Source organism: Shewanella sp. S1-58-MNA-CIBAN-0166 (genome assembly GCF_040310085.1).
In the GTDB taxonomy this organism is placed as follows: domain Bacteria; phylum Pseudomonadota; class Gammaproteobacteria; order Enterobacterales; family Shewanellaceae; genus Shewanella.
The window spans coordinates 1-57671 of sequence record NZ_JBEOPN010000023.1 but is presented as its reverse complement, the minus strand read 5'-3'; the positions used below and the strand labels follow the sequence as shown (position 1 = coordinate 57671).

The 57671-nt window shown below is 40.7% G+C and carries 48 protein-coding genes (1 of these 48 running past the window's edge); 22 read left to right on the top strand and 26 right to left on the bottom strand.

What is annotated here, in order from left to right; all coding sequences use genetic code 11:
* On the top strand, nt 1-227 hold the end of the coding sequence (locus tag AAEY99_RS14405) for a bifunctional acetate--CoA ligase family protein/GNAT family N-acetyltransferase (RefSeq protein ID WP_351010958.1). The gene continues 2476 nt to the left of window position 1, outside the view; 227 of the gene's 2703 nt are visible here — the last part of the coding sequence; the start codon falls outside the window, past its left edge; its stop codon occupies nt 225-227.
* A 197-nt stretch (nt 228-424) separates the two neighbouring features.
* Here AAEY99_RS14405 and AAEY99_RS14400 read toward each other — a convergent pair whose 3' ends face one another.
* A complete protein-coding gene (locus tag AAEY99_RS14400; RefSeq protein WP_192114859.1) occupies nt 425-1447 on the bottom strand; it encodes a GGDEF domain-containing protein in 1023 nt (340 codons plus the stop codon).
* A gap of 398 nt (nt 1448-1845) precedes the next feature.
* On the opposite strand from AAEY99_RS14400, the gene eco reads away from it, so the two are divergent.
* Nucleotides 1846-2412: a serine protease inhibitor ecotin gene (gene eco / locus AAEY99_RS14395; protein WP_192114858.1), complete on the top strand. Its 567-nt coding sequence runs from the start codon at nt 1846-1848 to the stop codon at nt 2410-2412.
* Nucleotides 2413-2737: 325 nt separating this feature from the next.
* On the opposite strand, the gene AAEY99_RS14390 is transcribed toward eco, so the two are convergent.
* From AAEY99_RS14390 to pssA, 5 genes are all read right to left on the bottom strand, one after another.
* Entirely contained in the window at nt 2738-3013 is a 276-nt protein-coding gene (locus tag AAEY99_RS14390; protein WP_011637386.1) for a hypothetical protein, read from the bottom strand.
* Nucleotides 3010-5019 carry a RecQ family ATP-dependent DNA helicase gene (locus AAEY99_RS14385; protein WP_335692332.1) on the bottom strand — a complete coding sequence of 670 codons (2010 nt, stop codon included), beginning with the start codon at nt 5017-5019 and terminating at the stop codon, nt 3010-3012. Before AAEY99_RS14385 ends, AAEY99_RS14390 begins: the two co-directional genes overlap by 4 nt.
* A gap of 135 nt (nt 5020-5154) precedes the next feature.
* Nucleotides 5155-5508: a hypothetical protein gene (locus tag AAEY99_RS14380; protein ID WP_101088488.1), complete on the bottom strand. Its 354-nt coding sequence runs from the start codon at nt 5506-5508 to the stop codon at nt 5155-5157.
* 150 nt (nt 5509-5658) lie between these two features.
* Nucleotides 5659-6462 (bottom strand): tRNA-uridine aminocarboxypropyltransferase, encoded by an 804-nt coding sequence (locus AAEY99_RS14375; protein WP_351010955.1) that lies wholly within the window; start codon nt 6460-6462, stop codon nt 5659-5661.
* A gap of 71 nt (nt 6463-6533) precedes the next feature.
* Nucleotides 6534-7874 carry a CDP-diacylglycerol--serine O-phosphatidyltransferase gene (gene pssA, locus AAEY99_RS14370; protein WP_351010953.1) on the bottom strand — a complete coding sequence of 447 codons (1341 nt, stop codon included), beginning with the start codon at nt 7872-7874 and terminating at the stop codon, nt 6534-6536.
* 718 nt (nt 7875-8592) lie between these two features.
* On the opposite strand from pssA, the gene dacB reads away from it, so the two are divergent.
* The 4 genes from dacB to katG all read left to right on the top strand — a co-directional run bounded on the left by dacB (nt 8593) and on the right by katG (nt 16231).
* On the top strand, nt 8593-10164 hold the full coding sequence (dacB, locus tag AAEY99_RS14365) for a D-alanyl-D-alanine carboxypeptidase/D-alanyl-D-alanine endopeptidase (RefSeq protein ID WP_351010952.1): 1572 nt from the start codon (nt 8593-8595) through the stop codon (nt 10162-10164).
* Nucleotides 10165-10449: 285 nt separating this feature from the next.
* Nucleotides 10450-11862 carry a TonB-dependent receptor gene (locus AAEY99_RS14360; RefSeq protein ID WP_335692329.1) on the top strand — a complete coding sequence of 471 codons (1413 nt, stop codon included), beginning with the start codon at nt 10450-10452 and terminating at the stop codon, nt 11860-11862.
* A 391-nt stretch (nt 11863-12253) separates the two neighbouring features.
* Entirely contained in the window at nt 12254-13801 is a 1548-nt protein-coding gene (locus AAEY99_RS14355) for a putative bifunctional diguanylate cyclase/phosphodiesterase (protein WP_351010951.1), read from the top strand.
* A 243-nt stretch (nt 13802-14044) separates the two neighbouring features.
* Nucleotides 14045-16231 carry a catalase/peroxidase HPI gene (katG, locus tag AAEY99_RS14350; RefSeq protein ID WP_351010949.1) on the top strand — a complete coding sequence of 729 codons (2187 nt, stop codon included), beginning with the start codon at nt 14045-14047 and terminating at the stop codon, nt 16229-16231.
* 117 nt (nt 16232-16348) lie between these two features.
* On the opposite strand, the gene AAEY99_RS14345 is transcribed toward katG, so the two are convergent.
* From AAEY99_RS14345 to seqA, 3 genes are all read right to left on the bottom strand, one after another.
* Entirely contained in the window at nt 16349-16792 is a 444-nt protein-coding gene (locus AAEY99_RS14345; RefSeq protein ID WP_351010948.1) for a hypothetical protein, read from the bottom strand.
* A 139-nt stretch (nt 16793-16931) separates the two neighbouring features.
* Nucleotides 16932-18575 (bottom strand): phosphoglucomutase (alpha-D-glucose-1,6-bisphosphate-dependent), encoded by a 1644-nt coding sequence (pgm, locus tag AAEY99_RS14340; RefSeq protein ID WP_101088373.1) that lies wholly within the window; start codon nt 18573-18575, stop codon nt 16932-16934.
* Nucleotides 18576-18628: 53 nt separating this feature from the next.
* A complete protein-coding gene (gene seqA, locus AAEY99_RS14335; RefSeq protein WP_101088374.1) occupies nt 18629-19255 on the bottom strand; it encodes a replication initiation negative regulator SeqA in 627 nt (208 codons plus the stop codon).
* Between the two features lie 299 nt (nt 19256-19554).
* Between seqA and AAEY99_RS14330 the strand changes: the two genes are divergently transcribed.
* The 9 genes from AAEY99_RS14330 (at nt 19555) to AAEY99_RS14290 (ending at nt 26980) form a co-directional block, all read left to right on the top strand.
* The gene (locus AAEY99_RS14330) at nt 19555-20328 is read left to right on the top strand and encodes an alpha/beta fold hydrolase (protein ID WP_101088375.1); all 774 of its coding nucleotides are present in this window, start codon (nt 19555-19557) and stop codon (nt 20326-20328) included.
* Nucleotides 20329-20426: 98 nt separating this feature from the next.
* Nucleotides 20427-20648, top strand: coding sequence for a DUF2788 domain-containing protein (locus AAEY99_RS14325; RefSeq protein ID WP_059744892.1), 222 nt, complete (start codon nt 20427-20429; stop codon nt 20646-20648).
* A gap of 8 nt (nt 20649-20656) precedes the next feature.
* A complete protein-coding gene (ybfE, locus tag AAEY99_RS14320) occupies nt 20657-20929 on the top strand; it encodes a LexA regulated protein (RefSeq protein WP_011637372.1) in 273 nt (90 codons plus the stop codon).
* A gap of 51 nt (nt 20930-20980) precedes the next feature.
* Nucleotides 20981-21508 carry a flavodoxin FldA gene (gene fldA, locus AAEY99_RS14315; protein ID WP_101088376.1) on the top strand — a complete coding sequence of 176 codons (528 nt, stop codon included), beginning with the start codon at nt 20981-20983 and terminating at the stop codon, nt 21506-21508.
* Nucleotides 21509-21601: 93 nt separating this feature from the next.
* Nucleotides 21602-22789, top strand: coding sequence for an elongation factor P maturation arginine rhamnosyltransferase EarP (gene earP, locus AAEY99_RS14310; RefSeq protein WP_351010945.1), 1188 nt, complete (start codon nt 21602-21604; stop codon nt 22787-22789).
* Nucleotides 22790-22838: 49 nt separating this feature from the next.
* A complete protein-coding gene (gene efp, locus AAEY99_RS14305; RefSeq protein WP_011637369.1) occupies nt 22839-23399 on the top strand; it encodes an elongation factor P in 561 nt (186 codons plus the stop codon).
* Between the two features lie 280 nt (nt 23400-23679).
* Entirely contained in the window at nt 23680-24894 is a 1215-nt protein-coding gene (locus AAEY99_RS14300; protein ID WP_101088378.1) for a pyridoxal phosphate-dependent aminotransferase, read from the top strand.
* 112 nt (nt 24895-25006) lie between these two features.
* Nucleotides 25007-25594, top strand: a complete 588-nt coding sequence (gene yfbR / locus AAEY99_RS14295) for a 5'-deoxynucleotidase (RefSeq protein WP_162023040.1) — start codon at nt 25007-25009, stop codon at nt 25592-25594.
* Nucleotides 25595-25603: 9 nt separating this feature from the next.
* Nucleotides 25604-26980, top strand: coding sequence for an anti-phage deoxyguanosine triphosphatase (locus AAEY99_RS14290; protein ID WP_182744333.1), 1377 nt, complete (start codon nt 25604-25606; stop codon nt 26978-26980).
* Between the two features lie 145 nt (nt 26981-27125).
* Here the strand turns inward: AAEY99_RS14290 and AAEY99_RS14285 are convergent, their stop codons facing one another.
* From AAEY99_RS14285 to AAEY99_RS14265, 5 genes are all read right to left on the bottom strand, one after another.
* On the bottom strand, nt 27126-28046 hold the full coding sequence (locus AAEY99_RS14285) for a carbohydrate kinase family protein (protein ID WP_351010942.1): 921 nt from the start codon (nt 28044-28046) through the stop codon (nt 27126-27128).
* Between the two features lie 5 nt (nt 28047-28051).
* Nucleotides 28052-29572, bottom strand: a complete 1521-nt coding sequence (locus tag AAEY99_RS14280; RefSeq protein ID WP_351010940.1) for a mannitol dehydrogenase family protein — start codon at nt 29570-29572, stop codon at nt 28052-28054.
* A gap of 150 nt (nt 29573-29722) precedes the next feature.
* Nucleotides 29723-31438, bottom strand: a complete 1716-nt coding sequence (locus tag AAEY99_RS14275; RefSeq protein ID WP_351000556.1) for a purine-cytosine permease family protein — start codon at nt 31436-31438, stop codon at nt 29723-29725.
* 200 nt (nt 31439-31638) lie between these two features.
* Entirely contained in the window at nt 31639-32601 is a 963-nt protein-coding gene (locus AAEY99_RS14270; RefSeq protein ID WP_101088384.1) for a sugar-binding transcriptional regulator, read from the bottom strand.
* 20 nt (nt 32602-32621) lie between these two features.
* Complete coding sequence (locus AAEY99_RS14265; protein ID WP_182744330.1) at nt 32622-33305, bottom strand: HAD family hydrolase; 684 nt, start codon at nt 33303-33305, stop codon at nt 32622-32624.
* Nucleotides 33306-34050: 745 nt separating this feature from the next.
* Here AAEY99_RS14265 and adhE point away from each other — a divergent pair.
* Entirely contained in the window at nt 34051-36648 is a 2598-nt protein-coding gene (adhE, locus tag AAEY99_RS14260; protein ID WP_101088386.1) for a bifunctional acetaldehyde-CoA/alcohol dehydrogenase, read from the top strand.
* A 161-nt stretch (nt 36649-36809) separates the two neighbouring features.
* On the opposite strand, the gene AAEY99_RS14255 is transcribed toward adhE, so the two are convergent.
* Nucleotides 36810-37505, bottom strand: a complete 696-nt coding sequence (locus tag AAEY99_RS14255; RefSeq protein WP_182744329.1) for an aspartate/glutamate racemase family protein — start codon at nt 37503-37505, stop codon at nt 36810-36812.
* 62 nt (nt 37506-37567) lie between these two features.
* Between AAEY99_RS14255 and AAEY99_RS14250 the strand changes: the two genes are divergently transcribed.
* Nucleotides 37568-37702 (top strand): hypothetical protein, encoded by a 135-nt coding sequence (locus AAEY99_RS14250; RefSeq protein WP_351010938.1) that lies wholly within the window; start codon nt 37568-37570, stop codon nt 37700-37702.
* Between the two features lie 73 nt (nt 37703-37775).
* Here AAEY99_RS14250 and AAEY99_RS14245 read toward each other — a convergent pair whose 3' ends face one another.
* From AAEY99_RS14245 to zwf, 5 genes are all read right to left on the bottom strand, one after another.
* Entirely contained in the window at nt 37776-38288 is a 513-nt protein-coding gene (locus AAEY99_RS14245) for a DUF1993 domain-containing protein (protein WP_101088388.1), read from the bottom strand.
* Nucleotides 38289-38570: 282 nt separating this feature from the next.
* Nucleotides 38571-39215: a bifunctional 4-hydroxy-2-oxoglutarate aldolase/2-dehydro-3-deoxy-phosphogluconate aldolase gene (locus tag AAEY99_RS14240; protein ID WP_182744328.1), complete on the bottom strand. Its 645-nt coding sequence runs from the start codon at nt 39213-39215 to the stop codon at nt 38571-38573.
* Nucleotides 39216-39236: 21 nt separating this feature from the next.
* Nucleotides 39237-41063 carry a phosphogluconate dehydratase gene (gene edd, locus AAEY99_RS14235; protein ID WP_162023032.1) on the bottom strand — a complete coding sequence of 609 codons (1827 nt, stop codon included), beginning with the start codon at nt 41061-41063 and terminating at the stop codon, nt 39237-39239.
* Between the two features lie 11 nt (nt 41064-41074).
* Complete coding sequence (gene pgl / locus AAEY99_RS14230; RefSeq protein WP_101088391.1) at nt 41075-41773, bottom strand: 6-phosphogluconolactonase; 699 nt, start codon at nt 41771-41773, stop codon at nt 41075-41077.
* 9 nt (nt 41774-41782) lie between these two features.
* Entirely contained in the window at nt 41783-43252 is a 1470-nt protein-coding gene (zwf, locus tag AAEY99_RS14225) for a glucose-6-phosphate dehydrogenase (RefSeq protein ID WP_101088392.1), read from the bottom strand.
* Nucleotides 43253-43589: 337 nt separating this feature from the next.
* Between zwf and AAEY99_RS14220 the strand changes: the two genes are divergently transcribed.
* Complete coding sequence (locus tag AAEY99_RS14220) at nt 43590-44444, top strand: MurR/RpiR family transcriptional regulator (protein WP_011637353.1); 855 nt, start codon at nt 43590-43592, stop codon at nt 44442-44444.
* 425 nt (nt 44445-44869) lie between these two features.
* Nucleotides 44870-46309 carry a pyruvate kinase gene (pyk, locus tag AAEY99_RS14215; RefSeq protein ID WP_101088393.1) on the top strand — a complete coding sequence of 480 codons (1440 nt, stop codon included), beginning with the start codon at nt 44870-44872 and terminating at the stop codon, nt 46307-46309.
* A 451-nt stretch (nt 46310-46760) separates the two neighbouring features.
* On the opposite strand, the gene AAEY99_RS14210 is transcribed toward pyk, so the two are convergent.
* Both AAEY99_RS14210 and psrA read right to left on the bottom strand, forming a co-directional pair.
* On the bottom strand, nt 46761-49037 hold the full coding sequence (locus AAEY99_RS14210; RefSeq protein ID WP_351010936.1) for an acyl-CoA dehydrogenase: 2277 nt from the start codon (nt 49035-49037) through the stop codon (nt 46761-46763).
* 11 nt (nt 49038-49048) lie between these two features.
* On the bottom strand, nt 49049-49690 hold the full coding sequence (gene psrA / locus AAEY99_RS14205; protein WP_101088395.1) for a TetR family transcriptional repressor PsrA: 642 nt from the start codon (nt 49688-49690) through the stop codon (nt 49049-49051).
* Nucleotides 49691-49885: 195 nt separating this feature from the next.
* On the opposite strand from psrA, the gene AAEY99_RS14200 reads away from it, so the two are divergent.
* Entirely contained in the window at nt 49886-51727 is a 1842-nt protein-coding gene (locus tag AAEY99_RS14200; protein ID WP_351010934.1) for a M2 family metallopeptidase, read from the top strand.
* 237 nt (nt 51728-51964) lie between these two features.
* Here AAEY99_RS14200 and smrA read toward each other — a convergent pair whose 3' ends face one another.
* A complete protein-coding gene (gene smrA / locus AAEY99_RS14195) occupies nt 51965-52567 on the bottom strand; it encodes a DNA endonuclease SmrA (RefSeq protein ID WP_162023028.1) in 603 nt (200 codons plus the stop codon).
* A 124-nt stretch (nt 52568-52691) separates the two neighbouring features.
* Between smrA and AAEY99_RS14190 the strand changes: the two genes are divergently transcribed.
* Nucleotides 52692-53294: a YybH family protein gene (locus AAEY99_RS14190; protein WP_350979539.1), complete on the top strand. Its 603-nt coding sequence runs from the start codon at nt 52692-52694 to the stop codon at nt 53292-53294.
* Nucleotides 53284-53775 (top strand): YchJ family protein, encoded by a 492-nt coding sequence (locus AAEY99_RS14185; RefSeq protein ID WP_101088398.1) that lies wholly within the window; start codon nt 53284-53286, stop codon nt 53773-53775. The genes AAEY99_RS14190 and AAEY99_RS14185 overlap by 11 nt, the downstream gene beginning before the upstream one ends.
* 197 nt (nt 53776-53972) lie before the next feature.
* On the opposite strand, the gene AAEY99_RS14180 is transcribed toward AAEY99_RS14185, so the two are convergent.
* The 3 genes from AAEY99_RS14180 to AAEY99_RS14170 form a co-directional block, all read right to left on the bottom strand.
* Nucleotides 53973-56213, bottom strand: a complete 2241-nt coding sequence (locus AAEY99_RS14180; protein ID WP_101088399.1) for a sensor domain-containing phosphodiesterase — start codon at nt 56211-56213, stop codon at nt 53973-53975.
* 339 nt (nt 56214-56552) lie between these two features.
* On the bottom strand, nt 56553-56840 hold the full coding sequence (locus AAEY99_RS14175; protein WP_350979543.1) for a DUF406 family protein: 288 nt from the start codon (nt 56838-56840) through the stop codon (nt 56553-56555).
* 131 nt (nt 56841-56971) lie between these two features.
* Entirely contained in the window at nt 56972-57469 is a 498-nt protein-coding gene (locus AAEY99_RS14170) for a VC2046/SO_2500 family protein (protein ID WP_101088401.1), read from the bottom strand.
* Nucleotides 57470-57671 lie beyond the last annotated feature (202 nt).

Below are 57671 nucleotides of genomic sequence, written 5' to 3'. Positions count from 1 at the left end.
CTATGGCGGTTCGCAGTAATTATCAAGGGATTGGCTTAGGCAAGTTACTACTGGAAAAACTGATTGCTTACTATAAAACCAACAATACACTGTATTTAACGGGCTTTACCATGTTTGAAAACCGCAGTATGGCTAACCTCGCCAAGTCACTTGGGTTTACCGTATCATTTGATATGGAAGAACATTTAATAAAGATGCACATGGATTTACAACCAAAAGCGCAATAACATTTTGGTTGTGTTAAATGTAATCAACAGCAGATAAACATAAGCCCACATGGGTCAACCGCTAAAAAGTTGATTCGTTGTGGGCTTAACGTTTTTTAAATCAAATATTGGTTACCGAAACATTTGTTACTGCAAACATTTGTTACAGTAAACAAGCAAATTAAAAGAGCATCGCACCGTAAAACCACCGATTAATGTTAACCAAATTTGACGCAATTTTTGCCGGCAGCTTTTGCAATATAAAGTTGTTCGTCAGCACGCGATAATAAGGTATCTACATCATCACCCGTTTGAATAGTGGCCACTCCAATAGAAACGGTAATATGCCCCAGGTTTTGTTTCTTTTCTTTACCGATAGAAAGCTGTTTTAATGCAATTCTTTCACGTATTTTTTCCGCCACGTTTACGGCATCGATAAGCTTGGCATTGGGTAACATTACCACAAACTCTTCACCACCATAGCGAGCAACCAAATCATCGCCTTTAACAGTATTTTTCATGGCTAAAGCCACATAAGCCAACACTTTATCGCCAATTAAGTGGCCAAAAGTATCATTAAACATCTTAAAATTATCAATATCAATCATCAACAAACTGCATACCGTTTGAGTGTCGACAAACTTGGTCATCTGCTCTGCGGCAAACAGCTCATAAGAGCGGCGGTTTTTTAACGATGTAAGTTCATCCGTCATAGCCACTTTACTCAAATTTTCCATTTCGTCTTTAAGGTTAGCAACTTCTTCAGATAATGACTCGAGGCTCGCAGACATTTGGCGATTATTAGCAATGACTTGATCAACTTCGGCGGCAATGGAACCAACGATAAGATTGAGCTCATCAGCATTAGGATTTGTTTGCAGCTTTTCGCCAAATTGATTGAGGTTAGATGAAAAAGATTCCGTGCCAACATTTAACTGCTCAATCTTATTAAGTAAGCTGTTAATCAGAATTTGAGTTTCGATTTGGACGTTTTCAATAATTTCTGGTGATTGTTCTTCAATAAATCGATTGTATAAACCTAAATTAACTTCGGGAGTAAATTGAACACCATTAGCAATTAAACCGTCAATTGCGCGTTTTAGATTAAGGTTGCTCTCAGCAAAATAATCAAACCAAATAGCATAGTTTTCTGGCGTGACAGGAATAGCTAAGTCTGCCATTTTAGGTAACGCTAAATGCAGTATATGCGAGGTTTGTTCAAGATTTTGGGTATTATGCATCGAAGGCGATACCTTATTAATAAATACAATGTGTCAAAGGTTATCAGTATGTTATGTCATACTTATGAACTAAACTCAATTATTGATGTAGTCCAATAAACAAGCGTAAATAAAAAATAATCATTTTAACCCTTTTCATGCCAAGCAGCGTTTACACTAACTAACTCATACAACTCTGACGAAAGAGCGAGTAAATAAGGTTAAGCTGGATTGTTTGATGCCAAACCTGATATGAATTATATGCACAAGGCAATTGGTAAGTAAAAGACGATTTGGCCTCTTTTTCTGGGATTAATTGTGAGAAGTACACACTATACCTTAGCGTTTGTGTGTGCATACGGACAATACAATGCCGTTTTATGCGAGATGGTATTACATGCATTTTAAAAGGACAGAATATGAAACGAATCAGTGTTACAGATACCATAAAATTCGTGATGACGGTTACGGTCATCTGTGCCGGTGTCATCTCGTTTGGATCGCGAGCTACCAGTCCCGTTGACAATCATTATCTGAACACCCTGAAAATTAACACTACGGTTATGGATGTCAGTCAATATCAGCCGCAACGAGCCAGTAAAATGTATCCAGCCCCCACTGAGGGCATGGTACAACATGTACTGACCTTGCCTGAACTGAAAAATGAGCAAGATTACATGTTTGAAGTGCAAATTGGTCAAAATCAAATCGTCGATTGTAATAAGACCAAGCTCATCGGTGACATTGACAAAGTATCATTAGCCGGCTGGGGATATGTCTATTACCTGGTCGAAAAAGTGATGCAAGGTCCGACAACCAAAATGATGTGCACTAACGCTAAATCAGCTGAGTTTATCGTGCTTAATGAAGCACTGACATTACGCTATGACAGCCGTCAACCTAAAGTGTTTTATTTACCAGAAGGCACCGACTTACGATATAGAGTGTGGAAAACTGCGAGCGAGTTTGTGTTTAGTGGCCAATAATGATTAGACGCAAAGAGTTTATCTTTATTCTCGGGCTACCTTGTTAATCTGTTGACGATTTATGGGTATTTGATTAGGGTTAGTTGAACCCTGCCCAACGGCCAATGTGGTTGGCGGTGGCAAGCGCAATGACATTAGTCGAGCAGATTGATGCGGGAGATGATACTACACTTGTACAATGGCTAAGCGACGATATTGCCATGCTTGGAAACGTGATATGAAAATGGCACATCAATTGTTGAATCACATTGAGAAAAGCTCAAATGATCCACTCTTAATACTCAGCACACCGAGACAATCGTGTGCTGAGCTTAATCGATTAGAATTAGTAACGGCGAACCCTAACCACTTGCATTATTTCAATTTCAAATCCACCAACGACTTCTTTTGCCGGGTAGTAAATTAAATTGACTTTATGATCTAACAAACTCTTGAAACGCTGAGGTCGCTTGTATTTAAATGGCACATCGCAATCTTTAATCATTAACGTTTGAACCACCCATTCTCCAACTTGCCGTTGAATATGGGACACCACCGTCACGCCTTCACTTTGTATTAACTCACCGTGTCGCTCTAACAGTATTTTAGGAACCGGTTTCATGAATTTACCTTCTTAACAGTATCCAGAATATCTTGATATCGATAAGCACTAAAACGTCCAAAGCCATCTAGTTGTTTAACTTTCAAACGACTAAACATTGGCATTATCATACCAGCAAGAAATTTAGCCTGCGTGGCAATGGTTGGAGTGGGTAACGATTTTGCTCGAGCCACTAAAATTAACGGTTCAAGCAATGTTGTCACTGTGGCCGAGTCTGGTAACGGAGCCACAGCCTGTTTGGATAAGACGGCAATTTGCCCACGACAAACGCTGCAGTGACCACATACTTGTGGCACCGAGTGGTCATCAAAATAGTGAGCTAAATTTGCACTTAAACAACGATCAAGTTCAAAAAAATCGACTAGCTTACCAATCCGCACAATCTCTTTATGTTCATTCTCACTAAAATATTGACTGAGTTGCTGGGTCAATTGTTGTAATTGCTGCGGTGTCGCTAATGCCTGCTGTTGTACATCATACACTTGAGTGATTTTTTTTGTCTCAAGAATTATCAAATTCTGTTCAGCTAAATAGTCTAATGCCGCAACAACTCGTTGTCGTTCACAACCATGTTGTTGATATAAACTGTCAAAATCTAGTTGTCCCCACACCTTTTTAAACTGCGTATGGGCAAATACCTGACTCAAGAATTGCTGGCGCTGATCGTTAAACCGACTGAGGATGGCTTGCTGGTCTTCGACAAACCGATATTTAAATTCAGCAAAATAAGCATAGCTTGGGCGGATCACGCCTAAAAGTTCTAACTGCACAAATAATGTTTTCAACGGCAATGAACGAATATTACATGCTGTGGACAATGGCGTTTCTTGTACTTCCCAGCGACCACTTTCGGTTTCATCTGCAATAATGCCTAATAATTGACCTATATTATCTGCTTCAGGTGTATCACCGTAAACAAAATTTTCAACAGTATTTAATCCATCTAAATTTGCTAACGTCACACAATGGGCTAGCAAACCATCACGCCCTGCTCGACCGATTTCTTGGCTGTAATTTTCAATCGACTTAGGTAAATCAAAATGGATAACAAATCGAATATCTGATTTATCAATGCCCATACCAAAAGCAATAGTCGCCACTATCACTTGAATGTGGTTCTGCATAAATTGTTGTTGAATATGTTGTCGAACAGTTTGATCCATACCTGCATGGTACGCAGCAGCATTGATCCCTTGACTGATTAAGTGCGCAGCAACGTCCTCAGCGGTTTTCTGTAGGGTTACATATACTATGCCAGCACCTTGATAGTTTTTAACGGTATACGCGAGCTGAGTGAGCTTTTGTTGCTGATTAACCGCGACAACAGACAAATCTAAATTCGGCCGATAAAAACCGGTTTGCACCACCTGCTCTGGTATCAAACCAAAACGTTTAGCCATATCCAATTTTACTTGCTCAGTTGCCGTCGCTGTTAATAACAAACTTTGAGGGATTGAAAATTCTTGGCAATATTGAGGGATTTTTAAGTAATCAGGCCTGAAATTGTGTCCCCATTCTGAAATACAATGCGCTTCATCAACCACCAGCAACGAAATAGGGACTGACTTAAGAAATTGCCTAAAACGTTCATTTTTAAAACGCTCAACTGACACCATCAAAATTCGTGTACGTTGATCTCGTACATCGCGCATCACTTGTTGCGTTTGTTCATAAGTTAAACTTGAATCAATACTGGCGGCGGCGATGCCTTTACTGGCTAAAAATGCCAGCTGATCTTTCATTAAAGCCAGCAAAGGCGAAATAACTAAGGTTAGGTTGGGTAACTGTTGGGCACAAAACTGATAACACAAGGACTTACCTGAACCGGTAGGAAATATAGCTAACGCAGAATGACCGGCCAAAATGGTTTCAATAACGGCTTGTTGGCCTTCTCTGAACTCAGTAAAACCAAATTGTTGCTGCAACAATTGGTGTAGCGTCTGTTGATCGAAAAATGTTGGAGCGGCGTCAGAAGTTGCTGCGTCACTATATGCTGAGGGAGTCATATAAAATCCTGTTATTAACCCCAAACAACATAGGATTATACGATAATTGATAAAACGGTAAGCCTTAGCACTATGGGGAGAGTTAAAGTACAGGCTAAAGTGCTATGAAAGGAATCTAAAACACATGAGCTACATTTACCGTTTACGGGCAATATATTGATTAATTAATTGGGTCAATTTATCTTCAAAACGCTCTTCTATGTCATCAAGGTCTTGATCAAACGAGCTAATAAACTTAACCGCTTTATCACGAGACAACACCTTACCTGCAAGGCTGTATTGAATTTCTATTAAGCTTTTGTCTAAGCGAGGCGCAAGAAACCAATGACACACATCAGCATTTAAGTTTACTAATGCTCGCTCGGCCACCTGGCAAAAAGTGTTGATATGCTCAGCACCATCTGGTCCCAAACAACCGGGTTCAAGACGACACAAAACAACTAATTTTTTAGTATTTATCTCTCTAGCACTGTTTATCAACTCTTCCATAATGTGTACGAAACGATCCTTAATAAAATCCTGCAGATTAGAATGTTGCTTAGGTAAAATTGATAACCTAATAGCGATAACTAACACCATTAACGTTCAGTTAGCATCACGTAATTTAACACAATATGCAACCGTTTGGCGCCGATTAAGCTATTTTTTACCGCCCTCATGACTAGCCTGTAATGCATGTTTAAAAGCATCAATAAACTCAGAAATTGGCGTTAAGGTTTCTTTTGCCCGACGGTTACGCCCAAGCAAGGAAGATTCTACGAATAAATCAAACCAAGTCGATAATGCTACACCATTTTGAGGCTCTTGAGCTGCGGTTAATGCCATTGCCGCGACTTCTGCTGTGCCCAGTTGAAAATCATGGCTGCCTTTACGCAGAGCGTAGGTTGCTAAGGTTTCAGGTGCAAATGAAAGCACTGGCATTTGTTGTAAATACGGGCTTTTACGATACATTTTAATGGCTTCACGCCAACTGCCATCAAGCATAACTAACAAAGGTATTTTGGTTATGCCCTGCTCAGTCGTCAACGAAGTGACCGTTATTTGCTCAACGACGACTTGATCGTTCTCAATATATTGTTGTGGGAAAACTAAAAATGGTTGATAAGTTGGATTAGACAATAAGGCCAACATTGCAGTATCGGTCTCGGTTCGAGTCCACAAAAACGCATGGGTATCAGGAATTAAGTCGGCAATCAGCCTACCACTATTGGTTGGTTTTAATACTTCATCGTTATACATAATCAACATAAAGCTGGTGTTGGTATTCAAGTATTGACGATGTTTACAGGTGCAAAATAATTCACCCAAGAGGCACAAATTACATCTAATAAGTTTCTTTCCTCGCGCGCCAAAGGGCTTTGTCGACAAGGATTTCCGATACTCATGCAAACGGTGAACCGCATGAATTGGCGCTTTAGTGGGTTTAGTCGGTAATTCTGACATTCTGCAACTCTAAGATGAAAAAAGTTCATCACCAATGCTGGTGATGAACTGATAAACGTATTATGAGGAAATTATAGAATACGGCGTAATAAAAAGTCTGCTTTTAAACGGCGAATTCGATTCATTATTTTCTTCACCGGTTTAGGGTATTTCTGCAAAGTATCAATTTGGCTATAATGAAATAATCGCTCAGTGTGTAGCAAGATATATTGCTGCTCTTGAATAAACGACTCTTTCCAAGATCCTGAGTCATCATGCAATAATAAGCCATTTTCTAAATCCAATGCCCACGCGCGTGGGTTTAGGTTCGAACCCGTTATCAGATGCTTTCGATTATCGGCACTGATGCCCTTCAAATGAAAACTGTTAATACCATCTTTCCATAAATGAATATTCAGTTGTCCGTTCTCAATAGCCCATTGCTGGTTTTTGGCAAATTTACGCAGTGATTGCTCGTACATGTACGGCAACGCACCAATCGTTGAAAAATCTTGATCCGGCGGAATGTAGAAGTCATTCGCCGTTTTGTCACCAACGACAATATCTATTTTTTTGCCATCACGCAGATGTCTTGCTAATGCACGAGTTAAAATCGTTGGCGGGTTGAAATAAGGCGTACAAATAAACAACTCTTTAGTTGATTCATCGACTAACTTAACAATAGTGTCATTTAATCCGTTGTTCTTTCTGCCTAAACCGATCAATGGCGTAACACGGTTACCCACTGCGGTAGAGGTATACTGATAACGGGCCTGAGATAGACGATGTTTAAAACTTTTTACATCGTTCTTTTCAGGGTTATCTTCATTGTCTGCAGCTTGACTTAATACACTTACGGCAGGATCACTAACGATATTCTGCTTTATCATGTCACGCATACTGCGAGCCAGCTCAGGACAATCGATAACATGGTATCTATCGAAACGGTATTTTTCTTGCTGTTGTAAATAAATGTTGTTAATGCTCGCGCCACTGTAAATAACAGTGTCGTCGATGATAAAGCCTTTAAGATGCAGTACACCCATAAATTCGCGAGACTTCACCGGCACACCGACAATATCAAACGGATGCGTTGCTTGGTCCATTAATTGACGATATAAAATATAATTACCACTGTCGCCCTTTTGACCTATTAGGCCTCGGCGTGCACGATGATAATCCACTAACACTTTGATATCTAATTGTGGGTTTTGGTTCTTTGCGTCTAATAACGCCTGCAATACCTCACGGCCAGCTTCATCATCTTCAACATATAATGCTGCGATGTAAATTGAAGATGTTGCCGATGCAATTTTAGTTAGTAAGGCTTGCTTAAAATCTTTTGGCTTAAGCAACCAAGACACAGCATCTGCATTTAGGGCAATACCACCTAGCTTATCCAGCAAGGCATCCTCCTTAAAATAGGTGACCATTACCATAATCAGTAATGGGATCAAATTTAAAAAACATCACAGCGATATATTGTAATTGTAAGTACGCTGTTCAACTGTTTAGCAAGTAATACATGCCATGCTTACAGATAAATTGAGGGAATAAGTGACTTCAGAATAAGTAACGTCAACCTCAATTGATGATGTTTCTTTTAACGCAATATCGATAGTGCTAACGAGATAACCTTTACAATTATAAATATCATTGCTGAATGGTCTATCGTGGTCTGTCTATCCGCTCTAATCAACTTATATCACACCACAATATGCTGCAAAATAGAACTATTGCAGCTCTGAGGCATCTAATTCTGAAGATTAGTGAGCTTGGCGTTCTGTTAAGCTGATAGAAATTACCGACTAACAAGGTGATGAGCAAGATTTTTCTTACTTAGCTGCGGTTTTAGTACGCTTTTTTGTTGATAATTTGCGTAATAAAGCGAGATTGCTTGCTAACTAGTCAACTAAAGCGTCAATGATAATGAGTTAAACATTAATTCTAATTATCATAAATGAGGAAATATAACCAAAAAAACATCAAATGCATATCAGCTAAGGATATCATCAGCTAACATAACCTATCGTTACTGAACTCTCACAATAGGCTTTTATGAATTCCCTTCTTTTTTGTCTCCCCCAGCCTCGTTTCTTTTATGAACAACCCTCTTTGCGGTTCACGCAAGCCTTATGTCTGCTAGGAGCATTGATTATCACAAGCCTGTTGAATGTTGCAATCGCAGCAGAAACACCCGACCAAGTAGCACTCAGTCAGCCACAAACAATTCATAGTGATAGTACTACCCAGCAACCTGCAGCATTGTATCTTGATAATATGCTCCAGTTACTAAAACCAACACATTCACAGCTTGGCATCACAGTGTGGGACATGACGACTCAACAAACAGTCTTTGAGTACAACAACCAATCGTTAATGCAACCTGCCAGCGTTCAAAAACTGTTAACCGCATTGGCTGCAACTAAACAACTCGGTAAAGACTTTACCTATCAAACCCGTTTAACTATGTTAGCAGAGCAACCTTTAGATAAAAGCCAAATTGATAATGGCATATATTCTGGCGACATTTACATAGAATTTAGTGGAGACCCAACCTTAAAATATCAAGATTTGCGACAGTTACTCGCCTCTTTAAGTCTGCTAGGTATCACTGAACTGACGGGCAATATTGTATTAACCAGTGAGCAAGATAGCCAACTGCAGGCACCTGGCTGGGTATGGGATGATTTAGGGATTTGCTACGCAGCGCCAATATCGCCTTTCATCATTGATAAAAATTGTGTCTATGGTCGATTAGCAACAACTGGCTACAATAAAGTGGCCAACATCACCATGATGGGAAACCGACCCATTGAAATCACCAATGATGCTTATTTTGTCACCCCAATCATCAACCGATCTGTTGCTAAGCCCACAGTGAAGACATTAACCGATGCGGTTGTGCTTCCTGCATATCTAACAGAATCAGTACCACAGTGTCAGTTAACGTTAAGCCGTTTCGATAATAATCGCTATCATCTTAGTGGCTGCCATGTCGGCGCTAAATCATTGCCTTTGGCAATAGCCATTACCGAACCACAACTGTACGCGCAACAGATCGTAGCCAAACAATTGGCTTCTTTAGGCATTGTGCATCAGCAACCCATTACAGCACGAAACATGAATACAGAACCGCAGTTTATGGCTCAAAGACAAGTGATCGCCAGCCACCAATCTGCAGCATTGCCTAAATTGCTCGAAACCATGTTGCTTAAATCAGATAATTTAATTGCCGACAGTTTATTAAAAAAATTGGGTGAGGTTTATTATCAAGCACCCAGTGATTTTACCCGAAGTGGCCAAGCATTAAAAACCATTCTGTATTCTATTGGCATCGATTTATCAAATGCAAACATCGCCGATGGCTCTGGTTTGTCGCGTTATAACTTACTCACACCTGAGCACGTATTAAGTGTACTCACCACCCTATACCAACAACCTGAGTACCACTTTTTACTCGAGTTGTTACCAGAATCTGGTGTTAGTGGCACTTTACGCTATAAACGCTATTTCAATAAATCACCGTTGAAAAACCATGTGTTTGCTAAAACAGGCAGTATGTTGGGCATTGCAAACTTAGCGGGACGAGTTAATGTCAGTAATGGTCATGATTATTTATTTGTTTTATTTGAAAATGGGTTAAGTCCACAGATTAAAAAACAACAAAAAGCGCCTTTTTCGGCGGTGTTTTTGCAAACCATGATGGATGTCCCAAGATAACCAGTACGAGAGATAGCCTGGACTCGAGATAACATCACCATAGCCACCACATTTTGTTAAAACTGTGGCGGCTATCTTCTGTTTAATCTAAAAATAATGATTCTGGCCATCTGCATCGACGACCTGAGTAAAAATGCCACTATAAACATCAATAAAGTAACAATTAACGTAAAGTCATCATTATATCGACACATTTTTCCTTTCAGCACTAGCGCATATTTCAACTTGCTATAACATTGTTAGCCGTAACCTTAAGATATGAATATTTTATCGTGTGGAGATAATATGGATAAGCAAGTCAGTTCGCGTGGCACCAAAGAAAAAGCCCTTCGTTTAAATCTAGACGAAAAAAAGTACGGCACTATTGTTGAAATTGGTGCAGGACAAGAAGTCGCACGTAACTTTTTTGTGGCTGGCGCTGCTGCGGGTACGATAGCGAAAACCATGTCGGCCTACGATATGAAATTTTCAGATGCCATCTATGGTGTCCAAGAAGATGGCCGTTATGTCAGTAAAGCTCGTGTGCTAGCGATGATGGAGCAAGAGTTTGATTTAGTGGTCGATCGTGTTGGAGCCATTCGCTCTAAGTCTTCACGATATTTTACCTATGCAGCTACTGTCTCAGCCAAGAGCTTTAATCGTAAAAACGAATGTCATGCATGGTGCGGGGTGCGTATTCAAATGTACCCTGGTGCTGAGCCGTCTAATATTATTGTCCATGTACGCATGTTCGATGACAGCGCTGAAGCACAACAACAAGCGCTGGGTATTTTAGGGGTAAACCTTATTTACGCCAGCTATTATTATTTTGAAGATCCAAAAATGATTATCGATTCGTTAACCGACAGCCTAAAAGCCAATCGGATTGAAATTGATTGTATCGACTTTCAAGGTCCCTACTTTGAAGATGTCGACAATCAAGCCAAGAATATTCATCTTATTCGCAGCTGGAAAACTCGCGCGATTATGTTCAAAGCCGATGGCAGTGTCGCGGTACCTGCCGATATGCTGTACAAAAAGAACGTGTTAACCATTCGTGGTTCATTTAAACCCATTACCAACCTTAATGTCGATATGATTGAGCAAGGCTACAAAGCCTTTTCGACATTAGAAGGGGTAACCGATAAAAATACCGTGTTAATCGCAGAAATATCACTGAATGACTTACACGGTAAAGATGCCAATATGACCGAGAAGGACATTATGGAACGGGTTAAATTGCTTAACTTATTAGGCTATAACGTAATGATTTCTGATTACACCCGCTATTTTTCATTACGTGCTTATTTTCGTCAGTACACCCAATTACAAATTGGCATTGTGGTGGGCATTGTTAACATTAAACAAATTTTTGATGAAGAATATTATCGTGGCATGGAAGGCGGCATTCTTGAAGCTTTTGGTAAGTTATTTCCTGATAATACGCGTTTGTTTGTCTACCCAGAGCGGGATGAAAAAGGCGAGCTAAATGACTTAACCAATGTCAGTGTGCCTAGTAACTTGCGTTATTTATTCCGCCACGTGCTTGATAACGGCTTTATCACCAGTATTGAATCAAGCAATCTTGATTTGTTTAATATTTTTTCTCGAGAAATTTTACAACAAATTTGTCGCGGTCAAGGGGAATGGGTTAACGCCGTACCCGAGGCCGTCAGTAAAGCCATCATGGAACAAAAATTATTTGGTTACCGCGGCTAATGAATACATATTGATTCTGTATAAGGCAAGATGTCATTGCGCGGTTAGATGTTTGATACCTCAACGTGCAATGACTAAATATGATGAGAATCGTCGTTAAATAATTGATTTCATTTTCTACTTTAAGTACGCAAAAACAACATTAGTACACTAGTATTTAAATGGTTAACCTATCTTGGGTTAGCCATTTACTTAACAGGCACCTTTTTTACGCTATTTTAAATACACTGTCCTTAATAAATCTACACGAACAACACACCTTCACAACAACATTTTACAGCAATCTTTAACAACAGCTCGCTCGTTTTATCGATTATCCTTCCCCTCTTACCACAGGAAATAGCGATTGTTGCAGATATTGGCTTTATCAATGCTTATTTTAGGACTCTGTATGCTGGTCTTTAGTTTAAGAGCAGTAAACAAAATTTGTGTTAAGGACAATAATACTGGCTGGCGAGTGCTTAGAGGATTGATCATCTTTTTCGTGCTGGGCTATACAGGGGTTTTTTATTACCTGTGTAAACAATCTGACTTGGCAATATCAGATGTCATTTTTTGCATCATCATGTTTTCTGGTGGCGGATTTGTTGTGTTGGTCACTCGACTGAGTTTAATGAGTTTGCTTAAAGTCGAAAAATTAGTCATCAATGAGCGCAGTAATGCGCTGCACGATAGCTTAACAGGTCTACCTAATCGACAATATTTAATGAACTCGTTAAGTCATCATGTCGATGTTGGACTGCCATTCAGCCTGTTGCTGATTGATTTAAACCGTTTTAAACAAGTCAATGATGCTTTAGGCCATTATTATGGTGACTTACTCTTAATTGAAGTCGGTAAGAGTGTTTCTGAACACTTACCCGATGATGCAGCGTTATTTAGACTTGGCGGAGACGAATTTGCTGTCATTGTCACTCAAGTAGAATTAGCTCTGGTTCAACACACCATTAACGCTATACACCAGGCGCTTGAAAAGGCATTTTGCATTGAGAGTTATGATTTATTAGTGGGCGCTAGCGTAGGATTATCTCACTATCCCAGCTACGCAAGTGAAATAGGTCAATTGTTACAGCAAGCCGATATTGCTATGTACTCAAGTAAAAAACTAGCCACCTTATATACCACCTATGATCATAGCCTTGAAACCAATGCCGCCGAAAAAGTGAATATCAGTGCTTTATTAAAACGCGCGATTGAACAACAGGAGTTTGAACTCTGGTATCAACCTATCATTAATCTTCGCGACAACAGCCTTTACGGCGTCGAAGCGCTTATTCGCTGGCCTCGTCCAGATGGCAGTTACACGCCCCCAAGTGTGTTTATTAATATTGCCGAACAAACTACCCTTATAAACCAAATAGCCGGTTGGGTAATGCAACAAGTTGCAAAAGACGTTGAGCATTTTGAATCCTTGGGGTTGTCTTTGTGTATCCACCTCAATTTGTCCACTAAAGATTTACAAGATCCAACCCTAATCAATAAAAGTGTGTCACTTGTTAACGGCAATCACTCATCGCAGAAGATAATGTTTGAAATAACCGAAAGTGCAATGATGACCAATGTTGCACAAGCTAAAGATGCGATGACACAGATTACCGCTGCGGGGGGAGCATTCAGTATTGATGATTTTGGAACGGGGTTTTCTTCGCTAGAACTACTGCGTGACCTTCCTGTTACCCAAATTAAAATTGATGGTTCATTTATCAACAGTATCCATCATAGCGATGCAGACTTGGCAATAGTAAAATCAGTCATTTTTCTGTCCCAACACTTAAATTGTAATGTTGTAGCAGAAGGCGTAGAGAACAGTGAAACGGCGACATTACTAGCATCACTCGGTTGCGATCTCGCCCAAGGTTACTACTATAGTAAACCTATGCCCATGTCATCTTTTGCCCACTATATTCAAGTACAACAATCAATGAGCACCGCAGTCTAGCATCATAGTCTTTAATGACTTGGATCATGACTTACACCAAATTATTGGCCTAATCTCTATCAACATACTGTTCTATTATCGAACGATTTTTAACAGTCAGCATGACTAATCTTATTCATCAATAAAATCGATTAGCCGGACCGAAAAAAGTCGCTTTCATTCGTAGTCACAGTCAGTTAGCCTGTTATAGAAATCCAGTGATGCATAAAATTTATGCTATTTTTAGTGATAAAGGAACCTATCATGGACAAAGCACAACAAACCCAAGGCAAATGCCCAGTAAACCACGGCGGCAATACCACAGTCGCGAGCGACGTTATGGAGTGGTGGCCTAATGCACTTAATCTCGATATTCTTCATCAGCATGACAATAAAACCGATCCAATGGATCCTAACTTCGATTACCGCGAGGCGTTTAAAAGCCTCGACTTGTCTGCGGTAAAACAAGATCTCCACGCACTCATGACTGATAGCAAAGATTGGTGGCCAGCCGACTGGGGCCATTATGGTGGACTGATGATCCGTATGGCTTGGCACTCTGCTGGTACTTATCGTATAGCAGACGGTCGCGGCGGTGCAGGAACAGGTAACCAACGTTTTGCGCCACTCAACAGCTGGCCAGATAACGCCAATTTAGACAAAGCACGTAGATTACTGTGGCCAATTAAAAAGAAATATGGCAATAAGTTGTCTTGGGCTGATTTGATCATTCTCGCTGGCACCATAGCTTATGAATCTATGGGCCTAAAAACCTTTGGGTTTGCTGGCGGCCGTGCTGACATCTGGCATCCAGAGAAAGACATATACTGGGGTTCAGAAAAAGAATGGCTGGCAACAAGCGATACACCCAATAGCCGCTATTCAGGCGAACGAGATCTCGAAAATCCATTAGCCGCCGTAATGATGGGATTAATTTATGTCAATCCTGAAGGTCCTGATGGCAAGCCAGACCCACTGAGAACCGCACAAGACATTCGTGTCACCTTTGAACGCATGGCAATGAATGACGAAGAAACCGTCGCGCTTACTGCTGGTGGTCACACTGTCGGTAAATGTCACGGCAATGGTCGTGCAGAAAAGCTCGAAGCCGCTCCTGAAGGGGCTGAACTCGAAGACCAAGGTTTAGGCTGGTTAAACAAAACAAGCCGCGGTATTGGCCGTGACACGGTAACAAGCGGTATTGAAGGCGCTTGGACAACCAACCCAACTCAGTGGGACAATGGCTACTTTGAGTTATTGCTTAACTACGAGTGGGAACTTAAAAAGAGCCCTGCTGGTGCATGGCAATGGCAGCCTATCGACATCAAAGAAGAGCATAAGCCTGTTGATGTTGAAGATCCATCGATTCGCCTAAGTCCTATCATGACCGACGCTGATATGGCGATGAAGATGGACCCAGAGTATAGAAAAATTTCAGATCGCTTTTATCAAGATCCAGCTTATTTCTCGGATGTGTTTGCTCGTGCTTGGTTTAAGCTTACCCACAGAGATTTGGGTCCTAAAAGTCGTTATTTAGGCACGGATGTACCTGCTGAAGAGTTAATATGGCAAGATCCTGTTCCACAAGTTGATTACAGCTTAACCGAACAAGAAGTTACCGACACTAAAGCTAAGATTCTGGCCAGTGGATTAAGTATTGCTGAACTTGTGGCTACGGCTTGGGACAGTGCCCGCACTTTCCGAGGTTCAGATTTTCGTGGCGGAGCCAACGGTGCACGTATTCGTTTAGCGCCACAAAAAGACTGGCAAGGTAACGAGCCGACAAGGTTACAAAAAGTATTAGCGGTGTTAACCACTATTCAAGCAGGCCTAACTAAGCCGGTCAGTATTGCAGATTTAATTGTGCTTGGAGGATCAGCCGCAGTAGAGCAAGCCGCTCAAGATGCTGGCGTTAAGATATCGGTGCCTTTTGTTGCCGGACGTGGCGATGCAACGCAAGCTCAAACTGATGTTGAGTCTTTTGATGTGTTAGAGCCTCTACACGATGCATTTAGAAACTGGCAAAAGAAAGATTATATCGTTCAGCCAGAAGAAATGATGCTCGACCGTACTCAATTAATGGGGCTAACCGCGCATGAAATGACAGTATTGGTTGGTGGTATGCGAGTATTAGGAACCAACTACGACAACAGTCAACACGGTGTATTTACCGACAATGTTGGCGTGTTATCAAATGACTTTTTTGTCAACTTAACTGATATGTCGTACAACTGGAAGCCTGCAGGTAAAAATCTGTATCACATTGTGGAGCGCAGCACTGATAAAGTGAAATGGACTGCAACTCGAGTTGATTTAGTCTTTGGCTCAAACTCTATTTTACGTTCGTATGCAGAGATTTATGCACAAGACGACGCAAAAGAGAAGTTTGTTAAAGACTTTGTTAAAACGTGGACTAAAGTAATGAATGCAGACAGGTTTGACCTAGCCTAGTGACGACGGTTAGTCATAATGTATAGTTTGTAAAATAATATCGAGGGCGGAATGTATTATTCTGCCCTCGAATTATATTTGGTTAAATCGCTCAATACAAGTTAAGTAACCTCAAGATCAATTCATACGCTTTACTTCAAAATCCATTTTCACTTTCACTGGTACTCGCTTAATATTCGATGCCGCTGGCACATACTGCTGTTTTGGCATCTTATTGACTAATGCTTGCGTCATCCAGCCCTCTGGCTGCGAGCTAATAAGCTCTTTGCTGACTTCGTTACCGTTTGAGTCAATCGTAATATAATATTCGCCCTTACCTGCACCTCTTGGTAACCAATCAGGACGTTTGTTTAACATTACAGGTTTAATCTGCTCCAATGACCAATATTGATTGAGTTGAGAATTTTCAATAGTGATTACCTTTGTATTAAACACGGCTTGAGGTACTTGAACGGTTTGAGTTTGAGTTTGAGTTTGAGTTTGAGTTTGAGTTTGAGTTTGAGTTTGGCAACCCGATAAAATAATCACAGGTAAAGAAAGTAGTGACATATATTTATTCATTAATATCTTCCTTGAAATGACTTAACATTAATTATTAACAACGAACAGTTAAGCCATACTGACAAAAAAATCGCATCAATAGAAGCAAAAAAAGCACTGAAAATCAGTGCTTTTTTTTATTAAACAAGTAACAGTTAACTTAACCTTTCAAAGCTTGATCAATCATAGTCTGTGCTTGAGTAATAATGTCATCCAAATGCTGCTGACTAATAAAGCTTTCGGCGTAGATTTTAAACAATGCTTCAGTACCTGATGGACGCGCAGCAAACCAGCCATTTTCGGTAGTGACTTTAATCCCGCCAATCGCCGCATTATTACCAGGCGCATGACTTAATATTGCTGTAATCGCCTCACCCGCTAATTCTGTGTCGGTAAAGCTGTCACGATTTAACTGTTCAAACTTAGCTTTTTTCTTAAGACTAATTGGGCTATCGATACGAGTGTAAAAACTTTCACCAAATTGATCGGTTAACTCTTTATAGCGTTGTGCAGGTGTTTTGCCTGTTACGGCTAAAATCTCAGCCGCTAGTAATGCTAAAATAAAGCCGTCTTTATCAGTACACCAGGTACTGCCATCACGTTTTAAAAACGCTGCACCAGCACTTTCTTCGCCACCAAATGCAATGGTGCTATTTGCTAAGCCATCAACAAACCATTTAAAGCCCACAGGCACTTCTAAGCATTGTCGACCTAACGCATTACAAACACGATCAATCATTGCACTTGATACTAAGGTTTTACCCACTGCGAGTGACTCAGCCCATTGTGGACGATGAGTCATTAAATAGTCTATCGCCACCGCCAAATAATGGTTAGGGTTCATCAGCCCAAAGCCAGGGCACACAATACCGTGACGGTCATAATCCGGGTCATTACCGACGCACAAATCATAATCTTCGCTGTACGCTAACAAACCTGCCATGGCATAAGGAGACGAGCAATCCATCCGGATTTTGCCGTCTTTATCTAATGGCATAAAGCCAAATGTGGGATCAACTTTATCATTGACTAAGGTAATATCTACACCATAGTGAGCGGCAATTTGCTCCCAGTAGTAAATACCCGACCCACCTAAAGGATCAACACCTATACGAATGTTGGCTTTTTTAATCGCCTCCATATCAATGACTTCAGCAAGAGATTCAACATAAGGTGCAATAAAATCGACTTCATCAATCCAACCCGATTTAACCGCGACACCGTAATTAACTTTTTTAACGCCTGAGAGTTGATTGGCAAGATATTCATTGGCTTTTGTTTCGATGATTTTAGTAATTTCACCTTCAGCAGGACCGCCATGAGGTGGATTGTACTTAATGCCACCATCTTGTGGAGGATTGTGCGAAGGAGTAATAATTAACCCATCGATTAACGCAGCAGGTGCTGACGAATTTGCACGAACAATCGCTTGAGACACCACTGGTGTTGGGGTAAAACCATCATGCTGTTGAATTAGCATTTTAACTTGGTTTGCAGTTAATACTTCGACCACCGACATAAATGCTGCATAAGACAATGCATGGGTGTCAAAACCCACAATCATTGGCCCGCTTATATTGGCGGAATGACGATAATCGACAACTGCTTGGGTGATAGCCCAAATGTGGTTTTGATTGAAACTCGATGAAAACGCACTGCCTCGATGACCGGATGTACCAAATGTCACTTTTTGTTGCACGTCTTCCACATTAGGAATAATGCGATAATAATGACTCATCAATTTAGGAATATTCACTAAATCCGTTTGTAAAGCTTGCTGTCCTGCGCGTTGATGAATGGCCACGAGTGGTCTCCTAGTTAGTAAATAAAAAATGAATCTTCGACAAAACTCAAAGGTTAAATGTGTTCGGCGATGCTCTTCGCTCTTTCACTGTCACAACCTAAATGTTCCAATACCTCTGTTAGAATAGTTTGTTTTTTGGCGGTATTGTTATTGGTGGTGACCCAAAATCCACTTGATGCGATTTCTTTTGGATTAGAAGATTTACTTGACGTTAATAACGCCTGTTTAGAGCGGGCAAAATACAAACGTCCTTTGCCTTGCACATTAAGCACTTTGTCAAAGTCACTACGAGCAGTGGATTCAAGGCTGGATAATAAATGCATAAAACGCCCAACGGCACCTTTCTGCTGACTTAATAAGTGTTGGCTTACAATGGCATCAAAATCAATAGTTGTTGACGTTGCAATGTCTTCGTCTAATGGAACGTGCTGAATGGCACTCTTTTGCTCAGCGATCACTTTTTCAACAGCCGCTTTGGCTTGATCAAAAACTGGATGACGATTTACTGGCGATTGCGACTCTAAACTTGGGTGACTAATGTCTGTAGGTAAGCTTATATCGACATTTTCGACTGACAAGTTCAATAAACGACGCAAAATATCGGAAGCGCTTTCGCCGATGCGTTCAGTTTTACTGGCAATAAAGCGATAAAGTTCTTCGTCAATTTCAATGTATTTCATCAGAGTCATCCTTTTTCTATCAGTCTATTACTGTTGCCAAGATTACATTGGCATCAGATTAAGTCGGGATCGCAGATCGAATTAATAATAATGCGATCAAAAAAATATTGCTTCAGTGTAAGCCATGCTTAACCTACTAATAAAGTGACAAAATCATTTAATGGCCTATATTACTCATATTTTTTTGAAAGCAGTTTAAAATATCAGCAACTATGGCAACATGTGTCAGCAAAACTTGATTTGACCGGCTCATTGCAGCAGAATCTTCCGCATTAAATGTCCAATGAGCTTATTGAATTATGCATTATGTATCTTCTGGTCAAGGTGAAGCCGTCCTGCTTATTCATGGGCTGTTTGGTAATCTTGATAATCTAAAAAACCTCGCCAGTGTGCTTGAGCAACAACATCAAGTCATAAGGGTTGATGTACCCAATCATGGCTTAAGCGAGCATTGGGACAACATGGATTACTCTCAACTGGCTGATGCCATGATTGATGTACTCGATGATTTGCAGATTGAACAAGCCCATGTGGTCGGCCATTCTATGGGCGGAAAAATTGCGATGGCAATGGCTCTTTTACACCCAGAGCGTGTCAAAAGCTTAGTGATTGCAGATATCGCGCCGGTAGCATACAGCCCAAGACATCAAACCGTATTTGCAGGCTTAACCAGTTTAGTATTAAACAGCGATACCACTCGAAAGTCGGCCATAGCACACTTAATCAACGCCGGTATTGATGAGCCGACATCTCAATTCTTACTCAAGAATCTACAACGCACAGACAGCGGCTTTGAGTGGAAAATGAATTTAACTGGGCTAATCGAATCTTACGACCGTATTATAGGTTGGAATTTGCCTTTAACCGATAACGATCATTTTGATAAACCGGCACTATTTATCCGTGGCGGTGAGTCAAATTATGTCACTGCTGAGCATCGTGATGAAATCATGCGTCAATTTCCACATGCCAGTGCAAAAACATTGAACGGTACAGGCCATTGGTTACATGCACAAAAGCCTGAGATCTTTAATCGCATCGTGTCTGAGTTTATTGAACAAAACCAAGGGTAAATTTTTAATATTTACCTTTTTGAACATAGCCGATTGTATCGTGATGTGATATATTCGCGCCCTCTTTTCGCCAGACACTCAATAGCGAAGGTAGAAGTATGTTAAACCAATACATGGAACAAATTGAAGCAGTAGGCTTGAACTTGTTTTTTGCATCGATATTCTTTTTTATCGGCATGGCTATCCATGATGTGCTTAAACAAGGTGAAGTCCCTAAATTTGGTCGATATATTGTTTGGGCAGTGTTATTCCTCGGCTGCGCCGGGTTTATTGCAAAAGGTATCATTCAGATGACCTGGGAAGGCTCTGGGATCGGTTAAAGAGTACAATGGCAAAAGAAACAACAGATAGAACGACTATTGACCTTTTTGCCGCTGAAACTCGCCGTGGGCGTCCGAGAAGTAACCCTCTTTCTCGGGAGCAGCAATTAAAGATCAATAAACGTAACCAAATTCAGCGCGATCGCGCTAACGGTTTAAAGCGAATAGAGTTAAAGGTGTCACAAGATTTGTATGACGCCTTGAACCAACAAGCTTTGAACAGTAACATCAGCCGTAGCCAGTTAATCGAATTTATTCTGCAACAGCAACTCGACAACTGAGACGTTTTTAGAACATCGCACAACGCGAACTAGATATTTAAAGGATAGACAATGGCAACTGTAGGTCTTTTTTTCGGTAGCGACACTGGCAACACCGAAGCTGTAGCCAAAATGATCCAGAAAAAACTGGGTAAAAGCATGCTCGATGTTAAAGACATCGCAAAGAGTACCAAGGAGCAAATTGCTGAATACGATTTGCTTATGTTTGGTATTCCAACATGGTATTACGGCGAAGCACAGTGTGATTGGGATGACTTTTTCCCAGAGCTTGAGCAAATTGACTTTACCGATAAGCTAGTCGCTATTTTTGGTTGTGGTGACCAAGAAGATTATGCTGAATATTTCCTTGATGCGATGGGCATGATACGTGACATCGTTGAAGCTCGAGGCGGTATTATCATTGGTAATTGGCCATCTGAAAGCTACAATTTTGAAGCCTCTAAGGGCATGGCAGACGACAAGCACTTTGTCGGTTTAGGGATTGATGAAGATCGTCAACCTGAGCTAACTGAAGAACGTGTTGACGGCTGGGTGAAGCTAGTTTATGAAGAAATGTGTCTAGCTGAGTTAGAAGACTAACCCACATCATCAGATTAGTTTTGTGATTGAAAGCGGCTTTATTGCCGCTTTTTTATGTCTATAGTTTGGTTTAACGGTTAAGTAACCACCAATATGTCAGTCAATAATTTCAACCCATTACACCCTCATTGGGATATCTTTTGTGTCGTGGTCGATAACTATGGTGACATAGGTGTCACCTGGCGTTTGGCTAAGCAACTGGTGGCTGAATATGATATTCCCATCAATTTATGGGTCGATGACTTACTGAGTTTTTCGCATATATTACCCATGCTAGATCCACATAAATCGAAGCAAACATTCAGTGGTGTGAATATATTTCAATGGAATAACCCACTAGATATAGAGTTTATTGCTGGTAATGTCGTTATTGAAGCATTTGCCTGTGAATTACCATCACAAATAAAATCCACCATAAATCAATTACATCAACACCCTCTTTCTCGAGCCCCTACATGGTTAAACCTTGAATATCTCAGTGCTGAAGATTGGGTAGAGGGTTGTCACGGGTTGCCCTCTTCACAGCCTGGTGGGGTTAAAAAGTGGTTCTATTTTCCAGGTTTTACCCCTAAGACAGGCGGGCTTATCTGTGAGCGGGAATTATTTAATCAACGTGACGAATGGCAAGCTGACTCAAAACATAAATTAGCATTGTTCAACAAACTGGGGTTACAGGGAATAGATGCTAAAGACACGGTTATCAGTGTCTTTAGTTATGAAACGCCAGCCTTAGCTGCTTTGTGTGAATTATGGCAAACATCGCCAAGCCCAATTCATGCACTAATCCCTAAAGGACGCAGTTTACATAGCTTAACGAGCATATTGCCCTGTGACATTAAAGATTTGATGCCCGGTCAACAATTTACAATAGGTAACTTAACCCTACATATATTACCCATGACTGATCAAAATGCTTTTGATCGCTTGCTATGGAGCTGTGATTTTAATATTGTGCGGGGTGAAGATTCGTTTTTACGTGCTCAATGGGCTGCAAAACCCTTCATATGGCACATTTATCCTCAAGAAGATGATTATCACTTGGTAAAATTACAAGCTTTTATGCAAATTTACTGCGATAATCTTGCTCCAGAAATTGCTGCCTCTTGGTCTGAGGTGAATTTGGCCTTCAACCAGGGGAATACAAACGCGGTAGTAATGCACTGGCAACAATTACATTCTGTTAATTTGTCTTTAATGCAACATGCTATTGAATGGCCAATTAACGCGTTAAATGAAGCAGATCTTGCGAGTCGACTAGTTCAATTCGTTAAAAATAGCTAAGATACTGCTCTATAAATAAAAAAAATCTAAATATATAGGAAATAGTGAAATGAAAACTGCTCATGAAATCCGTCCTGGTAACGTGATCATGTTAGATGGCAGCCCATGGGTTGTTCAGAAGACTGAAACAACTCGTTCTGGCCGTAACGCTGCAATCGTTAAGTTAAAATTAAAGAACGTATTGCTAGATTCTGGCACTGAACAAACCTTCAAAGGTGAAGACAAATTAGACGATATCATTCTAGAACGTCTTGATTGTACTTACTCATACTTCGCTGACCCTATGTATGTATTCATGGATGAAGAATACAACCAGTATGATGTAGAAGCTGACAACTTAGGTGATGCTGCTGACTATATCATTGATGGTATGGAAGACGTTTGCCAAGTCACCTTCTATGAAGGCAAGGCTATTTCTGTTGAATTACCCGTTCACATTGTCCGTGAAGTTATCTACACCGAGCCTTCTGCTCGTGGTGACACTTCAGGCAAAGTAATGAAGCCAGCTACCATTACTGGTGGTGGTACTGTTACCGTTGCTGATTTTGTTAAAGTCGGTGACAAGATTGAAATTGATACTCGTACAGGCGAGTTCAAGAAGCGCGTTTAAGCGTCAGTTAATTTGAGTTATTAGTAAAATAGTAATAACACAAGTCAACTCAGCAAAAGCCAGCACTTAGTGCTGGCTTTTTTGTTGTCAAACACTATACACATACTGATTCACAACCTAAAAACAGCATTTAACACTGAAGCGATAGCTAATTTACTGACAGAATCAGCATTTAACACTAATATTATTATTCATTTTGCTTGTTTGCCTCTTTCACAATGCCAATAAATTCGTTATGGTTCGCTAACTTAAGCCGTATTTAGTTATCGAGAGTAGTAGTATGCGACCCATTATCAAATCCAATAAGCTTGATTCCGTTTGTTATGACATCCGCGGACCAGTACATAAAGAGGCCCGTCGGTTAGAAGACGAAGGTCATCGTATTTTAAAGCTTAATATCGGCAACCCTGCCCCCTTTGGATTTGAAGCCCCAGAAGAAATCGTTCGAGACGTTATTTTAAACTTACCCAGTGCCCAAGGTTACTGCGAGTCAAAAGGCTTATTCTCTGCGCGTAAAGCCATTGTGCAGCATTACCAAGCTCAAGGTATTTTTGGCGTCGATATTGAAGATATCTACATAGGCAATGGTGTCTCTGAATTGATCGTAATGGCCATGCAAGGGCTGCTTAACACCGATGATGAAGTACTGATCCCATCACCTGATTATCCATTATGGACTGCAGCGGCAAACCTCGCTGGTGGTAAAGCAGTACATTATCGCTGCGATGAAGAAGCCGATTGGTTTCCTGATTTAGATGACATAAAGAGTAAAATCAGCAGCCGCACACGTGCGATTGTGATGATCAACCCAAACAACCCTACCGGTGCGGTTTACAGTAAAGAATTGCTGCTAGAGGTTGTTGAGCTATGTCGTCAACACGATTTGATATTATTCGCCGATGAAATTTACGATAAAATTTTATACGACGAGGCCAAGCACATCCCTGCCGCTGGTTTATCTGATGACATTCTGACTATCACCTTTAATGGCTTATCTAAAGCCTATCGCGCCGCAGGTTTCCGTGTGGGTTGGATGATGTTATCGGGTAATTTAAAAGCGGCCAAAAGTTACATTGAAGGCCTAGAAATGCTGGCGTCTATGCGTCTGTGTGCCAATGTACCCAATCAACATGCTATTCAAACCGCATTAGGCGGTTATCAGTCAATTAATGAGCTGATATTACCTAACGGCCGCTTAACCATACAACGCGATGCGGTGTACGAATTGCTTAATCAAATTCCTGGGGTCAGCTGTAAAAAACCTAAAGGTGCCTTGTACGCATTCCCGAAATTAGACATGAAGAAGTTTAATTTACGTGATGATGAACGTTTGGTGCTTGATTTGTTAAAAACCAAAAAAATTCTGTTAGTACAAGGAACTGCCTTTAACTGGCCTGAGCCAGATCACCTTAGAGTGGTTTTTTTACCCTATAAAGAAGACTTGGCTAAAGCGCTCACCGAGTTTGGTGATTTCTTGGAAGACTATCGCCAATAGCACCTTAACGAGATATCTGTTCAATAAAACACTAAGCGACTGAACAGTCGCTTTTTTTTATTGATAAGCTCCTGTAAGCTGAGACAAACTATTGAGCGCAGTAAGGAGTCTCATGAGTCATTTATTTGCCCATTTATCTCGGATGAAACTGATCCAACGTTGGCCGTTAATGCATAACGTGCGCCGCGAAAACGTTCAAGAGCATTCACTACAAGTGGCGATGGTTGCTCACGCTTTAGTGATTATCAGCAATAAAAAATTCGCTACCGACTTAGACGCCAATAAAGCGGCAACCATTGCCATCTATCATGATGCTAGCGAAATTTTAACTGGCGATTTACCCACACCTGTAAAATACTTTAATAAAGAAATCGAAGCCGAATATAAAAAGATTGAAGCCATAGCTGAACAGAGAATGTTAGAAATGGTACCAGATGAATTTAAAGACGATTACCGCAGCCTGTTTATCAGTGAAGCAGCGGATCCACAATACAAAGCCATTGTGAAAGCAGCTGATACTCTCTGCGCATATTTAAAGTGCTTAGAAGAACAAAAAGCCGGTAACAGTGAATTTAATAGTGCCCGTAAACGTTTAGAACAAATGTTAGACGACAACCCTAACCCTGCCGTAGGTTATTTCCGTGATTGTTTTATTCCAAGTTTTACATTGAATTTAGACGAAATTAATCAAATGTTGTAAAGGAATTTTATGCCTGATAACACCATCGAGTCCAGTAATACAGAACAGAACAGTCGTTGGCAGCAACGTTTACTCGGTGAAGATAAACAGCGCCGTAATGATCATCGCAGCCCATATCAACGAGACCGCGCACGTATTCTGCATTCAGCAGCATTTCGTCGGCTTCAAGCCAAAACGCAAGTGCTTGGCGTTGGCATGAATGACTTTTACCGTACTCGGCTAACACATTCATTAGAAGTGTCACAAATTGGAACTGGCATTACTGCTCAACTACGTCGAAAATATCCGGACCTTAGGTATTTACTCAATTCAATGAGCCTCATTGAATCGATTTGTTTGGCTCACGACATCGGTCATCCACCTTTTGGCCACGGCGGTGAAGTCGCATTAAATTACATGATGCGCCATCACGGTGGTTTTGAAGGCAACGGCCAAACCTTTCGAATTTTAACTCGTTTAGAACCCTATACCCCTTCATGGGGGATGAACCTTACTCGGCGTACTTTACTTGGGGTAATGAAATACCCAGCAACGTATTCGCAATTGTATATCAATCAAAATAGGCCAGACATAGCCAATCATCGCCAACTAAAACCCTCAGAATGGCCACCGGTAAAAGGATTATTTGATGATGATATACCCATTATTGATTGGGTATTAGCGGCATTATCAGAATCGGATAGGCAGTTGTTTATTAGCAGTGAACAAAGCCATACACATGTAGATTATCCCCATTTAAAAACGCGCTATAAGTCATTTGATTGCTCGATTATGGAATTGGCAGATGACATTGCCTATGCGGTACACGATCTCGAGGATGCTATTGTAATGGGAATTGTCAACCAACATCAGTGGCAACGCGATGTCGTTGGGCAGTTAACTGAAATCAAAGATGAATGGCTGATATCGGAAATCGCTAACATTGGTGACAAGCTATTCTCTCATGAACATCATTTACGCAAAGATGCTATCGGTACCTTAGTCAACGGTTTCGTCACCGCGATTGGCATTAGTACCAACCCACAATTTGACGAAGACTTACTAAAATATAATGCCGAATTAGAGCCAGACTTTGCTGCAGCATTACACGTACTGAAACAATTAGTATTTAAGTATGTTATTCGTAAACCTGAAATCCAGATGCTGGAATATAAGGGCCAACAGATTGTGATGGAATTGTTTGAAGCGTTTGCCTCGGATCCTGAACGTCTGTTACCGCTTAATACTCGAGACCGATGGTTAGCAGAGCGTAATGACAATAATAATCCAATGCGGGTGATTGCTGATTATATTTCTGGGATGACCGATGAATTTGCCGGTCGCTTACATCAGCAATTATTTGGTTCAAAAACCGCAGGCATTATGGAGTTAAGTCGCGAGCAATAACATTTATTGCCTCTGTTTATTTTCGATAAAAAAAGCGCTTGGTTATAACAACCAAGCGCTAACGGGTTATATAAAGGGGAAATAACCCAAATTTCACACTTCACACTTCACACTTCACACTTCACTAACAAAAACACCAATCAATTTATACCGGGTGCATAAACGCTTGTATTTCATTTAACGTGAGCACTGGCGTAGCGCCATGAGACTGAGCAACCATAGCACCCACAGCGCAAGCAAAATCAATCGCATACTGCGGATTACTATCACTGCATAATTGATACAGTAACGAGCCTAAAAATGAATCTCCGGCGCCGACGGTATCAACTACCTTGACTAAATAACCTGAATTATAAAACTTCTGCCCTGCAACACTCAGTAATGCACCATGACTGCCTTTGGTGACACACAAGTATTTGGTTTGGGTTTGCTCAGCAATATAATCCAAGTTTTGTTCTAATGAATTAAATGGCGAGCCCATGGCTTTAGCAATTTCATACAGTTCATCATCATTTAATTTGATAAAATCTGCTTTTTTCATCAAACTAACCACACTATCAATCTGGTAATGCGGTGCACGTAAGTTAACGTCAAATACCGAAAACGAAGCCAATTCAACTACGGCGGTTAAGGTAGTGAGAGACACATCATTGCGACCAATTAAACTGCCAAAAACCAATACGTCAGCACGATTAACTTGCTCAATAATATCTTCCGTTAATGCGATATTATCCCACGCAGTATCGGCGACAATGTCATAAGACGCTGACCCATTTTTGTCTAAAGTGACTTGAACTGTGCTGGTGCTTTTAACGGGATCTATGGCGATACAGTCGCGATTAACGCCGCGGTCGTCAATAAAACTCAGTAACTCGCGACCTAATAAATCATCGCCAACGGCACTGATCATCGAACCTTTAATGCCCAAGGCATTAAGTCTGACGCACACATTTAAAGGTGCCCCGCCAACCCGCTTGCCATCAGGGAAACAATCCCACAATACTTCGCCAAAACAACTGATGTTAATGTCGGCCTTAGCTTTATGATTAATTAATATGCTATTCATACGGCTTAACCTTTCGCTTGTAATCTTGCTTGCATAATCGATTTAATGTCACTGCCCGGTGCATATAAGGCCGTAATCGCTTGACGATAATCTTTACAAAAGCTTGCTTGATTATTTAGATCACCAAATAAGTCGGTTAGCTGTAAAAAAGCTAACGGATCTTGTGCTGTTCTGCTAGCAAACTCATGTAACTGTGCTGACATTTGGTCGTTAATGTCTAACGCTTGCCCTTGCTGATCAACACGTTTGTCACTGTATAAACACCAGGTAGCAATGACCAATGTGGCCAGTGAAGTATCACGGCCTAATTCGATATTTTCATTAATAGACGCAATGATAAATTTTGGTAACTTGGCTGAGCTTTCGAGACAAATTCGCGCCAAGCTGTCTTTAATGTTCGGATTGGAAAAACGTTCAATTAGGGTATCTTTGTATTGAGTTAAATCAATGCCTTCAAGTTGCTCAATTAACGGCGTGACTTCATCGTCCATAAATTTACGCAGATATGTTGCAAATAAAGGATCAGATACCGATTCATCAATCGTCGCAAAACCATGTATAGAACCTAATAAACCTAATACTGAATGGCCTGCGTTTAACAAACGGATCTTCATTTTTTCAAACGGAGTCACGTCACTGACAAATTGTGCACCAACGGTATCTAACGCCGGACGGCCATCACTAAAGTTGTCTTCTATGACCCATTGAGTGAAGGCTTCGCACGTGATTGGCCATTCATCGTTAATGTGTAATGTGTTAGCCACATATTCGATGTCTGCTTTGGTTGTCACTGGGGTAATACGGTCAACCATTGCGTTTGGAAACGCTACATTCGTTTCAATCCATTGGCCTAAATCAGCGTCATTTTTATTCACAAACGCCAGTAGCATTTTACGGGTCATGTCGCCGTTATGCTGAATGTTGTCACAAGACTGAATGGTAAAAGGCTTCATGCCCTTGGCTTTACGCTGTTTAAGTGCTGCAGTTAAATAACCAAACGCGGTGATTGGGTCATTAGGATTCGCCATATCATGGATTATGTCTGGATTGTTGAAATCAAACTCACCGGTTGCAGGATTAAAGTTATAACCGCCTTCTGTGATGGTCAATGACACAATTTTAGTGTCTGAGTGAATCAGTTTATCAATGACTTGTTGTTTGTTTTCTGGTGCAAATAAAAAGTCAATCATCGAGCCCATCACTTGATGATCAATCTGACCATTCGGGTGACGTACCGTTAAACTGTACAGATAGTCTTGTTTCACCAGCACATCACGTAGACTGCGGTTAGCTTCTAACAAACCGACACCACAAATCGCCCAAGACTCAGAACCAGGTTGCTTCAATAACTCATTGATATACATTGCTTGATGAGCACGATGAAAGCCACCGACACCAATATGCACAATCCCAGCGGTTAACTGGCTACGATCGTATTTCGGCACATCAACATTAGCAGGTAATGTTGACAAACTTTGTAGGTTTAACGTGTTCAGTTGAACATTTGAATCTTGAGAATGATCCATGTGGATTGTGCCTCATAAAATAATTAAACAATATGGATGGTTGTGTTATCTAATGAAATAACACGGCTAACTCAAGGCTAATGTTTTATTAACATCATTAGGCTTAAGCTATTAAGATCAGCCATTAGCCCTGAGTTATTAATAGTGCGGTTACGAGTTTATTTTTTTATGTCGTTTAAGAGCAACATATGAACAACTAAAATAAATTATCGTACAGACAAAACAAACTGTTTCAAATAAAGATTTATTCTCTGCATAGATTGTCATTGTTGGGCTATAAAACATCACTTTCGCAGCCAGAATGCTAATAACCACTAAAGAAACAACCGCAAAGCTATTTAATACCTTGGTGAACTGACTGCAGTCTTCAACATGAGGCTTATCATCTTTAGCCATTTCATCTTGGTATTCGGCAATTTGTTGCTGTTCTTTCTCATCTAATAATATAGCGTCTGTATAATCTAAATCGGCACCATATTTTTTAGCTAATACAGTATAAATAATAATGGTGAATATCCATGTTGGAATAAATAAGTAATAGAATGAAATAATATCAAGACTATTTAAACCAAACCCAAATACTAACGCTAATGCCCAAGATGCAATTGCCGGTGTACTTTTAGACAGGTTTTGATACTTAGCCCAATAGCGGGTTAAGCCAATTTTAGGGAACAACACGTGCTCAGCAAATACAATCCCCCCCACTGGTACAACTAATAGACCTGCATACGTCAATAACGGTAACATCTGCGAAAACACAAATGGGAAACACGCTATCACTACCGTGACTAAACCTACAATGGCGGTAGTACGTTCACGAGATTGGTTTACAAAGATTGACTGCGCGGCTAGACCTGCACGGTATAAATTCGCGTTAGCCGTTGTCCAACCAGCGATAATGATAATCACAAAGCCTGAAAAACCTAAAGCATGGTAAGCAACATCACCTGGATCGAGTTGAGTAATAGTAGTTTTTAATAGTACAGCAGTACCTGCCCCCATAATACCAGCAGAGATCCATGCTAAGTAGTGGCCGAAGAACATGCCAACACCTGAAATCAAACCATAACTTTTACGCTTTGCGAAGCGGAAAATAGCCATGTCTATCAAACCGAAGTGAGTAATTGAGTTAGCTGCCCACGCAAAGCCTATCACTTCAAGTAAACCAATACCGGGTTCACCTTTGTCATTTAATCCAGTCCAAATTGAGCTGTCACCTATGGTCATGAAGTCTTGCCAGCCCGTTAATGTGGTACTGCCAATCACATGATTTGATAACACTGGAAATAAGGTAAATGAACCCGCAATAAAAATAACAAATAACCACGGCGCACAAATTTTAGAAAAGTCAGCCACGGTAGAGAAACCATACATGGCGACGACAACGACGATAGATCCTACCGCTAACACAATCATCACAAACCATAGACTGCTAGGGTACCAATTTAATTGTGCCGGAATGTCGAATAAGAAACGAACGGCTGTCGACGATACTGTGATCATCGCTGCGGATATCACCGAGAAGATAACGACATTTGCCCAGTTATAGAGCTTGGTCATTGAGTCGCCGGCAATCTTATTTAAATAATTATATAAACTGAGTCGAGTTTCAACAGCAATAGGTGCCGTTAATAACCACCACGAACACATCGCCAATAGATTACCAATTAATAGTCCAAGTAATATATCAATAGTTGAGGCACCTAGAGCAACAAAAGTGGCACCAATAACAAACTCCGTCGCGGCAACATGCTCCCCAGCATATAAACCTGCAAAGTGTTTCCAACCATGTAATTTATTTTTAGCTACAGGCAGCTGCTCTTCATTCATTTGTTTGAATGAAGCCTCATGTTGACTTATTGTCATTATTTTTATATTCCTATTTAGGGAATAAGTAAAACCCTCACCAAAAATCGATGATAAAGTGATACTACATCTCCTTTACTGACTATTTATTATTTCTATTGAGTTGAAATAATAACCCCATTCATATTCACATTATTTTTATAAATTATTCACGCGTTATTGATCTAATTTCAATGTTAAACATCATTTTATTTAATCATTTACTTTAGCTTTGCTAATATTCTTTCAGCTGTATATTCATTGGTTATCAATGAATTAATTAACCGACCTTGCAATGCTGAAAATATTGCATCAACCTTATGTTGACCAGCAGCAATGCCATAAACAGGTTTATTTGAATCAATTCTCAACGGTGAGCTCATCACCAATTGATTCATTGAATGCTCGAGTAACTGCCCTTGCTGGTTATACACCCAACTGATGATTTCACCAGTGGCATTGTCATTAATTAACTCGGTTAACTGTGACTGATTAATGAAACCATCGAGCAATAATGGTGACTCTGCGCCCATATGCCCAATACCAACAAAAGTGGCATCTGCTTGTTTAACTAATTCAAAAATACTTTTTACCGGCGCTAAGTCATGCAATAACTGCTTTTCCGCTACTGAAGTCGCAATAACGGGTAATGGCATAGGGTAATGCTTAGCCTGCACTCGATTAGCCATGCTGACTACGATATCAAATGCTGATGCAGAACCGTCTAACATCATGTTGCCTAATAACGACACTATTTTATGCTGTGGACATTGCATCGAAGGTAACTCATCGATACAAGCTTTGAGTGCTCGTCCGGTACCAAAGGCTAAAGTTTTAGGTTGTTCAGACTTTAAGTACCGCTCTAACACGCCTGCACCACATTGCGCTAAACCGTGCACGGAACTGTCATCAGCAGGATCGCTGGGGACAATTTCGCATTCCAATAAATTAAAAGCTTGGGTTAACTGTTGGCCCAACTCCATACATTTACCAATGGGGTGATCTAAACGGACTTTAATTAACCCTTCACTAACCGCTAATGCGACTAAACGTTGCGCTGACTGTCTTGATACTTCTAATTTTTGGGCAATTTCATCTTGAGTATTCTTCGCGACGTAATATAACCACGCAGCTCTTGCCGCTTGCTCTAATCGCGCGAGTTCTGAATTCGACTTGTTATCCATGTTGTCCCTTATATTCAGTATCAACGCATTAACGCTGGCATTAGACGATTAAAATGTTGCCAATGACTTAGTACAGCAATCTCTGGGTAAGCCTGTGACACTGGGTGTAACTCATCGCTAACGTTATCGACTATATGACCACCGCCAATATAATGAATCACTTTCATTTTGGCCGCGACAGCTGCACTAACGCCAAAAAAGCTATCTTCAATCACCAAACAATGCTGTGGCTCGACCCCCATGCGTTTAGCCGCATGCAAAAACAAATCAGGTGCCGGCTTACCTCGTTTGACTTCGCTGGCCGTAAAAACATTCAAACCAAACACATCCGTTAACCCTACTACTTCTAATGCGCTAGTTGTACGCGGTAAACTGCTGCTGGTTGCTATGCAATACGGTACTTTCAAATCTGCCAATATCGATCTAATACCGTCTGTTACGGTTAAATTACGCTCAAACTCAGACAATAGTTGCTGACGATATTCTGCTTCAAATTGTTCAGGTAATGTCAGTGCCAGCAAACGCTTTACTTTGTCGGCGACGGTAGCAAATTGACAACCTAGAAAATGCTGTTGTACAAAAGCCATATCAATGCAGGCGCCTAATTGAGCAAGTTTTTCGATTAACACATTCGCGCTAATCACCTCACTGTCGATCACAACCCCATCGCAGTCGAATATTATTAATTGTGTATTTATGTTCATATGCTCGCCTTACCAGATCAAGTCAGATAACTAACCATATTTTACAGCGTGCTGAACCTGAAACCACAATAATAAATCCAACATCACATTCTGTAGCGTTCTACAAAACTCAAATAACGTGGATAAGTGACCACATTACACTAACTAGAGTAAACATTCGCACCACGAGTGAGCATATGCCCTAACAGTGAGCATATTCCCTAACAGTGAGCATATTCCCTTTTATAAATATTGATGTCAATCACAATTCTCTAATTAAATAAGCAAAACAAGCTTTAGCGATTGCTTATACATGCAACCCAATTATAAAATATTATTTAAATTCAATAGAATATTTTCAACATAGTTGATTCAATTTGTTATTTCATCAATGTAAAAGTTCAAAAAACAGACTATTCCTATTGTAAAACAATTGTAAATTATCGCTTTTTTAGTTGAAAATCGTACTAAAGGTAAGCAACAAGATAAAGAATGAACACGCAATATATGCATTACTTTGGTGCTAAAAACAGGTCTTAGTTATGAATTAATGCCAATTTGGGTGATGTTTACATGCCTAGACAAACGGAAGTTAAATATTCAACAAAATATAGCGTTCATAAAACAAGCTATTACTGTAATAAAATTACATTCCGTTATGCATTTGTGGTCATCATCACAGCAAATAGCGCATTAAAGTTGTAATTTTATTTACAAAGAATATTTTGCAAAACTGATTTGTTGAATATTTTTAAAGGAAACCACTATGACAGTTACCAATACACAAGAGCTTGATTTATTAGTTGAGCGCGTTGCCAAAGCTCAAGCCGAGTTTGCAAACTTTAGCCAAGAAAAAGTCGATACTATCTTTAGAGCGGCTGCTTTAGCTGCAGCAGATGCACGCATATCTCTAGCAAAAATGGCCGTAACCGAAACCGGCATGGGTGTATTAGAAGATAAAGTGATTAAAAACCACTTCGCATCTGAATACATTTATAACAAATACAAAGATGAAAAAACCTGCGGTATTTTATCTGAGGACTTAACCTTCGGTACCATTACTATTGCAGAGCCGGTCGGAATTATTTGCGGTATTGTCCCCACAACTAACCCTACTTCTACTGCTATTTTTAAAGCGCTTATTAGCTTAAAAACCCGTAATGGCATTATTTTCTCGCCACACCCAAGAGCTAAAAACTCAACGACTACAGCGGCTAAAATTGTATTAGATGCCGCAGTTGCAGCAGGTGCACCTAAAGATATTATTGGCTGGATTGACCAACCAAGCGTGGCATTGTCTAATCAGTTAATGACTCATGCAAAAGTCAACCTCATTTTAGCCACCGGTGGACCAGGCATGGTTAAAGCAGCGTATTCATCAGGTAAACCAGCCATTGGTGTTGGCGCAGGTAATACACCTATTGTTATCGATGAAACAGCAGACATCAAACGCGCGGTAAGCTCTATATTAATGTCAAAGACCTTTGACAATGGTGTGGTATGTGCTTCTGAGCAAGCGGTGATTGTAGTCGACAGCATTTATAAGCAAGTTAAAGAGCGTTTTATCAGTCACGGTGGTCATATTCTGTCTAAAGCGGAAACTGCGGCAATGCAAAGTGTCATCCTTAAAAACGGTGGCCTTAATGCCGATATCGTAGGCCAGAGTGCTGTTGCGATAGCCGCAATGGCAGGTTTTGAAGTGCCTAGTACCACCAAAGTGCTTATTGGTGAAGTGACTGATATTGATGATGCTGAAGCCTTTGCTCACGAGAAATTATCTCCGTTATTAGGGATGTATAAAGCAAAAGACTTTAATGAGGCAATGGACAAAGCGGAAGCCTTAGTTACCTTGGGCGGTATTGGTCATACATCTGGTTTATATACCAATCAAGACACCCAGGATGAGCGCGTTAAAGCCTTTGGTTTTAGAATGAAAACAGCCCGTATTTTGATTAACACTCCTGCTTCTCAAGGTGGTATTGGTGACTTATATAACTTCAAGTTAGCCCCATCATTAACACTAGGTTGTGGTTCATGGGGCGGTAATTCAATTTCTGAGAACGTCGGACCAAGTCACTTAATCAATAAAAAAATGGTCGCTAAGAGGGCTGAAAACATGTTGTGGCATAAGCTTCCATCATCTATTTATTTCCGTCGCGGTAGCTTACCAATAGCACTTGAAGAGTTAAGTGATAAAAAACGCGCGCTGATCATTACTGACAAGTTTTTATTTAATAACGGTTACTGTAATGAAACCTTAAAAATTCTGAAAGCACAGGGGCTTGAAACCGAAATTTTTTATGAAGTAGAAGCTGACCCAACCTTAGCCATTGTGCGCCAAGGCGCTAAAGTTGCGCAAAGCTTCCAACCTGATGTGATTATTGCATTAGGCGGTGGTTCGCCAATGGATGCTGCTAAAATAATTTGGGTTATGTACGAACATCCTGAAGTTGATTTTGCCGATCTAGCGCTGCGTTTCATGGACATTCGTAAACGTATTTATAAATTTCCTAAGATGGGCGTTAAAGCTCAAATGGTTGCCATTCCGACAACCTCAGGTACTGGATCAGAAGTGACTCCTTTTGCCGTGGTAACCGATGAAGTAACCGGAAAGAAATACCCTATTGCGGACTATCAATTAACCCCAAATATGGCGATTGTCGATCCTAACTTAGTCATGGACATGCCAAAATCACTGACCGCTTTTGGTGGTATTGATGCTGTCACACATGCGTTAGAAGCTTATGTGAGCGTGATGGCAAACGAATACAGTGATGGCCAAGCACTGCAGGCATTAGACCTATTGTTTAAGTACCTACCGGACTCTTATGAATTTGGTGCTAAAGCACCCGTTGCTCGTGAAAAAGTCCATAATGGTGCCACCATAGCCGGTATTGCTTTTGCCAATGCATTCTTAGGCGTTTGTCACTCAATGGCGCACAAATTAGGTGCTGAGTTTCACTTAGCTCATGGTTTGGCTAATGCATTATTAATCTCTAACGTGATCCGCTTTAACGCGACAGATATGCCAACCAAGCAAGCAGCATTTAGTCAATACGACCGCCCTAAAGCCTTATGTCGTTATGCGGCCATTGCAGATTATTTAAAGCTAGGCGGTAAAACGGATGCTCAAAAAGTTGAAAAACTGATTGAGAAAATCGAACAGCTAAAAACAACTATTGGTATTCCTGCATCAATTCAAGATGCTGGCGTTAATGAAGCAGATTTTATCGCCAAACTGGATGAACTGGCTGAAGATGCATTTGATGATCAGTGTACTGGCGCCAATCCACGTTACCCGTTGATTAAAGAGCTAAAACAAGTGTTATTAGACAGCTTCTATGGCCGAGCTTATAAAGACTAGTCGATTCGATAATAAGCAGTAAGCTTTTAACATTACGCCTTACCATATTGTAAGGCGTTTTTTATGTCTTAAACATGCATCCGAAAACGAGTCTGTTTCAAATCAACACGGCTAGCGGAGCAAAGTGTCGTTTACAATCTGTTGATTATCTCGAAAACTGTCTACTGAGCTAATGCCAGCATAACGGCCTTATTTGCATGTATTTGAGTCGTATCATACAAAGGAACATGGGTATGTTGCTGCTGCACTAGCAAGGCTATTTCAGTACAACCTAAAATTACCGCCTCAGCTCCTTGTGCATATAATTTATCAATAATACCAAGATAGCATTGCCGTGATTGCGGATTAATCGTGCCCAGACATAACTCTTGATATATCACGTCATGGATTAATGTTTGCTCGTCTGATGAAGGTACTAGTACTTCAATGGGATAGTTATCGCTTATCCGCTGCTTATAAAAGTCCTGTTCCATGGTAAAGCGCGTGCCGAGTAGGCCGACTTTACTGATCCCATCGGCTAACAACACCTCAGCAGTGGCATCAGCAATATGCAAAATGGGTATAGAGATTTGTGCTTGGATCTCATCAGCCACTTTGTGCATGGTATTGGTACAAATCAACAAAAAATCTGCACCGCCAGCTTCAACCGCTTTCGCTGCAGTCGATAAGTGAATAGCAGTGTCATTCCACAACCCCTTATGTTGTAGGGTTTCTATTTCAGCAAAATCAACACTGTATAAACAAATCTTGGCTGAATGCAGTCCGCCTAGAGCAGACTTCACGCCTTGATTAATGGCTTTGTAGTAATTGAGTGTCGACTCCCAACTCATACCACCTATCATACCGATTGTTTTCATACTCACTCCGGTCATTGAATGCTGTAGGTCTATAAAGACATTATTATCATGATAGAAACATAATGTGGGATAACAAGCTTAATGGCGGATCGATATTGTCTATTTCAGGCTTAGGTCGATTAACCGCTTTTTGGCTCCAAGGTGTCATGACTGACGATAAATACCTGACTGTGGTAGATTCATTTTTAGGTAGATAACAAAAAACCAGCTAATGCTGGTTTTATTCTAGCCATATAAAATGGTGCTATCAATGGATAAGTGTTTTGTCGGTTACGACTTAAATGGCATTGCACCTAAGTAGTCTTTTTTGCCCACTTCAACACCATTATGACGCAAAATTGCATAGGTAGTTGTCACATGGAAATAAATATTAGGAATGGCATGTTCAAAAGCGAAATCACGCCCAGTAAGATATTTATCTTCCCAACGACGATGAGTAATTTTACGCGTTTCTGCACCAGCAAAATCTTCGGCTGTAAACGTGGCTAAATAATCGACAACAGAAGCGATACGAGCTTGTAACTCCGCTAATGTCGTCTCATTATCTTCATGTTTTGGCGCACTATCTTCTTGGCCAGTTAAACGCGCGACGGCTAATTTGGCTGTATCGCACGCAATTTGCACTTGGCGAGTTAAGTTAAATTGATCAGGCGCTAAACGTGAATTAAGTAACACCGACATTTCAATTTTTTTAGCTTCTGCAAAGCCTTCACCTTTGACAAGGATTGCACTTAGGTTATTAAGCATTTTACTAAATTGTACAACCGTTAAATCATAAAGCATGGAGAATACCTCTTAATATGAATGAACTTGCTTTGTTATCGACTTAAACCATCAATAAATTTGTGTTAAATCATTCATCATCATTTTATGGAATCGCGATGAATGGTGCTGCTATGAAAAGTTTATCTCACATATCATAGTGATTAGTGATTAGTGATTAATGAGTATTTTAGTAAGCTGCATCAATGCGCTAAACATTATACGGTTTCTAATAAAACACCAGTAAATACATATAAAAAAACCAGCAGATGCTGGTTTTTGAATCATCACACAATAAAGAGATTACAGTGCAGCAAGTGCTTCTTTACACAGTTGGGTAATGCGATCCCACTCTTCGTTGTCTACTGCATCAGTCGGTGCTATCCAGCTACCGCCAATACAATCAACATTTGATAGTGCTAAGTAATCTTTATAAGTCGCAGGGCTAATACCGCCTGTTGGACAGAAACGAATATCAGACAATGGGCCAGAGAATGATTTCAGTGCATTGACGCCACCAGAAGCTTCTGCTGGGAAAAACTTGAAGTGAGTGTAACCCAACTCCATACCCACCATGATCTCAGAAATACTAGCCACACCAGGAATCAATGGCACAGTACCTTTCTTGGCGGCTTTTAGTAAATCAATCGTTGCACCAGGAGTGATAATAAACTGTGAACCAGCAGCAACCGCTTGGTTTAGCTGAGCTTCATTTAAAATAGTCCCTGCACCAACAAGTGCTTCAGGTACTTCTTTAGCAATCTTTGCAATCGCTTCTAACGCACAAGGAGTACGTAAAGTAACTTCTAAAACACTAATTCCGCCAGCCACTAAGGCTTTTGCTAAAGGCACAGCATGTTCAATTTTATTAATGACCATGACCGGAACTACCGGGCTGCGTTTAAACACGTCATGTGGTTGAAGCAACCAGTTATTAGGCTCAATCATATTACCGACTTCCTTTTATTTTTAATATAATTCATCAATAGCGTTAGTACTGCGAGCACCTGTTTCAGGGCTGCTTAAACTACGTCGAAGCGCGCCAAACAATTCACGGCCCATGCCATAACTTGAATGATGCAAATCCACTTTACCTGCAGTTCGACTTGCAAGTGTTTTCTCGTCTACAAACAGGGTTAATTCACCCGTTGTCGCATCAACACGAATCACATCGCCGTTTTCAACTTTGGCAATCAGACCACCATCAAGTGCTTCTGGGGTTAAATGAATTGCAGCAGGAACCTTACCAGAGGCTCCAGACATACGGCCATCGGTGACCAACGCCACTTTGAAACCTTTGTCTTGTAAGGTGCCTAAATAAGGTGTGAGCTTATGAAGCTCAGGCATACCATTAGCTTTAGGGCCTTGACCTCGAACAACCACAACACAATCTCTGTCAAGCTCGCCTGCCTGAAATAGTGCGTCGAGTTTGTTTTGATCATCAATCACAATCGCAGGACCTTCAATCACACGATTATTATCAGGTACTGCAGACACTTTAATCACCGCACGACCTAAATTACCTTTCAATAATTTCAAGCCGCCATTGCTTTGGAACGGTGTAGCAAGGTGGGTTAATACTTCTTTGTCTAAGCTTTCTGTCACACCATCAACCCACTTAAGTTCGCCATCAAGCAAACGAGGTTCTTGGGTATAACGACGCAAGCCGTAACCAGCAACGGTATTGACATCTTCATGCAATAAACCGCCATCAAGTAACTCTTTGATCAACAATGCCATGCCGCCAGCAGCGTGGAAGTGATTAATATCGGCATGACCATTTGGATAAACACGGGCTAATAATGGTACTGCATCAGATAAATCAGAAAAATCATCCCAATTAACGATAATGCCTGCGGCGCGAGCTGCTGCGACAATGTGCATGGTTAAGTTAGTTGAACCACCTGTCGCAAGAATACCCACAATGCCGTTCACTACTGACTTTTCAGATACCACTTCACCAATTGGTGTGTACTGAGTGCCCATTGACGTTAAACGACAAACTTGTTTAGCAGCCATTTTGCTCAATTCATCACGTAATGGATCGTCAGGATTAACAAACGATGAACCAGGTAATTGTAAGCCCATAATTTCAAGCATTAACTGGTTAGAGTTAGCCGTACCATAGAAAGTACAAGTGCCAGCGCTATGATATGACTTAGCTTCAGCTTCAAGCAGTACAGCACGATCAACTTGCCCTTGAGCAAATTGTTGACGAATACGCGCTTTTTCTTTGTTTGGAATACCCGACTTCATTGGCCCAGCAGGCACAAATAGCATCGGCAAATGACCAAAACTTAACGCGCCAATTAATAAACCCGGGACGATTTTGTCGCAAATACCCAGCAGTAACGCGCCATCAAACATGTTGTGCGATAAACCTATCGCAGTAGACATCGCAATGACTTCACGACTCAGTAGACTTAACTCCATGCCCGGCTGACCTTGGGTCACGCCGTCACACATAGCAGGAACACCGGCAGCAACCTGCGCCACACTGCCTACGTCCACACATGCTTGCTTAAGCATATTTGGATAGGTTTCGTAGGGTTGATGCGCTGACAACATGTCGTTAAATGCGGTTACGATACCAATATTGGCTTTCGTCAGTTGACGTAAAGAGTCTTTGTCCGCTGGCTGACAGGCCGCGAATCCATGAGCCAAATTGCCACAACTTAGGGCGCTACGATGAACACCTTTGGCTTTGGCATCGTTTAAGGCCGTTAAATACGTTGAACGAGACTGTTTACTGCGTGCGATAATTCTATCGGTGACGGCTTGTACTACTGAGTGCATGGTAAAACTCCTTACGCGCTATAGAACACATCAACGGGCGTTTTACGCTGCGCTAATACGGCTCTAATGGGCATTTGGGTAACATCATCATTCTCAAGAGCCTGATGATAAACAGTTAATTTTGGTTCTCCGACAAGATGCAAATAAATCTGACGACTATTTAAAATGGCATCTTTAGACAAAGTGATACGTGCATGTGGAGCCGTAGTCGGATTGACCGCAACACACAAAGCTTTAGTGGTTAATGCATTATCAAGTTCTGCGCTGCAAGGGAACCACGAACAAGTATGCCCATCAGTACCCATCCCCAATATCACCACATCAAAAGGACGCGGGAAATTAGCCAATGATTCGCTGGTCATATCGCAACCGGCTTCAGGGGTTGCGAACATATTTTTTAAACCACGAAACTTTCCACTGGCAGCGCGGTTTTGCAATAAATGCTCGCGAACCAATCTTTCATTTGAATCTTTTTCATCAGAGCCAACCCAACGTTCATCAGCCAAAGTGATATAAACATCACTCCAGTCGACGAGCTTATGGCTTAATAACCCAAATAATTTCAACGGTGTTGAACCACCCGATACCACTAAGCTGGCTTTGCCACGAGTGTCGACAGCATCTTGTAATTGCTTCGCAATTTTGTCGGCTAATTTAGCTTCTAAATCAGCTGGAGTGTCGAACGATTTAAATACAGTATCTTTAATCATGTAAGCTCCCTACTCGTCCCAAGAACGACCATCTTTGGTTATCAATGCAACCGATGCCACAGGTCCCCATGTTCCACAAGGATAAGGCTTAGGCCTTTCGCCACTTTGTTCCCAAGACTGAATGATGCCATCGACCCATTTCCACGCTTGCTCAACTTCATCACGACGCACAAACAGCGCTTGATTACCAAGCATCGCTTCTAATAACAAACGTTCATATGCATCTGCAATACGTTCGTTTTTAAAAGTGTCACTGAAACTTAAATCAAGCTTGGTCGTTTGTAGACGTTGCTTTTGCTCAAGACCAGGAACTTTATTCATCATCTGAATTTCAACCCCTTCATGAGGTTGTAAGCGGATGGTCAATTTGTTTGGTGGCAGATTACGCAAGCTTGCTCGGTACAAGTTATGCGGTGGGTTTTTAAAATACACCACAATTTCACTGCTCTTGAACGGCATACGCTTGCCACTACGTAAATAGAATGGCACACCAGCCCAACGCCAATTATCAATATCAACACGAAGTGCCACAAAGGTTTCGGTGTTTGATTGTGTATTGGCATCTTCTTCTTCGAGATAACCAGGAACAGGCGAGCCTTTTAAGAAACCCGCACTGTATTGACCACGAACGGTATTTTCATACACATTGTCTTGGTTAATTGGACGCAGTGACTTGAGTACTTTTACTTTTTCATCACGAATACTGTCAGCGTCTAAATTGACTGGAGGATCCATCGCAACCAAAGTTAACACTTGTAGTAAATGGTTTTGGATCATGTCACGCATTTGGCCTGCGCCATCAAAGTAGCCCCAGCGCCCTTCAATACCCACTTCTTCAGCTACAGTAATCTGGACATGATCAATCGTGCGATTATCCCACTTAGAGGCAAACAATGAGTTAGCAAAACGTAAAGCAATCAAGTTTTGTACTGTTTCTTTACCTAAGTAATGGTCTATGCGGTAAACCTGGTTCTCATTAAAGAACTCGGCAACTTGGTCATTAATCACATGCGATGATTCTAAATCGGTACCAATTGGCTTTTCCAGCACAACACGGGTATCAGATTGAATAAGGTCTTGTGCATGTAAACAACGGCAGATGGCACCGAAAATCGAAGGAGGTGTCGCGAAGTAGTTCACCATGACGCGTTTACTTGGTTCAAGTAAATCGTGGAAGGCACTGTAGCCTTCAGGATCTGTAAAATTAGTACCGATATAATGACAACGACTGAGGAAGCGCGCTAACGTTGTTGGGCAAAGTTCGTCTTTAACAAATGTATTTAGTGCTTTAGTAACGAGGGCGATAAACTCTTCTTGAGTGAATGCGTCTTTTGCTACACCGATTACCTTGGTTTCTTTATCAAGTAATTCTGCTTTATCTAGCTGATATAGAGAAGGTAATAATTTACGCCTAGCTAAATCGCCTTTTGTACCGAAAAGTACGAAGTCGCAAGCCTTGGCTCCAATTGATTTGCCCATTGCTGAAAGCTCTCCTAATAATATGTGTGTGTCATGTTCGAATTCGGTCGATGAATAAAAGCACACTTTTGTTGTAATATAACAACAGAATTTAAATATTGCATCTTTAATTTGCATTTATTCTATTGTTGTTAATCTAGTCATGTGTATCTATTATCTGCTATGATTTTCTACCAATTACAAGGCTTGAGAACCATTCAATCGTGATCTATGTCTTGAAAAATAACTACAGATTACTGTCAAAGGTAAATAAATAACTTAAATCACGTAATTCCTGTAAGTTATGATATAAAATTACATTACCTACTTTTAGCTACTTTTTAGCGGATGCTTGCTTATGAATACCCTTGAAAAGGTTCAAAAAAGCCTTACCCAATTTAGTAAATCGGAACGTAAAGTTGCCGAAGTCATATTAGCCTCACCGCAAACAGCTATACATTCAAGTATTGCCACATTAGCCAAAATGGCTGATGTTAGTGAACCAACTGTTAACCGATTTTGTCGTCGATTAGACACAAAAGGGTTCCCTGATTTTAAGTTACATTTGGCTCAAAGTCTTGCTAACGGTACACCTTATGTTAGTCGACATGTTGAAGAAGATGATACGCCTGAGTCGTACACAACAAAAATCTTCGAATCTTCAATGGCATCGCTCGATACTGCCCGTCAAAGTTTAGATACATCAGCGATAAATAAAGCAGTAGATATTCTCACTCAAGCCAAGACTATTTCATTTTTTGGCCTTGGTGCATCAGCGTCTGTAGCCCACGATGCGCAAAACAAGTTCTTTCGTTTTAATGTACCAGTAATATGCTTCGATGACGTGTTAATGCAGCGAATGAGCTGTATTAACTGTAATGAAGGCGACGTAGTCGTATTGATTTCGCATACTGGCCGGACTAAATCACTGATTGAAATAGCTCGTATTGCACGTGAAAACGGCGCTGCTGTGATTGGTATTACCGCCCGTAACTCACCATTGTCTTATGAGTGTACATTGCCTGTAACGATGGAAGTGCCCGAAGACACCGACATGTATTTACCGATGGCATCGCGCTTAGCGCAATTGGTTACTATAGATGTGTTGGCAACAGGCTTTACCTTACGCCGCGGCCCTCGTTTCCGTGATAATTTAAAACGTGTAAAAGAAGTGTTGAAAGAATCTCGTGTGAACAAGGATTTAACCATCTAAATTGATGGGCGGTTAAATAAACATATCTTATGGATTATTTAACTGCGTAAATTGTTTGTTTTAGGCTGCATAAAGATAGAGTCTATACTCTATAAAGTGATAATTTTGCATGAAGCTTTCAAGATAACTGGTAAATAATTACACAATTCAGTTATGTTTGATCGCGTAAAATCTCATCGACAGCTATCAAATATTGTTCTTAAGGCCAAACGGTTTAGTCTGTTTGGCCTTTTTTATTATAAAAATCGCTAATCTGTCACATAAATTACATATTAAAAACGATCATTTTGTTGGTAACTTTACTACATTTTCCCAGAATGTCTGTTAATATAGTTACATCATTTAAGTGCTAAGATTGTTTAAGTACTTTAAATAACCAAATTCAATTTAACAAAAAATCTTTCTTATCATTAACGGAGTATCTTATGTTCCGCAGAACTAAAATCGTTACTACACTTGGACCAGCAACTGACCGCGATGACAATTTGCGTAAAATTATCGCCGCAGGAGCTAACGTTGTTAGACTTAACTTCTCACATGGTTCACCAGAAGATCATTTAAAACGTGCTACAGATACACGTAGAATCGCTAAAGAATTGGGCAAGCATGTCGCTATTTTAGGTGACTTACAAGGTCCTAAAATACGTATTTCTACCTTCAAAGATAACCAAAAAATCAAACTTAACTTAGGTGATAGCTTTATTCTTGATGCTGACTTAGCAAAAGGCGAAGGCGATGATAAACAAGTTGGTATTGATTACAAGCAATTGCCTAATGATGTAGTCATTGGCGATATACTAATGCTCGATGATGGTCGAGTACAGTTAAGAGTTGACCGTGTTGAAGGCCACAAAGTCTTCACAACGGTTACTGTAGCTGGCCCGTTATCTAATAACAAAGGCATCAATAAGAAAGGTGGCGGCTTAACCGCTCCGGCCCTAACTGAAAAAGACATGGCAGATATTAAAACTGCAGCCTTAATTGATGTTGATTTCTTAGCCGTATCATTCCCACGTACTGGTGCTGATCTTGATCTAGCACGTGCGTTAGCACTTGAAGCCGGCAGTAAAGCGCTAATTGTCGCTAAAGTTGAACGTGCTGAAGCCGTTGAAAGCGATGAAGCAATGGATGATGTTATCCGCGCATCAGATGTAGTCATGGTTGCTCGTGGCGATTTGGGTGTCGAAATTGGTGATGCTGCACTTGTTGCCGTACAAAAACGCCTAATTGAACGCTCGCGTCAACTCAACAAAGCTGTGATCACTGCGACCCAAATGATGGAGTCGATGATTACCAGCCCAATGCCAACACGTGCAGAAGTAATGGACGTGGCTAACGCAGTGTTAGACGGTACTGATGCGGTAATGCTTTCAGCAGAAACTGCCGCTGGTGACTTCCCTGAAGAAACCGTTATGGCAATGGCTAACGTTTGTTTAGGCGCTGAATTACACCCAAGTGTAAATGTATCTAAGCACCGCATGGATCAACGCTTCTCTTCTGTTGAAGAAACAATTGCCCTTTCAACCATGTATGCGGCTAACCATTTACCTGGCGTTAAAGCGATTATTTCGTTAACAGAATCTGGCGCGACAGCTAAATTAATGTCACGTATTAGCTCTGGTTTACCTATTTTTGCATTATCTCGTCATCAAAAGACATTAGCCAGCATGGCAATGTACCGTGGTGTACAACCAATTGAGTTTGACTCAACTGCGTACCCTGCCGATGAGCTAGCTAAAGAAGCATTAAATTGCATGGTGAACAGAGGTTATTTAGTCAGTGGTGATATGGTACTGATGACTAAAGGTGACGCGATGGAAACCATCGGTGGCACTAACACTTGCAAAGTGTTGATCGTTGCTTAATCAAGCCGAGCATAACGAGTAACATTCACTAACGTACATGCAGTGATATACACTCGTTAATAATAAAGCCAATCTTCGGATTGGCTTTTTTATCCGTTATTTTTGAGCTCTTGCGACATAGCGCAATAAAGTGACGTTAAACGTTGCAACCGCTTATTCGCTTGTTCGCTTATCCGCTTGTTCGCTTGTTCGCTTGTTCGCTTGTTCGCTTGTTCGCTTGTTCGCTTATCCGCTTATCCGCTTGTTCGCTTGTTCGCTTGTTCGCTTGTTCGCTTATCCGCTTGTTCGCTTATCCGCTTATCCGCTTATCCGCTTGTTCGCTTATCCGCTTATCCGCTTGTTCGCTTATTCGCTTAACAGCTTCCCCCCCAGAACGTGATGGATAAAAAAAGCCCCGACAAAGTCAGGGCCAATTTGTTTCAAAGATCTATATCAAATTAATCAACTGAGATTATAATTTCTCGAAGTCATTCACGTTGATAGCAGCTAAACGTAATACGTCCGCCTCAACAAGCTGTTTATGCTCAGCTTCAGTGATAATGTCTTTCTCTAACGCCACGTCAAATAACTCAAGCATAGGAAGCTTAGATTTTATATGGCCACTACGTTGTGCCTTCTTAAGTTTCTTATACAAATCTTTCGCTGCATATTTAGCTAAGAACGCATTTTCAACTTCAGCAATACCACTAGTGTCACCTTCAAACTCTCCACAAAGGAAAGTAATGCGATCACGAGCAGGTCCAGGCTTAAGCATACCGTTGACTAAATCAACTGCATATTTATCACTTGGTGCATTGAAGTGGTTACCTAATGGGAAAATCAACACTCGTAGTAATACCGCAGCAATTTTACTCGGGAAATTACGAATCGCGTCATTAAGCGCTTTAGCCGCTAAATGTAAACGCTCAGTCATCACATAATGCACGGCTGGTAAATCATCTTGCTGACGACCATTGTCTTCAAACAGTTTTAACGTAGCAGATGCAAGATATAACTGACTTAGTACATCCCCCATACGCGCAGAAAGCATTTCTTTACGCTTAAGGTCCCCGCCCATAATTAACATCGATAAATCAGTCATAATGGCCAGTGACGAAGAGATACGCGTCATGTCACGATAATATTGCTGTGTAGGGCCACTCACTGGTGCACTGGCAAAACGACTGCCTGTTAATGCACTACCAAATGAACGTAATGCATTACCCATCGCATAACCAATGTGACCTAGCAACAAAGAATCAAAACGATCTAATGCAGAAGTTTCATCTTCCATTGCTGCGGCTTCCATTTCAGCCAAAACATATGGATGACAACGGGTTGCACCTTGACCAAAAATCATCAATGAACGAGTAAGAATGTTTGCACCTTCTACCGTAATTGAAATAGGTGTTGCCATATAAGCATGACCTAAGTAGTTTTTAGGCCCTAATTGAATACCTTTACCAGACTGAATGTCCATCGCATCTTCTAACACATCACGGCCTAGCTCTGTCATGTGGTATTTTGCAATGGCGGTCACCACTGAAGGTTTAACTTTTAAGTCGATACCTTGTGTGGTTAAACGTCGTGCAGCTTCCAGCTGGTAAGTATTGGCGATAATACGCGCCATCGCTTCTTGTACGCCTTCAAAAAGACCAATAGGCATACCAAACTGCTGACGAACGTAACTGTAGGCTGTGGTCGTTTTGGTACAGACATGGCCCGATGCGGTTGCCAGAGCAGGTAATGAGATACCACGTCCTGCAGATAAGCATTCAACCAGCATACGCCAGCCTTTACCGGCAAACTGTGGTCCACCAATAATCCAATCTAATGGAATAAATACATCTTCACCACTTGTTGTACCGTTCATAAACGCCATCATTAATGGGTTATGACGACGACCAATCTCAACACCTTTATGGTCAGTTGGGATCAACGCACACGTAATGCCTATGTTTTTAACGTCACCGAGTAAACCGTCCGGATCGCGCATTTGGAACGCTAAACCGAGCACGGTAGCAACTGGTGCTAAGGTGATATAGCGTTTGTTCCACGTTAGGCTTAAACCTAATGTCTCTTCGCCTTCAAATTCGCGCAGGCAAACAACACCGATATCGGGTATCGCACCAGCATCACTGCCCGCTTCTGGGCCCGTGAGCGCGAAACAGGGAATGTCTTTACCAACAGCAAGTGAAGGTAACCAACGCTCCTTTTGCTCTTGAGTACCATAATGGGTCAACAACTCTCCAGGGCCTAAAGAGTTAGGTACCATTACGGTCACGGCAGCACTGACACTACGCGTGGCTATTTTGGCTACAATCGTTGAGTTTGCATAAGCAGAAAACTCGCGTCCACCGTACTTTTTAGGAATGATTAACGCAAAGAAACCTTGTTCTTTAAAGTATTGCCATAACTCTGGCGGGAGATCTTTGCGATTATGGACGATATCAAAATCGTCGATCATGGTTAATGCGGTTTGAACTTGATTATCAATAAAGTCTTGTTCTTCAGCGCTTAACGTTGGTTTACCGTAGCTGTGTAAGGTATTCCAGTTTGGCTTTCCGCGGAATAACTCACCTTCCCACCAAACATCACCCGCTTCCATTGCTTCTTTCTCGGTACTCGACAAAGGAGGCAATACTTTTTTGAAAAACGAAAATACTGGACGCGTAATAAATTGCATCCTGATATTACGCACGCCAAAGAGGACAATGATCGCTATAACTAGCAATATGACGATACTCATTTTATACCTTCTTAGTTTGTTAACACAGGGACAGCAACGCCTGCTGCCATGTAGGGGATTACTTTACGGATAATGGCTTCAATATTGTTATGTTCACCATAATCTGCTGTGGCAATTTCATTTAATGCATCTGCAGAAGCCATAGTGAACACAATAGTCCCTAAAGTGAAGTGCAAACGCCAAAACATTTCTGCTGCAGGTATGTGAGGTGCACTGGCTGATACCGCTTGTACAAACGTCGCTAAATGCTCACCATAATGCGTGGTAATAAACCAGCGCAAATGACCTTGGCTTTCAATATAACCGCGACCTAACAGCTGCAAGAAAATAATCGTGCCACCGTTGCGTACTTTATTGAGTTCAAGTAACGGTTTAATTAAAGCAGAAAAAATCTCGTTTAGTGACGCATTCTCAGGCGCATGATGTATACGTTTAATCTCTACCGCGGCGCTTGGCATAAATACATCTAAGTATCTTGCTAACACGGCTCGAATTAATTCTTTTTTTGAACCAAAATGGTAATTGACAGATGCCAAATTGACTTCAGCTTTGCTGGTGATCAGTCGTAACGACGTTTCAGAAAAACCTCTTTCAGCAAACAACTTTTCAGCTGCATCGAGTATTCTTGTTTTTGTATCAGTACGGCTTGCCATTCCCAGACCCAAGTTAATTTAAACACCTGTTTAAATTAATCATTGAGCGCACAGATGTCAATCGAAATTGTCAGCTTTCTTTATTAAGACAAATAACAAAAATCGTAACAACCACACCAGATTGTTAACTAATATGCAATACATGCTGTTTTTCGGTACACTGATGCCGATAATAAAAACAAGGATGCACACAACATGAACTTGCCTTTAAAACGACCGTCTCAAATTGCACTTATTGTTTCAATAGCATTAGGCTTAAGTGCCTGTAGCGACACGACTGCGACCACTCAGATACCTACTGAAAAGATAGATACCGCTACGGCTATCGATTTTGTCAATAGAGCTGAAGCCGATTTAGCCAATTTATCAATTGAAGCTAATCGGGCTGAATGGATTTATTCCAATTTTATCACTGATGACACCGCGGCGTTGTCTGCCGCTATGGGTGAAAAAGTCACCTCAACATCTGTGCGTTATGCAACTGAAGCGGCGAAATATGCCAATGTAGAGCTTGATGCTGTTAATGCCAGAAAACTTAACAGCTTACGCAGTAGCCTTGTTTTACCAGCCCCTCTAGACCCAGCTAAAAACGCAGAACTTGCCAGCATCGCGTCTGAACTTAACGGTTTATATGGTAAAGGCAAATACTGCTTTGCCGACGGTCGCTGCCTCACTCAACCAGAGCTTTCCAATATAATGGCAGAGTCGAAAGACCCTGCAGTGCTTTTAGAAGCTTGGAAAGGTTGGCGTGAAATAGCCAAACCAATGCGTCCACTATTTGAACGTGAAGTCGAATTAGCTAATCAAGGTGCACAAGATTTAGGCTACGCCGACTTATCTGAATTATGGCGAAGTCAGTATGACATGGAGCCAGAAGCATTCTCTGCCGAATTAGATCGTCTATGGGCACAAATTAAGCCTCTATATGATTCATTACATTGTTATGTTCGTGGTGAACTAAATGAGCAATACGGTGACGACGTTGCACCTAAAACAGGCCCTATCCCTGCACATTTGTTGGGCAACATGTGGGCTCAGCAATGGGGCACGATTTATAATAGTGTCGCACCTAAAGATGCAGACCCAGGTTACAACGTTACCGAATTGTTAGCCCAGAATGGCTACGATGAAACAAAAATGGTCAAACAAGCTGAAGGCTTTTTCACTTCACTTGGCTTTGGTGCATTACCAGAAACATTCTGGACTCGCTCAATGTTTGTTCAACCTCAAGACCGTGATGTGGTGTGTCATGCATCTGCATGGGATTTAGACGACCAAGATGATCTTCGGATCAAGATGTGCATTCAGAAAAATGCTGAAGACTTTAGCGTTATTCATCACGAATTAGGCCATAACTTCTATCAACGTGCTTATAAAAATCAGCCGTTTATCTTTAAAAACTCTGCCAACGATGGTTTCCATGAAGCCATTGGTGACACGATTGCCTTATCGATTACGCCTAAATATTTGCAAAAAATTGGCTTGCTCGAAACCGTACCCGATGCGTCAAAAGACATTGGCTTATTGTTAAAGCAAGCATTAGATAAAATTGCCTTTATGCCTTTCGGTTTGATGATCGACCAATGGCGCTGGCAAGTATTTAACGGCACCATTAAACCGGAGCAATATAACCAAGCCTGGTGGGACTTACGTGAAAAGTACCAAGGTGTTAAAGCGCCAATTGAACGTACTGAAGCCGACTTCGACCCTGGTGCTAAATACCATGTTCCTGGTAATGTTCCCTATACGCGTTATTTCTTAGCGCATGTTTTGCAGTTCCAATTCCACAAAGCACTGTGTGATATTGCAGGTGATACCGGCCCAGTTCATCGCTGTAGCATTTATGGAAATAAAGAAGCGGGGGCTAAGTTGAATGAAATGCTCGAAATGGGCGCCAGCAAACCTTGGCCGGAAGCACTGAGTGTAGTGACGGGGTCCGATAAAATGGATGCCAAGGCAGTATTAGATTACTTTGCACCATTGCAAGTGTGGTTAGATGAGCAAAATAACCAAGCTAATCGTCAGTGTGGCTGGTAACGCTAGTGATGACCAATTGTACTAATGAACTGTACTAATGAACTGTACTAATGATCTGTACTAAAGGGTTATAGCAATTAGTTGAATTAATAAATAATAAGGCTGAATCAGTAGCTGACTCAAATAAATGGTCACTCAGAAACTCGCATTTTATCATCTAATTAATTCACTCTTAAAAGGACGCCAATATAAATTGGCGTCCTTTTTATTTATATCGATAATTAATCAGCTTAAAACCTACCTAAAACCGCGACCTTTTCTATTCAGCTCACTATTTTCAATCTTTTTTTGCTGTGATTTTTTTAGCATCACAAATATAGCGCCAACGCCACCACTCTGTTTAGTAGCCGAATGGTATGCGATTACGGGGTCAATAAAGCGTAACCAATGACAGACTGCGGATTTAAGCAATCCTGGATAAGGTTTACTTTTATACCCCTTTCCATGGATAACCAGTATGTTACGTTCGCCGCGCTCATAAGCACTTAACACACAATTAAGTAAGCTTTCACGAGCCTGTAAAAGCCGATATTCATGTAAGTCTAATACGGTTTGAAAACGGTACTTTCCAAGACTAAGTTGTTTAAATACTTGGTCTTGGATGCCATCCATTTTATAACTCACCACATCGTCTGGCTTAAGGGGTGCAAATAAATAAGCCTCAGTGGGTAATAACTGTAACAACTCATGTTGCTCAGCTGCCGCTCGCTTTGCCAGTTGCGCATCTGTTAAACTTAATGGATTAAGCCATATTTGGGTGGTTTGTGGTTGATGTTCATATTTAAGAGGGGTCACATCGGCCATTTCTTGTAAAAATAATTCGTCATCACTTAACGACATATGTCACCTCCTACATACTTTGTAAAGATTCTATCCTTTAGCAAAGTTGCTCAATAATTTATAGTTGGGCTAACGGTATCGCTTGCCATTATTGATTTACATTAGATAAAAAGAGAATAATTCCTTGATAAGAATATTGACCATTTTGAATACGCCATGGCTATCTTCACTGCTTCTTGCAGTGAGCCTGTGCGTTAGCAGTTCGAATGTTTATGCCACTGAATCGATCCCTCACCAGGTTTTGAATGCCAATTTTACAAAATTGACTAACGCTTTTGAACAACTCGATTTAGCCGCTATGGAAAACATATATACTGACGATGCAGTTTATATTTCTGAAACACAAGAAAGAGGAATTATTAGCGGTAAAGAAAATATCCTCAATCTGTATAGCCGATTTTTTAATAAAATTAAACGTAAGAACGCTAAACTTGAAGTCGATTTTCGTGTACTTGTACGTTATAGCGAGCCAAATAGCGCAACTGACATCGGTTATTATTTAGTCCGTTTTCACCCAGGAAAAGAATCTGGCGAACCGGTCAGTGAGTTTGCCGGTAAATTTGTGACTGTGTTTACCAAAGACAGTAAACAACAGTGGAAAATTAGTGTCGACTCTAACACTCACGCCGCGCCACATTTTTACTATGACGCTAAACCAGTACCGAATCTTTATTACGGCCGACAATTTATCGCTGCCACGTCAAAAGAATTACCTGATGAACAATAGTGATTTATCCGCGATAAAGCAGGCATCTTGTCCGTGTGGCAGTAGTTTGCCCTACTACCAGTGCTGTGAAGCCTATCATGCCGGTCTTGTTGTAGCAGAGATGCCAGAGCGTTTAATGCGCTCTCGCTATAGTGCTTTTGTATTACGTCAGTTTAGCTACTTGATTGCCACGCATCATCCAGACTATTTACACGGTTTGACTGAACAACAGCTTGCCCAAGGTAAAACTCAGTGGTTAGGTTTACAGGTATTATCATCGAATCAACAGGCTGACTGTGGTGAAGTGACATTTAAAGCGTGGTTTATTGAAAATAAGCATATTGATGCGGTTTATGAATGTTCGTCATTTATCAAAAAAGATGGCTTATGGTTTTACACCGATGGACAGCAAATGCAAACTCGTTTACCCGGCAGAAATGATGCTTGTATCTGTTACAGCGGAAAAAAGTTTAAACAATGTTGTGCTAAACGTATGAGTTAACATCAATAAATAATGCTTAGCCCTTCTTATTGATAATAAATACTGGTGCAGAGTGACTATGTAGATACTAAGCAATCGTAAAACCATTATTTAAATGGGCACTAATTAACAATAGCGACGAAATAGCAATAGATGCGAGTTGCACAATCTTAATCGTCATCAGTAAAGTCCGATTCGCACAACAAGGAATACGCTGACTAAACCAATGAATTGCTCATTAATACTAATTTCTGCGGTTTAGACTCATGGGCATGAATAAACAAAGCAAAATCATTAACACGGATTGCAGGGCTATACAAAAATCCTTGTGCATGATGACAAGCACTTAATGTTAAAAACTCCTCTTGCTCTTTAGTTTCAACCCCTTCAGCAGTTAACGAAATATTCAATGCTTTTGCCATCGCGATAATCGCACTGACAATCTCACGACTTTCGTGGCTAGAAGATATATCCATGATAAACGAGCGATCAATTTTTAATTTAGATATCGGAAATTGCTTTAAGTACTTCATTGAACTGTAACCCGTCCCAAAGTCATCAATCGCTAAACCGACGCCTAACTCTGCCAACTCATGGCATAGATTGATAGCATATCGAATGTCACCCATGAGTTCAGTTTCAGTGATTTCAAGAATTAACGTTTTAGGCTTGATACGATAACGGGTGATTAAGCGCCAAACTTGTTCGTACAAGTTGCCACTAAAAAATTGCCTCGCAGCAACATTCACATGCATCGTAATATTGACGTTTTTATGCTGCCATAAATTCAGTTGCTTACAGGCCGTTTCTAATACCCATTCGCCAATTTGGTTAATCAACCCGGTTTGTTCTGCGATTTCGATAAACGCACCTGGATATAACACGCCTTTTTTAGGGTGATTCCAACGAATTAATGCTTCAGCGCCAATATACTGATTATGTTGTAAGTCCATTAAGGGTTGATAATACAACTCAAATTCTCGACCACGAATAGCACTATGTAAATCACGCTCTATTTCAGCGTTGGTGGTAAACGTTTCAAGTAGTGCTTCATTAAAAAACTGGTAATGTGCACCATTTTTCTTTTTAGCATGTTGTAAGGTAATATCGGCACAAGATAACGGGGCAAACATCCCAACAACAGACTTAATATCAACCACTGCAAGCGCCGGTTTTGGCTCAACTTTCTCACGCGAGATAACCGATGGCGCAGCTAGGTTCATATATAACCGGCTGATCATTTGTTCGACATCGGTCTCAGAGTGCATGGGTGGCAATAACACAGCAAATTCATCGCTACCTATTCTGGCAACATCAATAGCATTAACAGATACAGCAAAGTGTTTTAAGCGCCGTGCGATTTCGATTAAAAGGCTATCGCCTTGAACATGACCATGGGTATCGTTAAAGCGCTTGAAGCCTAATAAATCAATCAGAATCAGTATCCCAGCAGTGGCACGATCTAATTGAGGAGTAAAATGACTACGATTGTGCAAGCCTGTCAAAGAACAATGCCATGCTAAACGCTCTAATTCCGCTTTGTGAAAATATTCTGCCGAATTATCATAACTAGACACTAACGCATAATGCTTACCCTGCTCCGTTACAAACGGGGTAATATGATAATTTAGCCAATATTCACTGCCATCAATCCGCGCGAGCTTAAGGTTACCTTTAACAATCTCACTATTACGTAATTTATTGATTAGATCGTCAAGTAATTGTGGGGTATTTCTAAAAATATCAAGACTCGATGCACTATGGTGCTCAACAGTTTCCCGTGGCAACCCAGTCATTTTCTCATGGGCACTATTAACATACTCGATGATTAGACTATCGGTATTCACCAGCATCACGACATGTTCGGATTGCTCGGTTGCATTGCGCAATAAGTAAATTTGTTCATTGCTATCATAGGTATAACGAGTCGCTAGCGTCAAAGCTAATTGGTCAGCACATTGAATAGCAAACTGAATATCAGATTTTATCCAATTAACCTTTTCACAGCTTTCAACCGATAACACACCTTCAATATGTCCATTAATTCGGATGGCAATATCGATACTGGTGACAATGTTATGATGTTGGTAGTAATCTGAAAATGTTTCAACGAGATTTATGTGCGAGTTATCAGAGGATAAAATATAACGGTGAGATCGTAATTCATTAAAATATTGAGGATCTATTGTGATGTGTCTCAGGTGAGATAAATGACTCAATGATTCATCAATCTTACTGGCTACTAGAGTATGCTGACAAGTAAAATTGTCTTCATCATCAGCAGTAAAATCATCATTCGCAGATTGACTTACGAGAGTCCACACGGATACAAATGACGCAGCAAAATACTCACGCAGCAGTTGACACACTAACTCTGCAGTTTTTGAGAAATCACCTTGTTGTTTAGCACTGGAATTTACAATTAATTCCAATAAGTGCTGTTGCTCTTTTCGATTCATTTACATCCCGAAAAATGGCTTCATAACCCTAAATTTTTACATTATTAATCAGTACACTTGTTATTATTAGTTCTGAAAATCAGAATTTGAGTGATAATGTTACAATAATACATAGGGAGTGAAGTTCGCGTTAAAGGTATGAATAACGTTATATTATCATGCGCTACTATACCTTTTTGTTATGTAAAGCAGATTACACGCGATACTCAAAAACAGCAATCCTTTACTAATATATTGTTACGCTTTATTTGGATTGTTGACACACTAAACCCACTCCCACAAAATGTGTTTAACATCAATTATATGACAGTGTATATTTCTAATACAAACGACTGAAATCTACAGTTGATTTTCAAGTTGAAAAATCATTTTCTCTACGCTGAACGCAAAATCAAGCTTCAAAGAAATAGTGCTATCTTCATCAATAATGTCCGCTTTAGTATCAGGAAAACGCTCTTGAGCCACTTGCAGCATAGATTGAGCTTGCAATAAGGCATCGTTTCCTACAAAGCTAAGCAGTAATAACGTATCTTCTGCTTCCACAACAGCGCCAATATCTACATAACTGCCGCATTCAGTACAACTGTCACTGACATTTCCTTGCTGCTGTTTAATTTGCTTAATCATTATGTCACCCCATCTGTTTGAACCACGTCAAATGGCAAATATAACTGAGTTTTGGCAAGCTTTTATTTGCCATGCTCACAATTATCAAAATTAAATCATAGTCTCAGGATTTTAGCCTGAAATCTCAGCAGTTAAGCCAGTTGTAAAGATAACGTATTAGATATTTTACGTTGCGTGCTGAGCTGTTCTAGAAAATGCATATCTTCTAATGGGGTGTGTTGTTGGTAAGCATTAATCGCTTTATGCTTAGTTAAGTAATCACAGTTACTTAATACTTCAACCATCGCATCAGATTGAGCGCCTCTTATCACTAGCGCTTCAGGTGTCAATGCTTGTTGTAGTTGAAACTGCCGTGCACCTTGCTGCTGAAATAACATCGCGTTATCAATAGTGTCTGGGTGAATAGAAATATCATCTACTAATAACTGGGGTTGAGGTACAGAAAATTGTTGTCGCAGTTTTTGTGTGCTTTCTACATCATTATCTAACTGAAATTGAGCCATATCGCGAGCATCAACTGACAACATAGCCAATAGCAAACCAAATTCACCGCGACGATTGTTTTCAATCGCAACGTTTAATCGGCTCCCTATTTGTAACTCATTGACTAATGTTGACTCAATTTGCATATAAAAACATCACTACTACTGCTCGATGCTATTTTATCGACCAAACAGTCATAAACTTTAGTAAAATATTCAATTATCCACTTTACATATAAAAGGTTTCTGACTACTATGGCGACCGCAATTGAGGAGGGGTTCCCGAGTGGCCAAAGGGATCAGACTGTAAATCTGACGGCTCAGCCTTCGAAGGTTCGAATCCTTCTCC

Coding starts and splice junctions, on each gene's coding strand:
- AAEY99_RS14240 (WP_182744328.1), bottom strand. CDS start 39,215: ATGATTGAGCCTAATAACTGGTTGCTTCAACCACATGACGTGTTTAAA.
- AAEY99_RS14285 (WP_351010942.1), bottom strand. CDS start 28,046: ATGAATAGCATATTAATTAATCATAAAGCTAAGGCCGACATTAACATC.
- AAEY99_RS14250 (WP_351010938.1), top strand. CDS start 37,568: ATGTGGGATAACAAGCTTAATGGCGGATCGATATTGTCTATTTCAGGC.
- AAEY99_RS14175 (WP_350979543.1), bottom strand. CDS start 56,840: ATGATTAAGCAAATTAAACAGCAGCAAGGAAATGTCAGTGACAGTTGT.
- AAEY99_RS14265 (WP_182744330.1), bottom strand. CDS start 33,305: ATGAACATAAATACACAATTAATAATATTCGACTGCGATGGGGTTGTG.
- ybfE (WP_011637372.1), top strand. CDS start 20,657: ATGGCAAAAGAAACAACAGATAGAACGACTATTGACCTTTTTGCCGCT.
- AAEY99_RS14200 (WP_351010934.1), top strand. CDS start 49,886: ATGAACTTGCCTTTAAAACGACCGTCTCAAATTGCACTTATTGTTTCA.
- AAEY99_RS14385 (WP_335692332.1), bottom strand. CDS start 5,019: ATGACTCCCTCAGCATATAGTGACGCAGCAACTTCTGACGCCGCTCCA.
- AAEY99_RS14380 (WP_101088488.1), bottom strand. CDS start 5,508: ATGGAAGAGTTGATAAACAGTGCTAGAGAGATAAATACTAAAAAATTA.
- AAEY99_RS14170 (WP_101088401.1), bottom strand. CDS start 57,469: ATGCAAATTGAGTCAACATTAGTCAATGAGTTACAAATAGGGAGCCGA.
- AAEY99_RS14270 (WP_101088384.1), bottom strand. CDS start 32,601: ATGGATAACAAGTCGAATTCAGAACTCGCGCGATTAGAGCAAGCGGCA.
- yfbR (WP_162023040.1), top strand. CDS start 25,007: ATGAGTCATTTATTTGCCCATTTATCTCGGATGAAACTGATCCAACGT.
- AAEY99_RS14275 (WP_351000556.1), bottom strand. CDS start 31,438: ATGACAATAAGTCAACATGAGGCTTCATTCAAACAAATGAATGAAGAG.
- AAEY99_RS14390 (WP_011637386.1), bottom strand. CDS start 3,013: ATGAAACCGGTTCCTAAAATACTGTTAGAGCGACACGGTGAGTTAATA.
- AAEY99_RS14360 (WP_335692329.1), top strand. CDS start 10,450: ATGGATAAGCAAGTCAGTTCGCGTGGCACCAAAGAAAAAGCCCTTCGT.
- AAEY99_RS14290 (WP_182744333.1), top strand. CDS start 25,604: ATGCCTGATAACACCATCGAGTCCAGTAATACAGAACAGAACAGTCGT.
- efp (WP_011637369.1), top strand. CDS start 22,839: ATGAAAACTGCTCATGAAATCCGTCCTGGTAACGTGATCATGTTAGAT.
- eco (WP_192114858.1), top strand. CDS start 1,846: ATGAAACGAATCAGTGTTACAGATACCATAAAATTCGTGATGACGGTT.
- AAEY99_RS14280 (WP_351010940.1), bottom strand. CDS start 29,572: ATGGATCATTCTCAAGATTCAAATGTTCAACTGAACACGTTAAACCTA.
- katG (WP_351010949.1), top strand. CDS start 14,045: ATGGACAAAGCACAACAAACCCAAGGCAAATGCCCAGTAAACCACGGC.
- AAEY99_RS14325 (WP_059744892.1), top strand. CDS start 20,427: ATGTTAAACCAATACATGGAACAAATTGAAGCAGTAGGCTTGAACTTG.
- pyk (WP_101088393.1), top strand. CDS start 44,870: ATGTTCCGCAGAACTAAAATCGTTACTACACTTGGACCAGCAACTGAC.
- seqA (WP_101088374.1), bottom strand. CDS start 19,255: ATGAAATACATTGAAATTGACGAAGAACTTTATCGCTTTATTGCCAGT.
- AAEY99_RS14220 (WP_011637353.1), top strand. CDS start 43,590: ATGAATACCCTTGAAAAGGTTCAAAAAAGCCTTACCCAATTTAGTAAA.
- pgl (WP_101088391.1), bottom strand. CDS start 41,773: ATGATTAAAGATACTGTATTTAAATCGTTCGACACTCCAGCTGATTTA.
- AAEY99_RS14245 (WP_101088388.1), bottom strand. CDS start 38,288: ATGCTTTATGATTTAACGGTTGTACAATTTAGTAAAATGCTTAATAAC.
- AAEY99_RS14210 (WP_351010936.1), bottom strand. CDS start 49,037: ATGAGTATCGTCATATTGCTAGTTATAGCGATCATTGTCCTCTTTGGC.
- psrA (WP_101088395.1), bottom strand. CDS start 49,690: ATGGCAAGCCGTACTGATACAAAAACAAGAATACTCGATGCAGCTGAA.
- fldA (WP_101088376.1), top strand. CDS start 20,981: ATGGCAACTGTAGGTCTTTTTTTCGGTAGCGACACTGGCAACACCGAA.
- AAEY99_RS14345 (WP_351010948.1), bottom strand. CDS start 16,792: ATGAATAAATATATGTCACTACTTTCTTTACCTGTGATTATTTTATCG.
- AAEY99_RS14400 (WP_192114859.1), bottom strand. CDS start 1,447: ATGCATAATACCCAAAATCTTGAACAAACCTCGCATATACTGCATTTA.
- AAEY99_RS14330 (WP_101088375.1), top strand. CDS start 19,555: ATGCATTATGTATCTTCTGGTCAAGGTGAAGCCGTCCTGCTTATTCAT.
- smrA (WP_162023028.1), bottom strand. CDS start 52,567: ATGTCGTTAAGTGATGACGAATTATTTTTACAAGAAATGGCCGATGTG.
- edd (WP_162023032.1), bottom strand. CDS start 41,063: ATGCACTCAGTAGTACAAGCCGTCACCGATAGAATTATCGCACGCAGT.
- AAEY99_RS14300 (WP_101088378.1), top strand. CDS start 23,680: ATGCGACCCATTATCAAATCCAATAAGCTTGATTCCGTTTGTTATGAC.
- AAEY99_RS14355 (WP_351010951.1), top strand. CDS start 12,254: ATGCTGGTCTTTAGTTTAAGAGCAGTAAACAAAATTTGTGTTAAGGAC.
- earP (WP_351010945.1), top strand. CDS start 21,602: ATGTCAGTCAATAATTTCAACCCATTACACCCTCATTGGGATATCTTT.
- AAEY99_RS14255 (WP_182744329.1), bottom strand. CDS start 37,505: ATGAAAACAATCGGTATGATAGGTGGTATGAGTTGGGAGTCGACACTC.
- zwf (WP_101088392.1), bottom strand. CDS start 43,252: ATGGGCAAATCAATTGGAGCCAAGGCTTGCGACTTCGTACTTTTCGGT.
- AAEY99_RS14185 (WP_101088398.1), top strand. CDS start 53,284: ATGAACAATAGTGATTTATCCGCGATAAAGCAGGCATCTTGTCCGTGT.
- AAEY99_RS14180 (WP_101088399.1), bottom strand. CDS start 56,213: ATGAATCGAAAAGAGCAACAGCACTTATTGGAATTAATTGTAAATTCC.
- AAEY99_RS14375 (WP_351010955.1), bottom strand. CDS start 6,462: ATGTCAGAATTACCGACTAAACCCACTAAAGCGCCAATTCATGCGGTT.
- pssA (WP_351010953.1), bottom strand. CDS start 7,874: ATGGTCACCTATTTTAAGGAGGATGCCTTGCTGGATAAGCTAGGTGGT.
- adhE (WP_101088386.1), top strand. CDS start 34,051: ATGACAGTTACCAATACACAAGAGCTTGATTTATTAGTTGAGCGCGTT.